We start from the raw sequence: 45,881 nt of genomic DNA, 5'->3' as shown, positions 1-45,881 counted from the left end.
ATGATCGACACTGCGGAGATGTACGGTGGCGGCGCTGCCGAGGAACTCGTCGGCGAGGCGATCGTCGGGCGACGCGCCGACGTCTTTCTGGTCGACAAGGTGCTGCCGTCCAACGCCAGCCGACGGGGAACCGTGCAAGCCTGCCGCCGCAGCCTGCAACGACTCGGCGTCGACCACATCGACCTCTACCTGCTGCACTGGCGTGGCACGCATCCACTCGCGGAGACGATCGAGGCGTTCGCCGAACTCGTCGACGCCGGCGACATCGGGCAGTGGGGGGTGAGCAACTTCGATCTTTCCGACATGACCGAGCTGTTCGAGGCGGGCGGAAACTCCTGCGTCACCAATCAGATCCTGTACAACCTCACCCGCCGCGGTCCCGAGTACGACCTGCTGCCGTGGCTACGCGAGCACCGGATCCCGGTGATGGCGTACTCGCCGATCGAGCAGGGCCGACTGCTCGGCCACCCCCAGATCGCGGAGGTCGCCGCCCGGCACGGGGTCACGCCCGCTCAGGTGGCGCTGGCCTGGTTGTTGCGGCAGGAGAGGGTCGCGGCCATCCCTCGATCGTCCAATCCCGAACACACCCGCGAGAACGCGGAAGCACGCGACCTGTATCTGACTGAGGAGGACGTGGCGGCCCTCGACACGGCGTTCCCGCCGCCGGCCGGCCCGCAACCGCTGGAGATGTTGTAGCGTCACCGACCGTTTCGGCAGACGGAGCCGCGACGTAACCCGGCCACTGCTTCAACAACCCCGACAGCAGGCGACCAGACGGTACGTCCGGCACCCGGAGATCCAGCCGGTGGCTACCCAGCGGCGCCCGCGATAACCGGTCACCGGCCGCGAGCAGGGGCGGTGGAGCCGCGCACCACCAACTCCGGCTCGAAGAGCAGTTCGTCGGTGAGCACCCCGCCACCCTCGATCTGGGTGACCAGCAGGTCCACCGCCGCCTGCCCCATCGTCTCGATCGGCTGCCGCACGGTGGTCAGCGGCGGATCGGTGCAGGTCATGAACGCGGAGTCGTCGAAGCCGACCACCGACACGTCGTCGGGCACCGAACGGCCCAGCCGGCGGACCGCGCGGATCGCGCCCAGGGCGAGCACGTCGCTGGCGCAGATGATGCCGGTGACCCCCCGGTCGACCAGTTTGGTCGCCGCGACCCGGGCACCCTCCATCGAGAAGCTGGAGCGCTCGACCCACTCGATGCCCTCCGCCCAACCGGCCACCGGCCGCATCGCGGTCAACTTGCGCTGCGAGGGCACGTGGTCCTCCGGCCCGAGCACCAGGCCGATCCGCTCGTGGCCCAGCGAGTGCAGGTGCCCGTACGCCTGCTCCACCGCCACCGCGTCGTCGGTGGAGACCCGGGGGAAGCCGAGTTCGTCCACCCCGGCGTTGACCAGCACCACCGGCAACCCGCGATCGGTCAGCCGCCGGTAGTGCTCGTGTGAGGCGTCGGCCAGCGCGTACGACCCACCAGCGAAGATGACACCGGAGACCTGGTGGTCCAGCAGCATCTCGACGTACGCCGACTCGGAGACGCCGCCGATGGTGCGGGCGCAGAGCGCCGGGGTGAACCCGCGCTGGGCGAGCGAGCCGGTGACCACCTCGGCCAGCGCCGGGAAGATGGGGTTCTGCAACTCGGGGAGGACCAGCCCCACCAGTCGGGCCCGCTCCCCGCGCAGCTTGCTCGGTCGCTCGTAGCCGAGCACGTCCAGGGCGGTGAGCACCGCGGTCCGGGTCGCCTCCGCCACCCCACCGCGGCCGTTGAGTACCCGGCTCACGGTGGCCTCGCTGACGCCCGCCTTGCGAGCAACCTCAGTCAACCGCTTCGTCACGGCCGCAATCGTACGTCTAGCCTCTGCAAAAACTGAACAGCCGGGTGCCGCGGATTGACGCCGGCCGTCAAATCACGACCTGAGTTTGCCCAGCGCCTCGGAGATCGCCCGATGGAACGTGGGATAGGCGTAGATCATGTGGCGGAGTTGGGTCAGCGGGACCGCCGCGTGCACGGCCACCACCAGAGCGGACAGCACCTCACCCCCGGCCGGGCCGGCCGAGGTGGCGCCGATCAGCACCCCCTGATCGGCGTCGGCGACGAGTTTGATGAACCCCACCTCGTCGGTCTTGTTGATCCAGCCCCGGGTGGACGAGGCGAGCTGGGTGAAGCCGACCTGCACGTTGATGCCACGCTCTCGGGCCTGCTCCTCGGTGAGGCCGACCGCGCCGATCTCCGGATCGGTGAAGGTGACCCGGGGCAGCGCCCGGTAGTCGGCGCGGGGCACCGAACCCGCCGAGCCGCTCGACCCGGTGGCCGCCAGCGAGCTGGCCACGCCGACCGCGCCGCCGACCACGCTGGCGGTGCCGCTCGGATCCGCGCCCCCCTCGGCTCGCCGCAGGTGGTCGAGCACGTCGGCGACGATGATGGCGGCCTGGTACATGGCGATATGGGTGAAGGCACCCTCGCCGGTGACGTCGCCGACCGCCCAGACACCCTCGGTGACGCGCAGCCGGTCGTCCACGGGCAGGTAACGTCCGCCCGCGTCGACCCCGATCGTCTCCAGCCCCAGCTCGTCGAGGTGGGCACGGCGGCCGGTCACCACCAGCAGCCGCTCGGCGGTGAACTCCTCATCCTCGGTCCCGCGCAGCGTGAACCCCTCGGTGCCGTGCTCGACCCGGGCGGCCTTGACCCCGGTGCGGATCTCCACCCCGTCGGCGCGCAGCGCCGCGGCAGCGGCCTCCGACGCCTCCGGTTCCTCGACGGCCAACACCCGGTCGAGCGCCTCGACCACGGTGACCCGTACGCCGAAACGGGCGAACACCTGGGCCAGCTCCAGCCCGATCGCCCCGCCGCCGAGCACCAGCAGCGACCCGGGCAGCTCCTCGACCTCGATGGCCTCCCGGTTGGTCCAGTAGGGGGTGTCGGCGAGCCCGTCGACCGGCGGCACCGACGGGCGGGTGCCGGTGCCGAGCACGATGCCGTGCCGGGCCTGGAAGACCTGCTCGCCCACGCGGACCCGGCCCGGCCCGTCGAGCCGGCCACCGCCCCGGACGAACCGCCCACCCTTGTCGGTGAACCGCCGCACCGCGACCCGGTCGTCCCACCCGTCGGTGGCCTCCTCGCGGATCCGCTTCGCCACGGTTGCCCAGTCCGGGCTGACCTGGGCGGTCCCGGCCAGGCCGCCGACCCGACGCGCCTCGGCGATCGCGTTCGCCGCCCGGATCATCATCTTGCTGGGAATGCACCCCCAGTACGGGCACTCCCCACCGACCAGATTGCGCTCGATCCCCACCACGGTCAGGCCGGCCTCGGCGAGCCGCCCGGCCACCTCCTCGCCGCCGACCCCGAGCCCGAGCACCACCACGTCCACGATTTCCGGCTGCGCCATGCCGCCAGCATCGCGCACCCACCGGCCACCGGTCACCCGGCCACGCGGGAGCAGACTCATCGCAGCCAGACCGGCGGCGGACCCGGCATCTCCAGCGGCGGCGGGTAGTCGAGAGTGCCGCGCAGGGCGTCGGGCAGCCGCCACGGCTGGTGCACCGCCTTACCCGCCACCGACGCCAGCTCGGGCACCCACCGCCGCACGTACGCGCCGTCCGGGTCGTACCGTTCGGCCTGCCGGACCGGATTGAACCCCCGGTACGGCTTGGTGTCGTTGCCGGTGCCGGCCACCCACTGCCAGTTGCCCGAGTTGTTGGCCACGTCGCCGTCGAGCAGCCACCGGAAGTAGACCGCCAACCCGTTCCGCCAGTCCAGGCCGAGTGTCTTGGTCAGATAGCCGGCGGTGATCAGGCGGGCCCGGTTGTGCAGCCACCCCTGGGCCCGCAGCTGGCGCATCCCGGCGTCCACCACGGGCAGGCCGGTGCGCCCCTGCGACCAGGCGGTGAGGGCGTCATCGTCGTAACGCCAGTGCTCCTCGGCACGCCGCCGGTACGCCGTCCGGGAGATGTCGGGAAAAGCGGCGGTCACCTGGTGGTAGAAGTCCCGCCAGCAGACCTGGCGGACGAAGGGCGAGTCGCGGTCACCGACCCGGTTCACCACGGTGAGCGGTGACACGCAGCCGAAGCGCAGATAGGAGCTGAGCCGGGAGGTGCCGTCGCCGGCCAGGTCGTCGTGCCGGTCGTCGTAGCCCGCCACGACGGGCAGCCATCGGGTCAGTCGACGCCGCGCCTCGTCCTCACCGCCGGTGACGACGTCCGGCGAGTCGCCCGCCGGCAGCGCCGGCAGGCGGCCGACAGCCACCCCGGCCGGCAACACCACCCGCGCCGGCGGGGCGAGTTCGTCCCGCCACCGCTGCCCGCTCCACGCCCGGTGGTACGGGCTGAACACCCGGTAGTGGTCACCACCACCGGGCTGCAACGCCCCCGGCTCGACCACGGTGAGCCCTGGGAAGAACCGCAGGTGCAGGCGGTGGCGTTCGCACTCGGTACGCAGCCGACGGGCCCGGCGCTCGGCGTGGCGGGAGACGTCGGCCGAGAGGGCGACACCCTCGGCACCCACCTCGCCGGCCAGCCGGATCGTCTCCACCACCGGGTCGCCCTGCCGCACGACCAGGTCCCCGCCGAGCCCGCGCAGCGCCTGGCGGAGCACGGCGAGGCTCTGGTGCAGGAAGCGGGTGCGGTTGGGCGACAGCGGGGCCAGCGCCGGGTCCAGCACGTACAGCGGCACCACCCGGTCGAAGGCGGCGCAGCTGGTGGCCAGCGCCGGGTGGTCGTGCACCCGCAGGTCGCGGGTGAACAGCACGACGGCGGTACGCCCGCTCACCGCGCCGGTGGACCGGGTACGGCGACCGGGCTGCCGGTCGGCGTGAGCAGGGCGCGGGCGGCCACTGCCAGGCGGCGGCGCTGCGGCACCGTGGCCCGTCGGGCGAAGACGTCGTAGCCCTGGGCCGCCACCTCGTCGAGGATGCCGCCGTAGAGCAGGTAGGCGGTGCGGATACAGGCCTGCGAGGCGCCGTCGAGCAGGACGACGCCCGCCGCGGCGGCCGCGTAGTGCGCCTGGGCTCGGGTCACCTCGTACCGGATCAGGTCGCGCACCGACTCGCTGGCCCGGCCGGCGGCGCGGCAGGCCGCCAGGTCGTCCCGGCTCACCCCGAAGGCGGCCAGGTCCTCGTCCGGCAGGTAGGTCCGACCTCGGTCGAGGTCCTCGGCGACGTCCCGGATGAAGTTGGTGAGCTGGAACGCGAAGCCGAGCTGGCGGGCCGGCTCGCGGGCCGTCAGCGGATCGGAGCTGCCCAGCACGGGCAGCATCATCGTGCCGATGACCGCGGCCGAGCCTTCCATGTAGTCCAGCAGGTGGCCGTAGGTGCGGTAGGAGGTGACCGTCAGGTCCATCGCCATGCTCTTGAGGAACGAGGCGAAGTCCTCCCGGTCGAGGTCGAAGACGGCGATGGTGTGCAGCACCGCCGGAAGCAGCGGGTCGGACACCCGCTCGCCGTGCAGCCCGGCGACGAACCGCCCACCCCAGTCGTCGAGCCGCGCCGCGCGTTCGGTCGGCGGCAGGGCGTCGGTCTGGTCGACGATCTCGTCGGCGTACCGGGTGAAGCCATATAAGGCGTGCACATGCCGCCGTTTCCATGCGGGCAGCAGTCGGGTGGCGAGATAGTAGGTGCGGCCATGGCGTCTGTGCAGCTCACGACACCTCTCGTAGGCAGCGGCGAGATCCAGGTCCACCGACCCCTCCTTCAAATCGACTCACCAATCGACGCAACTTGAAACCTTAGGGTACGCTCGACGGCATGGCCAGCGACCGACCAACGGGTAACCTCCTTCGGGTGGCGCCTGAGCAGCCGGTCGATGGGGACGACCCGATCGGGGCCGTGTTGGCCGTCTATACCCGGGATCTCGTCTCGGCCGTCGATCAGACCCTCGCCGATTTCATGGCCACCGAGGTCGACGCACTGGCCGAAATCGACGCGGCGATGGGCGGCTTCGCCGCTACCGCGCGCGACTGCGTCCTCGCGGGCGGCAAGCGGGTCCGACCGACGTTCGCCTACTGGGGATGGCGCGGCGCCGTCGGCGGAAACGCGCCGGTCACGCCGGTGCTGCCCGCGCTGGCCACCTTGGAGCTGCTGCACACCTTCGCGCTGGTGCACGACGACGTGATGGACGCCTCCGCCACCCGGCGCGGCCGACCGACCGCACACGTGGCGATGGCCGCCCAGCACGCCGAGGCCGGCCGCAACGGCGACTCCGGTCGCTTCGGCGAGGCGGTCGCGGTACTCATCGGCGACCTCTGCATGGTCTGGGCCGACCAGTTGCTGGCCCGCGCCGACCTGCCGGCGGACCGACTGATCGAGGTACGCCGCGGCTACGACCGGATGCGGGTGGAGACCGTCGCCGGGCAGTACCTCGACGTCCTCGGCGAGACCGACCCGGAGAACTGGTCGGTCGAGCGGGCCCTTCGGGTGGCCCGGTACAAGACCGCCAGCTACACCGTCCAGCGCCCACTGCTCTTCGGCGCCAGCCTGGCCGGCATCGGCGGCGACGACCCGCTGCTCACCGCGTACACCCGCTACGGGCTGGCGGTGGGCGAGGCGTTCCAGCTCTGCGACGACCTGCTCGGCGTCTACGGCGACCCGACCACCACCGGCAAGCCGGCCGGCGACGACCTACGCACCGGCAAACCGACCGCGCTGCTCATGATGGCCCGGGAGCTGGCCACCCCGGCGCAGCTACGGGTGCTCGACCGCGGCGACCGACTGACCGGCGCGCCGGATGTCACCCAACTGGCCGAGGTCATGGTGGACACCGGCGCGGTCGGGCGGATCGAGCGGATGATCGACGAGCGGGTCGAGGACGCGCTGACCGCGCTCGACGTGGCCGCCGTCGACGAGACCGCCCGCAGCGCGCTGGTCGGCCTCGCGAACGCCGCCACTCACCGGAGGGCATGATGGGCTCCCTGCGCAGAGAGGTGGTCGTCGGTGCGAACCGTTGACGGACGTACGGATCGGGTGGTGGTCGTCGGGGCCGGTCTCGGTGGGCTGGCCTGCGCGCTGCACCTGGCCGGCAGCGGGCGGCAGGTGACCGTGCTGGAACGCGAACCGGTGCCCGGCGGCCGGGCCGGCCGGCTCAGCGTGGACGGTTACGAGTTCGACACCGGCCCGACGGTGCTCACCATGCCCGACCTCATCGCCGAGGCGCTCGCCGCGGTCGGTGAGGAGATGACCGACTGGCTCGACCTGGTCCCGCTCGACCCGGCCTACCGCGCCTACTACCCGGACGGCTCCACCCTGGACGTGGTCACCGACACCGCCGCGATGGCGGCGGAGATCTCGCGGGTGTGCGGGCCCCGGGAGGCCGACGGCTACCTACGATTCGTCGACTTCGCCCGCGACCTCTGGCGGATGGAGCGGACCGACTTCATCGAGCGCAACCTCGACGCGCCCACTGATCTGCTCACCGCCAACCTTCTCAAGCTGGTCGCCACCGGCGCCTTCCGGCGTCTCCAAACGAAGATCGACCAATTCTTCCGGGATCCACGCACCCGGCGGATCTTCTCCTTCCAGGCGATGTACGCGGGCCTCGCCCCACACGACGCGCTGGCCATCTACGCGGTCATCGCGTACCTCGACTCGGTCGCCGGGGTCTTCTTCCCGCGCGGCGGTGTGCACGCGGTCTCCCGAGGCCTGGCCGGCGCCGCCGAGAAGCACGGCGTGAAGATCCGGTACGGCACCACGGTGACCCGGGTGGAGACCGCGCACGGCCGCGCCACCGGGGTGGTGACCGCCGACGACGAATTCGTCCCCGCCGACGTGGTGGTGCTCAACCCCGACCTGCCGGTGGCCTACCGCGACCTGCTCCCACCGACCCGTTCCCGCCGGCTCACCTACTCGCCCTCCTGCGTCGTCCTGCACGTCGGCTCGACCCAGGGCTACAGCCGCATCGCTCACCACAACATCCACTTCGGGCGGGCCTGGAAGGGCACATTCGACGAGGTCATCCGACGCGGCAACCTGATGTCCGACCCGTCCCTGCTGGTCACCAACCCGAGCCGGACGGATCCGGCGGTGGCCCCTGCCGGACGGCACACCTACTACGTGCTGGCGCCGGTGCCCAACCTCGACCGGGCACCGTTCGACTGGCGCGGCGACCTCACCGCCCGCTACACCGACCAGCTCGTCACCACCCTCGAGGAGCGCGGGTACGTCGGCTTCGGCGCGGGCGTCGAGGTGCTGCGCGCGATCACCCCGGCGGAGTGGGCCGAACAGGGCATGGCGGCCGGCACGCCGTTCGCCGCCGCGCACACCCTCTTCCAGACCGGGCCGTTCCGCCCGTCGAACCTGCACCGGTCGCTGTCCAACGTGGTGTTCGTCGGTTCGGGCACCCAGCCGGGCGTCGGAGTCCCGATGGTGCTCATCTCCGGAAAGCTCGCCGCCGGCCGGATCACCGGGGAAGGCCGGTGACCGCGGGCAGCGCAGCGCAGCGGGGGCCCGCGGTGACGAACGAAGGACGGCGCTGATGCCGCAGTCGCGGGAAGGCCACCTGGTCGAGCTGGTCGACGACGCGGGCCGGCCCATCGGTACGGCCACGGTGGCCGCCGCCCACCAGCCCCCCGGCCAGCTGCACCGGGCGTTCTCCGTGCTGCTCGTGGCGCCCGACGGCCGGGTGCTGCTCCAGCGCCGCGCCGCGGTGAAGACCCGCTTCCCGCTGCGGTGGGCCAACTCCTGCTGCGGTCATCCGTTGCCCGGCGAGGCCCTGGCCGAGGCGGCCAACCGGCGGCTGTCGGAGGAGCTGGGGGCCGGCCCGGTGCCGCTGACCGAGATCGGGGTGTACGTCTACCGGGCCGAGGACCCGGCCACCGGGCGGGTCGAGGTCGAGTACGACCACGTCCTGCTCGGCGAGTTCGGCACCGACGGGCCGCTACGCCCGGAACCCGCGGAGGTCGCCGAACTGCGCTGGGTCGATCCGGCGCAGCTGGCCGACGCGCTCGACCGCGACCCCGACGCGTATGCGCCGTGGCTGGGCGGCGTGCTGGACCGGCTGCTGTACCCGTCAGAACCGGCTGGGGGGCCCGCCGGCGGCGGCCTGCCGGAACCGCCCAGGCGGCCGGTCGGCGACGCGTCGGAGCGGCCGGGTGGCCGATGAGGCGCTGAGCGCAGGGGCCGTCGCCCGGCGACTGGGAGTCGCGGTGACCACGCTGCGCACCTGGCATCAGCGGTACGGCCTCGGGCCCAGCCAGCACGTTCCGGGCCACCACCGACGCTACAGTCCGGCGGACCTGGCTCGGCTGGAAATCATGCGGCGGCTCACCGCCGAAGGAGTCAGTCCCGCCGACGCGGCCCGCTGGGCCCGGCAGGCGCCCGACACCCTGCCCACCGACCGCGACTCCCGGACCCGCCCGAGGGCCCGCGACGGCGGCGGCAACACCATCCCGGTCGGCCGTGCCGGGCCGGCGGCCCGTGGTCTGGCCCGGGCCGCGATGCGGCTGGACGGCGCAGCGATCAGCGAGACGATCTCCCGGGCCATCGCCGCCGACGGAGTCGTCGGCACCTGGGACCGGCTGCTGCGCCCGGTGCTCGCCGGTATCGGTGACCGACACGCCGCCACCGGGGTGCTGATCGAGGTGGAGCACCTGGTGTCCCGGTGCGTCTCGGCGGCGTTCACCCTGGTTGCCACGGCCCGTCCCGCCGGCGGGTCGCCCCGCGTCCTGCTCTCCTGCACCGACGAGGAGCAGCACAGCCTGCCGCTGGAGGCGTTGGCGGCGGCGCTCGCCGAGGCCGGAGTCGGCTACCGGATGCTCGGCGCCCGGGTGCCGGTGGCGGCGCTACTGGCCGCGGTCGAGAGGACCGGGCCGGCCGCCGTGGTGCTCTGGTCACACACCCGGGCCACCGCCGATCCGAGCCAGCTCACCGCCCTGCTCACCGCGCCACAGCGACCCCTGCTGGTGCTCGCGGCCGGGCCCGGTTGGCGGACGGACACCCTGCCCGCCGGGGTGGTGCGCCCGGCCGACCTGTCCGAGGCGGTCTCGCTCGCCATCGCCGTCCAGCACTCGGCGGACCGCCCAGCTGCGTCCTGACCATCCGGCGGGTACGCAGGGCGGTCGCGTCCTGACCCGCCGTGGGTCCCCCCAAAACGGGTGAACTAGCGTCTGGGGGTCCGCGTACCCCGAACCCCTCTCGGGAGCGAACGATGCGTCCTCGCGCCCTGCTCGCGTGCCTGCTCGGCCTGGTTGTCCTGCTCGTCACCGGTTGCGGCGGTAGTGGCAGCCCACCCGAGGCCAGCACGCCGTCCAGTCCACCACCGTCGGCCGCCCTACCGCCGGAGGCGACACCGTCGCCGACTCGCACCGCGCCGCCGAAGCCCGCACTGCGCCCACTGCCGGCCAAGCTTCCCGCCGGTCTGGTCCGCACCACCGGCACCGAGCGGGTGGCGCTCACCTTCGACGACGGCCCGGATCCGGCCTGGACCCCCCAGCTGCTCGACCGCCTGAAGGCGGCCAAGGTGACCGCCACCTTCTGCGTGGTGGGCACCCAGGTCCGCAAATACCCGGGGCTACTGCGGCGGATCGTCCGCGAGGGGCACCAGCTCTGCAACCACAGCTGGCACCACGACCTCGACCTGGCCCGCCGGCCGGTCGCGGAGATCCGCGCTGACCTGGTACGCACCGACAAGGAGATCCGGCGGGCGGTACCCGATGCGGAGGTGCCGTTCTACCGACAGCCCGGTGGCCGGTGGACCGCGGAGGTGGTGAAGGTCGCCAAGCAGCTCGGCATGCGGTCGCTGCACTGGACGGTCGACCCGAAGGACTGGGCCAAGCCGACCGCCGCCACGATCCAGAAGCGGGTGAAGCGCGCCGCCCGGCCCGGGGCCGTCGTCCTGCTGCACGACGGGGGCGGAAACCGGGCCGCCACCCTCGCCGCCTGCCCGAAGTTGATCGCCGCCCTGAAGCGTGACCACGGCATCACCAGACTTACCTGAACCTGCCTGAGCTGCGGTTCTTCGGGGCCATGGGGCTGGGGCCATACCGGTTTGGTCGACCGCTGCGACATCACGTATGCTTTCGGAGCCTCCGGCGGGGCCGGATGGGAGCAAGTCCGTTTCAACGTTGCGAGTGTGCAATGATGGCGGGGCCGCCCTCATCGTCTAGTGGCCCAGGACGCCGCCCTTTCAAGGCGGTAGCACGGGTTCGAATCCCGTTGGGGGCACGGTCCGGCTTCGGTCGGATGCAACACAACAGCAAGGTCCTGTGGAGCAGTTGGAGTGCTCGCCGCCCTGTCAAGGCGGAGGTCGCGGGTTCAAGTCCCGTCAGGACCGCAAGCGCTGACGCCGCGCGATACGCGCGGCGTTCTGCGTATCGGGGCATGGGACCCTCTCAGCGGTGATCCCGCGGGCCGGGTAGCATGAGCCGAGCACCACGGCCAGGTAGCTCAGTTGGTACGAGCGTCCGACTGAAAATCGGAAGGTCGGCGGTTCGACCCCGCCCCTGGCCACATAGCCTTTCGCCGGGCTATTGCAGCGCCGATCAGCGGAGACGCCGGTCGGCGCTCTGCTTCGTGCCCCACCTTCGCGGCTGGTCCGGGCTTGCCGGCGACAGAGACGGGCTCGCCGGGCCGTGCCGGCAGCACGGCGCCTCCGGCCTACCGGTCCTGCTGTCGGTGCTGCGCGAAACCGCCCTGGATCGCTTCCCACACGCTGCGCCCGGCCTGTAGCAGAGTCTCCCCCGCCTGCTCGGCCAACTGCCGGGCGCCGGGCGTCTCGGCGTGGCCGGACGGGCCACGCTCCGACGAGGCCGCCACATTCTCGTCCCGGCCACCCACGCCAGCCTCCCGGCCCTGATCCTGCCCCTCGTCCCGGCCTCGATCCCGGCCCTGATCTTGCCCCTGGTCCTGCCCCTCGTCCCGGCCCTGGTCCCGCTCCCGGCCCCCGTCCGCCGACTCCCGAGCGGGCGCGCGATCTGCCACCGCCCCGATGGCACCTACCTGCTGGCCGAGGTCGTCGGTCGCTCCGCCTGGCTGCCCGCCGCCAGGGCCGTGGGCTCCGACTTGCCTACTCGACCGGCCGGCAAACTGGTCCGTCCGACCAGTTGCCCCGCCGGGTTGAGCCGCCGTCCGACTCACCGTCTGACCGGCCCGGGTAACGGCCTGCCCCGCCGTTCCGGCCTGCCGGGTGATTCGCTCCGCCGCCGGTCCGACGTGTCCGACGGCCGGCGTGAGCCGCTCCGCGGTCTGCCCGACGACGGGTGCGGCACCGGCGGCCAACTGCTGGCCTACGCCAGCGACCTCCCCCGCCGCGCGGTTCACATCCTCCAACGCGGCGCTCGCGGTACGGGCGAGCGCGTCGATGACCTGCGGGTTCCGGTCGATGGTGGTCAACGCGCGGTCGAGAATCGTCACCAGCTTCTCCAGGCGCACCTTCAACAGGGCCTGCGCCTCGACGCCAGCGATGTCCAGTTCGACCCCCTCGACGTGGACGCGGACACCGGCGTCGAGCTGGAGGAGACCGGCCAGGCGGGTGCGCAGGGACAGGTCGGCGTCCAGTTGGTCCACGGAGAGCTGGATCGAGTTGACCGAAATCTTCGGAACGTCGAGCAGGACGTCCGGCTCGGCACCCGGACCCGGCTCGCTGCCGCCGCCCGGGGCGTCCCCACCGGGCCCCGCGTCCCCACCGGGCCCCGCGTCCCCACCGGGCCCCGCGTCCCCACCGGGCCCCGCGGCACCACCGGGCTCGGTCGGTCGCCCAGCACCGGACGCCGGCCGCTCTTCCTTATCTCCCATGTCCTGCTCCGCTCCATCGTCGCGGACCACCCGGCGACGTCCCGCCGCGCATACCCGCTCCGAGGGAGGCCATCCCGCCGAAGATGGTCATCGACAACAAACAATCGATTGGCGCGCCGTGGGAAGGACGGTCATCAGGCGGGACGGACATCGGTGGAAGCTGCGCACCCGGGCATCAGCCGGTATGGTCCGGGCCTATGGGACAGGGGATGGCCGAGCCGACCGACATCCGTCAGGACCACGAACGATTCACGCTCCGCAACACCCTGGTCGTCCCGGTGTCGGCCGAGCGCGCGTACGAGGTGTTCACCGAACGGCTCGCCGACTGGTGGGTCACCGAGTACACCTGGTCCGGCCCGACCCTGCTGGCCGAGTTGGGCATGGAGCCCCGGGCGGGCGGGATGCTCTACGAGATCGGCCCCTACGGGTTTCGCAGCGACTGGGGGCGGGTGCTGACCTGGGATCCGCCCCGCCGGCTGGTCTTCACCTGGCAGATCGGCGCGGATCGCGCACCGGTGCCCGATCCGGCCCGGGCCAGCGAGGTCGAGGTGCTGTTCACCCCGGACGACTCCGGCACCCTGGTCGAGGTCGCGCACCGGCACTTCGACCGGCACGGCACGGCTGCGGAGGGATACCGGCGGGCGCTGACCGCCGGCTGGCACGAGTTGCTCTCCCGCTACGCCGCGACGCTGCTGCACGAACCGGCATGAGGACCGACCCGGCGGCTGCGGCGACCGGCGGGGACGGTCAGGCGGCCCGGTGCCGCAACGTCGCCACGGTCGAACCGGCGAGGGTGAGCAGGCACTCGGGCAGCAGCCCATCGGCGACCGCCGCGCCGAACAGCGCCCGGGCCGTGTCGAGGTCGGCATTGGCGTACGCGCTGACGAAGCGGGCCACCCACCGGGCGTCGTACCCGGCCTGCTCGATGCCGGGAAAATCGAGCGCACACGCGCCCGGCGGCACGGGATCACCGATCATGGTCGCGGCCAGGCACCACGCCACGTCGTACGCACCGGCGAGGCCGGCCCGATCGACGACGGCATCGAAGGTCCCCGCCACCGCGTCGGAGTCTCCGTCGAGCGCCGAACTGAGGATGGCGGCGGCGTCGTCGAACATCTGCTGTGGCGAGTCGGTCACCCAACGCACGGTAGGGGTGCCGGTCAAGGCGCCGCCATCGGTTACTCTCCGCACATGGGGGAGGCGACCTGCGGATAGACCGCCCTCCACGGTCCCGCAGCCCAGCGCGGCACGCTAGTCTGCGCAGCGGACCTTCGCCCGAGGAAGGACGACCATGTACATGTCACGCGGCTCGCGGACAGCCATTCTGGCTGTCTGCGCCACGGTCCTGCTCGCCACCAGCGCCTGCGGGGATGACCAGCCCGAAGAGGCGACCGCCCAACAGGTGCGCCTCTACGGCACGGACGGCAACATGCTCAACTCGTACCCCGAAGAGTTGAAGGATCGCGCCAACCTGGTCGACGGGATGAAGGGCACCACGCCACTCACGCCCCTGCCGGACGATTTCAAGAACCGGCTACGGTCCGTGGACTCGAAGCTGACCGACTACCTCTACGCCGCCGAGGCGTACGACGCGGTGGTGATCAGCGCGCTGGCGGCACAGCTCGCCGGCAGCACCGATCCGGCGGAGATCGCCAAGCAGATCGTCGGCGTCACCAACGACGGCACCCGCTGCGGCACCGTGAACCAGTGCCTGCGCCTGACCCGCGAGGGAACGGACATCGAGTACCGCAGCGTCTCGATCACCCGGGCCGGTTTCACCGACGCGGGCGAGCCGGCCACCGCCAGCTACGCCACGCTGCACTTCGACGGCCAGCAGCTCAACGACGCCAAGACGGAGTTCGTCGGTGCCGGTGACGACTCCACGGCCAGCACCAAGAAGCCGCCGGCGGGTAAGCGGCAGTCCGGCGACTTCACCGACCCGGCGAGCGGTGCCCCGCTCGTCCTGGGCGGCCTGCTGCCCAAGACCGGTGACCTGGCGCTGGCCAACCCGCCGCTGGCCGCCGGAGCAGCACTGGCGATCAAGGAGATCAACGCCGCCGGCGGCGTGCTGGGCGAGGACGTGGTCTGGATCGACGGCGACGACGGCACCAACCCGGCGGTCGCCAAGGCGACCGTGGCCAGCCACGTCGCCGCCGGGGTGCACGTGATCATCGGCGCCGGCGGTTCCGGCATCTCCGCCTCCGTACTGGAGGACGTGGTCGAGGCCGGCCTGATCCTCTTCTCCCCGTCGAACACGGCGGCCAGCCTGACCGAGGCCGACGACAAGGGCCTCTACTTCCGTACCGCCCCGCCGGACAGCCTCCAGGGGCGGGCACTGGCCGACGTGATCCTCCGGGACGGCCCGCACAAGATCGCGATCGTCGCGCGCCAGGACTCCTACGGCGAGGGCCTCCAGGACGTCGTCCGAGCCGAGTTGGAGCGCGCCGGTTTCGGCGGCGACACCGTGAAGCTGCTCGGCTACGAGCCCGGTGAGGACGCCGAGGCAGCGCCGATCAACTTCAGCGATGGCGCCAGGCAGATCAAGGAGTTCGGTGCCGACGCGGTGCTGATCATCGGCTTCAGCGAGTCCGCCGCAGTGATCCAGGCGCTCGCCGACGCCGACGTACCGCTGGCGGCGCTGAGCAGCTGAACCGCCAGACCCGGACGGCCGCACCGAGGTCTCGGTGCGGCCGTCGTCGTCTGCTGCTGCGTGCCCGCGCGCCGGGTCAGCCGCCGTCGCCGCGCCGCCGCTGGAGGAACTCCGTCATCCGCCGGTGCTTCTCCTCGTCGGTGAAGAGCACCGCCTGGCTGACCAGGTCCAGGTGCGGGTGCGCGGCGGGCGGGGCGTCGACCGCGAGCTTGGTCAGCCGCAGCGCCAGCGCCGAGCCCTTGGCCATCTCGTCGATCAGGCCGTGGGCGGCGGGCAGCAGCTCGTCCGGGGCGGCCACCACCCGGTTGACCAGCCCGATCCGCAGCGCCTCCGTGGCGTCCACCCGACGGCCGGTGAACAACAGTTCCTTGGCCCGCGCCTCCCCGACCAGCGCCGGCAGCCGGTGAGTCGCACCGGCGCCGGCCAGGATGCCCAACCGCACCTCGGGCTGGCCGAACACCGCCCGCTCCGTGCAGACCCGAAGATCGCAGGCGTACGCCAGCTCGGCGCCGCCGCCCAGCGCCGGGCCGTCGACGGCCGCCACGCTCGGCATCGGCAGCGCCCGGATCCGGGCGAACGCGGCCGAGTTGATCGCGGCCAGGGCGTCCAGCCGTCCCCGCTCGCGTAGCTGGCCGATGTCGGCACCGCCGGCGAAGATCCCTTCCGTGCCGCCGGTCAGCAGCAGCATCCGGGGCCGGGCCTCCAGTTCGGCGCAGACCTCGTGCAGCGCGGCGATCAGGTCGGCGTCGATCGCGTTGCGTTTCTCCGGCCGGTCCAGCGTGACCACCAGCCGGTCGGGCTGCTCCTCGACGCGCAACCCGCTCACCGCTCCGCTCCCGCCGCAGCCCCGGCACCATCCGACGCGCCGCCGGCCGTCCCCGACGCCGCAGTGCCACCCGACACTGCGCCCACCGCCCGGAACGCCTCGGTGCCACCCGACCGGGTGCCGTCGGTCCAGTCGTAGAAGCCCTGCCCTGATTTCCTGCCCAGCCGGCCCGCGGCCACCAACTCCTCCAGCAGCGGCGGCGGGGCGAACCGGTCCCCGTACGCGACCTGCAAGGTGCGCGCGATGTCGAGGCGCACGTCCAGACCCACCAGGTCGGTCAGTTCCAGCGGCCCGATCGGGTGCCGATACCCGAGCACCATCGCCTTGTCGATGTCGGCGGGGCTGGCCACCCCGTCGGCGACCATCCGGATGGCTTCCAGCCCGAGGGTCACGCCGAGCCGGGAGGTGGCGAAACCTGGCATGTCGCGTACGACGACGGGGTCCTTGCCGAGCCGGCCGGCGAGCGCGACGGCCGCGTCCGTGGTCTGCGGCGCGGTGGCCGGCCCGACCACGATCTCCAACAGCGTCATCGCCCAGACCGGGTTGAAGAAGTGCAGACCGCAGAAGCGCTCCGGCCGCGTCAGCGGTGCGGCGAGGTCGGCGATCGGGATGCTCGAGGTGTTGCTGCCCAGCAGCCCCGGTCGCAGCGCCTCCGCCTCGGCCAGCACGGCCCGCTTGAGGTCCAGCCGTTCCGGTACCGCCTCCACGACCACGTCCGGCGCCTCGGCCACCTCGGCGAGTCCCGCCCGCAGCGTGAGCCGCTCCCGGCTGGCTGCGGCCTGCTCGGCGCTCAGCTTGCCGCGCTGCACGGCCCGGTCCCAGAGCTGGGCCAGCTGCCGCACCGCCGCACCGCCGCGCTCGCGGTCCACCTCGACCAACTCCACCGCGTGACCGCTGCCGGCCGCCACGTATGCGATACCGACGCCCATCGTGCCGGCGCCCACCACCACGAATCGCTCAGTCATTGCGGCACCACCGGAAAGTGACGGTGAATCGCCTGCTGACACCGCCGGCATGCGGGATCGCCGCCACGCCGGAACCAGGCCGTACGCTCCGCTCAGTCATGCTGCGACCCTATGCAGCATCGGACCCGGTCCCATGCGTGGGGGCGGACGGGATCGGGTACAGATCGCCGACAACCGAGGGAAGGACGAGCAGATGAGCCAGGCACCGGAGACCGTGGACGGCGCGGGCGCCCAGGAGACCGTGGAGACGCGCGGCGACGAGCGCGTCGAGCTGCTGCGCGCCGACACCAACAACGACGGCCGTACCGACGTGTGGGTGGTCGACACCGACGGTGACGGAAAGGCCGACCTGTTCCAGTTCGACACCGACGGAGACGGCAAGGTCGATGTCACCATGGTCGACATCGACGAGGACGGTCAGCCCGACGAGATCGTCGACGGTGACGGCGGACTCCCCCCGGAACAGCTCCCCCCGACCATCCAGGTCTGAGATGTAAAGAGGGGCCCCTTGTTAACGCCTGCGGTATAGCAAGGGGCCCCTCTTAACGCCCCGGCGGCGCGCGCATCCCAGCCGCACCCCGGCCGCGCGAGCACCTCGGCCGCGCGCATCCCGGCCGCGCGAGCGGGTAGGCCGCCGGGTCAGCCGGCCAGGCGCAGGGTGGCGAGGTAGTACGGGGCGTCGTGGTCGTCCACGTCGGTCAGCCGCCAGGCGGAGCCACGGACCAGCTCGGCCAGCTCGGCCGGCGAGCAGACCAGGTAGTCGAACCACGGCGTACCCAGCTCGCGGTAGCGCAGCCGCAGGCGCAGCTGCCCGCCGAGGCGCCCCCGCTGGCGGTTCCGCTCGTGATAACCGGTGTGTACGGGGTCACGGGTGCCGTAGGGGTCGGTCCCGTGGGCGATCACCTGGGCCCCGGGGCTGGCCATCGCGGCCAGTGCCGCGAGGAAGGCCGAGGCCCGTTCCCGGCCCTCGATCAGCCCCAGATTGTTGCCGAGCAGCAGGAAGGTGTCGTAGCGCCGTCCGCTCGCCGCGTGCTCGTCGACCGTGCCGTGCACCAGTTCCCGTACGCCCCGACGACGGCACACCTGCAACGCACCGGGCGAGACGTCCAGCCCGGTGACCGGTACGCCGCGCTCCTGGAGCAGCAACGCGATCCGGCCGGCGCCGACGCCGACGTCCAGCGTCGCGCCGCGTACCCGGTCCACCGCCCGGTGGTCGTGCGGTTGCCAGTCCTGCGGCCCGTCGAGGTAGTGGGCGGCCGGTGCGCCGTTGATGAGTCCGTCGTCCCGCTCGATGATCTCGATGACCGGGCGGGGCAGCCGACCGCCGGCCAGCGGCCGTGGGCCGATCCCCGTCGCCACCGCCAGCGCGTCGCGCAGCAGTTCCCCGAAGACATCACCGATTCGTGGTTCCCCCGTCACATCCTTAACGCTAACGGGCTGCTCAGTCAGCCGCGACGCCCGTATCCTGGCGGCGTGACGACGTTGGACCGCCTCTCGGCGGAGAAGTACATCCTCCTCACGACCTTCCGCAAGGACGGCAGCGCGGTGCCGACCCCGGTCTGGGCGGTCCGCGACGGCGATGCCCTGGCGGTGTGGTCCGCGGCCGATGCCGGCAAGGTGAAGCGGATCCGGCGCAGCGGGAACGCCACGGTGGCCCCCTGTGACGTACGCGGCCGGCCGCACGGCGAGGCGGTGCCGGCCCGGGCGAGCCTCTACGATCCCGGAGCGACCAACCGGATCCGCAACCTGATCAAGCAGAAGTACCGGGTGATCGGCCGGCTGACCCTGCTCGGCAGCCGACTGCGTCGGGGCGAGGGCGGCACGGTCGGCATCCGGGTCGAGCTCGTCGAGTGAACCGTCCCCGGGGGCAGCCGCCCTCGGGGGAGTTGACGTCGGCGTCAGGCCGGGCTTCCCGGGCATGACGAAGGGCGGCGGAAGATCCGCCGCCCTTCGTGTGGTTCTGCTATTTACCAGCCAGTCAGTCACCCTGACGCTGCTGCGGGATCTGCCCCTGCAGCAACGCCCTGACCTCGGACTCGCGGTACCGCCGGTGGCCACCGAGGGTCCGGATGGCGCTCAACTTGCCAGCCTTCGCCCAACGGGTCACCGTCTTCGGGTCGACACGGAACATCGACGCCACCTCGGCCGGCGTGAGTAGCGGCTCTGGTTCGTGCGTTCGCGATGCCATCGGTCACTCCTCCACATGTATAGACATCGGCCGGGGTCCCGCCGGCCAACGCGTCTCCCATGGTCCGGCTAGTCCCCGATGTCCGACATGGGCCGAACGGCCGAACGTCCCTAGACGGACGGATGAACCATGCCCGATTTATACGACTTTTATACTCCAGAAACTACCTTATTCGGACTCATGATCACGGTTCGTGATGCGTCAACTACGAAGTTCCCTCACGTTACCGCCCCAAATTAGGCCGATAACGGACTAATTGCAACGCTCCAGAAGTTGCACCGCACGCCACCGGGCGACGAGCTTGTCGTACGCCTCCGACGCTTCCTCCGCCTCGCCCCGGGACAGCCCGGCCAGCCCGGCCGCGACCAGTTCCGGCGAGTCGTCCTCGGCCAGCGTCTCGTCCGACAGCAGCTCGACCAGCCCGCCGTAGTCCAGCTCGACCACCGAACGCGGGTGGAACTCCTCCAACCAACGGGCGGCCTCCTCGACCGCCTCCGTGATCGGCGCGTCGCCGACCGACTTGCGCAGCACGGCGAGCGCTCGCGACGACCGCCGGCGGGCCTTGGAGATCTCGGTCCGGAAGCGCAGCGAGCGGCGGTCGGGCGCGGTCACATGGTGACGCTCCTGCGCCTCGAAGAGCACGAACCAACGCAGCGGTACGCCCCAGGTGGCGATCTGCTCGTGCACCCGCGGCACGCCGTGCTCCAGCACCCGGGCCCCGCTGCGCCAGTCCTCCACCACCGCCTTGGCCTGCCCCGCCAGCACCGGCGGGACGAACGCGTCGGCCAGCACCGGCGGCACGCCGTCCCGCGCGCTCAACGCCGCCTCAGCCACCCGGATACGCAGGTTCCACGGGCACACCAGCAGGGTCTCGTCGGTCTCCAGCACGTACGCCTCGTCCGGCAGGTCGGGCAGCCGCGTCCAGCCGGCACCGAGCGCCTCGATCACCGATGTCCGCTGCCGGCCGGGCCCCTCCACCGGCGCCACCGCCCGCCCCTGCTCGACGTAGCGCCGCCAGTACGACTGCCGGTCCCGGTCGAAGGCGGTCAGCGGCTCGTACACGCGCAGGTATGAGGCGAAGAGCGACGGCACGGCGCGATCCTCCCACGAACCGCAAGCCGAGCGTTGCTCGGCGTCACACCGGACCGGCGGCGCGGCGCGCCCAGCAGGACGGGTGGCGGACCCCGGACAGCTGGTTGGCGGGTCCGCACCGGGGCAACGGCGGCGCTACGGCTGCCCGGAGGTCGGGACGGCAGCGCCGGGGAGGGCGGCGTACGGCCGGCCGATACTAGGCTCGCAGCACCGGCAGCATCCCGCCGGTGTTGACCAGGTCCGCGCCCCACGAGGGCGCCCGCCGACACAGGAGCCAGTCATGGGCGTATTCGCCACCACGGACGACCCGGAGTCCACGGGTCATGAGCAGGTCGTGTTCTGCCAGGACAAGCAGACCGGCCTGAAGGCGATCATCGGCATCTACTCCACCGCGCTGGGCCCCGCGCTCGGTGGCACCCGGTTCTACCCGTACGCCGACGAGGAGTCCGCCCTCGCCGATGTGCTGGACCTCTCCCGCGGCATGGCGTACAAGAACGCGCTGGCCGGCCTGGACCTGGGCGGCGGCAAGGCGGTCATCTGGGGCGACCCCGAGCAGATCAAGAGCGAGGCGCTGCTGCGCGCGTACGGCCGCTTCGTGGAGTCGCTCGGCGGGCGCTACTACACCGCCTGCGATGTCGGCACCTACGTACCCGACATGGACGTGATCTCCCGCGAGACCCGGTACGTCACCGGCCGCAGCGTCGAGCACGGCGGCGCCGGGGACTCCTCGATCCTCACTGCCTGGGGTGTGTTCCAGGGCATGCGGGCGGCGGCCGAGCACGTGTGGGGCGTACCGACGCTGCACGGCCGGCGGGTCGGCGTCGCCGGCCTGGGCAAGGTCGGCCGCTATCTCGTCGGCCATCTGGTCGAGGACGGTGCCGAGGTGGTCGCCACCGACGTAAACCCGCGGGCGCTGGAGTGGGCGCGCACCACCCATCCCGCGGTCACGCTGGTCGAGGACGTGACCGCGCTGGTCGCCGCCGACATCGACGTGTACGCCCCGTGCGCCCTGGGAGGCGCGTTGAACGACGACACGGTGGGGGCTCTGCGGGCGAAGGTGGTCGCCGGGGCGGCCAACAACCAGCTCGCCCACTCCGGCGTCGAGAAGCTGCTCGCCGATCGGGGCATCCTCTACGCCCCGGACTACGTGGTCAACGCGGGCGGCGTGATCCAGGTCGCGGACGAGATCGAGGGTTTCGATTTCGAGCAAGCCAAGCTGCGGGCCACCCGCATCTACGACACCACCCGGGAGATTCTCCGGCTCGCCGACGCCGACGGGGTGCCCCCGGCGGTCGCGGCGGACCGGTTGGCCGAACGGCGGATGGCTGAGATCGGCCGGCTGCGCGCGATCCACCTGCGCTGACGACGCGCCGTCGGGGCGCGGGCCGGCTGGTCCCGCCCCCGGCGGTCATTCCCGGTTAAGCTGAAGATACGACGCGTTCGTGGAGATTTACCCCGTGTCACGACCGTTCCCGTCATCGGTCCTTACCCGGTACACTGGGTGACGAGCGTACGACCGGAACGCACGGTCGCGGTCGGTGGTAACCCGAGGTGCCGAACGGTGGCATCCCCATGTACCGTAAGAGCCACGAGAGATGCCTGACGTCATCGGGGCCCGCCTTCGGGCTGCCCCGCATTCTGTGCGAGGGGGTCGAGCCATGGGGCGCGGCCGTGCTAAGGCCAAGCAGACAAAGGTGGCCCGGGAGTTGAAGTACCACTCCCCGAACACCGACCTCGCCGCCTTGCAGCGAGAACTCGGCGGCAGCGGCAAGTCGGACCACAACTTCGACGACGACTACAAAGAGTACGTCGACGACGACGAGGACCACGCCGGGGACGATCCGGACACCTGGGTCCGTCCTACCCGCTGACCCCCGGTCGCATCTGAGCACGCGGTAACTCCCCGCGTGCTCACGCATGTGTCCGCTAGGCGGTGTACCACCGACGAGCCGAGGGCCCGCCATCCCCGGACGCTGCTCCGGCGGCCTGGCGGGCCCACGGCACCTACTCGTCAGCGGGGACGGTTGTTCCAGTTGTAGAACGTCGGGATGTTCTCGAAGTGGTTCCAGGCGCAGACCGCGCTGGCACCGTCTCCACCTGCCACCTCCGCCCGTAACTGGCGTGCGGCCTCGGCCTCGTGGAGCAGGGCGGTGAGCCCGGCGGCTGCCTCCCGTACCCGGTCGGCGACCCGGTCCGGCTCGCCTCCCGCCACGGTCTCAGGCTCCCGGTGACTGGTGGTCTCGGGCATGCTCCAACACTCCCTCCAGTAGGCGGATCTTGCTGTTGCGGCAGTGCTCGGTCTCCGTACCGTCAAAACGCCCCAGCTCGAAGTAGCGGTTGGCTGCGTGACCTCCGCCACAGAATCCGAAGTACGGGCAGGAGGAGCGACACGCCTCCACGCCGTCGATGAACTCGCCGACCCACGCCGTACGCCCCGCGCCGGCCAGGATCGTGTGCAGCGGGGTGGAGAGCACACTCCCGCTGGTGAAGTCGCCGTAGCGAGGATCGGTGAAGCCGGCCAGCTCGGGCGAGAGCACGACGACCGAACCGTCGTACGCCACGGTCGGGATCGGATCGAGCCGGCCCGGCAGCAGGTCGTCCGCAGTGCCGTCCAGCACCGCCCCGGCGTACCGCAACGACCACTCGACCTCGCGCAGATGGATGCGGGGATCACGCCGCCAGGCCGACACCAGCTCGGCCCAGAACCCGGTCACGGCAGCCGCGTCGTGGGCGTTGGCACGGGTGTTGACGCCCTCGGTCTCCTCGATGTTCACGCCGAGCACCTCGCAACCGAGGTCGAGGAAGTAGTCGTACAGCTCGGTGGCGCGACCCGGCGACGGGTCGTTGACCACCGCGAGCGCCGAGAACGGCAGCCCGTGCCGGCGCAGCGCCGCCACCCCACGGACGATCCGGTCGTACGCCGGCCGGCCGGCCCGGGTGACCCGTTCGCCGTTGCGCTCCCGGGGCCCGTCCACGCTCACGCTCACCCGCATCCGGTGGGCGGCGAAGAACTCGCACCAGGAGTCGTCGACCAACGTCGCATTGGTCTGGACGTGGTGCTCCACCTCGGGCGCGAACGGCGCCATCAGCGCTGCCAACTGCTCCCGACCGGCGGCCAGCGGTTCACCGCCGTGCCAGACCACCGAGAACCTCCCTGCGGAGGCCCAGCGGTTCACCGAGGCGGCCACCGCCTCGGCCACCGCGACCGGCATCCGCCGGTCGGCCGCCCGGAACGGGAGATAGCAGTACGCGCAGTCGAGGTTGCAGAGGGTGGTGGGCTGCATCACGACGTACGACGGGACGCTGGCCAGGCCGCGCATCCCGCGCAATGACCGTCCCCGCGCAGCCATCGCCCTCCTCCGTAGCGGTTGAAGGCTGCCGGGCACACCCCGGCAAGGGCGCGCCCCACAGCTCTGAGGGTGCCCTTAAGGCTAGGCGGCGACGGCTACTCGGGTGAACCCCTGATCAGGTGGTTGGAGGATCAGCGCAGTGTGATCATCATCCGCGGGTGTGCTGGCCGACCATCCGCACCTCGCCGGTGCCCTCGATGATCTCGCCGACCTGCCAGGCGTCCACGCCACGTCCGGTCAGCGTGGCCAGCGCGCGGTCGGCGTCCTCGGCCGAGACGATCGCGAACATGCCGACGCCCATGTTGAAGGTCGCCTCCATCTCCGGGTCCTCGATCCGGCCCTTGGACTGGATCAGGTCGAAGACCGGCTGCGGCTTCCAGGTCGAGCGGTTGACCACGGCATCCACGTGCTCCGGCAGGACCCGCACCAGGTTGCCGGGGATGCCACCGCCGGTGACATGGGCCAGGGCCCGCACCTCGGCCTCGGTGATCAGCTTGAGGCAGTCCTGCGCGTAGATCTTGGTGGGGGTGAGCAGCTCCTCGCCCAGGGTGCGCTGCCGGCCGAAGTCGTCGATCACGACGTCCAGCCGCATCCGGCCGGCGCCGAGCAGCACGTGCCGGACCAGCGAGTAGCCGTTCGAGTGCAATCCGGACGAGCGCATGGCGATCACCACGTCGCCGATCTCGACGCGCTCCGCGCTGAGGATGTCGCTCTCCTCCACCACACCGACGCCGGTGGCGGAGATGTCGTACTCGTCAGGGCGCAGCACGCCCGGGTGCTCGGCGGTCTCGCCACCGAGCAGCGCACAGCCGGCGTACCGGCAGCCGTCGGCGATGCCGGCGCCGATCTCGGCGACCTTGTCCGGCACGACCTCGCCGGTGGCGATGTAGTCCAGCAGGAACAGCGGCTCGGCGCCGCAGGCGACCAGGTCGTCGACGACCATCGCGACCAGGTCGATGCCGACCGTGTCGTGGATGTCCATCTGCTGGGCGATCACCAGCTTGGTGCCTACGCCGTCCGTGGAGGACGCCAGGATCGGGTTCTTGTACTTCGTGGTGTCCAGCCGGAACAGGCCGGCGAAGCCGCCGAGGTCACCCATCACCTCGGGGCGGCGGGTCTGCTTCACCTTGGACTTGAGCAGCTCCACGGCACGGTCACCCGCCTCGATCGAAACGCCGGCGTCCGCGTAGGAGACCGAGCGTTTGCGAGCCGAACGGCCGGCCCCGGCCGTCCAGGGCTGACGGTCGCCGCCGGCGCCGCTCGGGCTGCTTCCTGCACCGCTGCGCTCGGACACGTGCGTCACGTTTCTCCCCTTTGTGATCCTCGGCTGCCACGTCGACGGTGACCGACACGGCGACCGGGTTGGTGCTACGGGCGGTGTGTGGTCGCCGACGGTTTCAAATCGGAGCTGAAATGGTCGCCGCTCGGAGTGGCGACGAGCGGAGGGAACTGCTCACTGTCGTCGGTGTCGTCGACCGCGCGATTCGCGACCCGACGACCGATCCCTTCGAGCACATGCTTACCGATCAGGTTGCCGACGGGAAGCTCGATCGGGTACTCCCCGTCGAAGCAGGCCCGACACAGTCGGGTCTTCGGCTGCTCGGTGGCGGCGATCAGGCCGGACAGCGAGACGTAGCCCAGCGTGTCCGCGCCGATCGACCGCCGGATGCCCTCGTTGTCAAGGCCGTTGGCGAGCAGTTCGGCGCGGGTGGCGAAGTCGATGCCGTAGAAGCAGGGCCAGGAGACCGGCGGTGAGGAGATGCGAACGTGCACCTCGACCGCGCCGGCCTCGCGCAGCATCCGCACGATCGCGCGCTGGGTGTTGCCCCGCACGATCGAGTCGTCGACCACGACCAGGCGCTTGCCCCGCACGTTCTGGCGCAGCGGATTGAGCTTGAGCCGGATGCCGAGCTGACGCAGCGTCTGCGACGGCTGGATGAAGGTGCGCCCGACGTACGGGTTCTTCATCAGGCCGGCGCCGTAGGTGATGCCGGACTCCTCGGCGTAACCGATCGCCGCCGGGGTGCCCGACTCCGGCACCGGGATCACCATATCGGCCTCGATCGGGTGCTCCTTGGCCAGCTGGCGGCCGATCTGCACCCGGGCGGCGTGCACGTTGCGACCGGCGATGGTGGCGTCCGGTCGGGCGATGTACACGTATTCGAAGAGGCAGCCCTTGGGCTCGGGCGCGGCGAACCGGGTCGACCGCAGCCCGTCGGCGTCGATCGCGATCAGCTCACCGGGCTCGACCTCACGGACCACGCTCGCGCCGACGATGTCCAACGCGGCGGTCTCGCTGGCCACCACCCAGCCCCGGTCCAACCGGCCGAGCACCAGCGGGCGTACCCCGTGCGGATCACGCGCGGCGTAGAGCGTCGACTCGTCCATGAAGACGAAGCTGAACGCTCCCCGCAGCTGCGGCAGCACCTCCAGGGCGGCGGCCTCGACGGAGAGATCCGGCCGGCTGGCCAGCAGCATCGTGACCAGCGAGGTGTCGTTGGTCGAGCCGTCCGCGCCCAGGCCCAGGCCGCGCTCGGCAACCTCGCGCTGCAGTTCGGCGGTGTTGACGAGATTGCCGTTGTGAGCCAGCGCGATCGTCGTGCCGGAGCTGGTCGCGCGGATGGTCGGCTGGGCATTTTCCCAGTTCGACGCGCCGGTCGTCGAATAGCGGGCGTGCCCGATCGCGACATGGCCGCGCAGGCTGGCCAGCGTCGGCTCGTCGAAGACCTGGGCCACCAGGCCGAGATCCTTGTAGACCACCACGCCGGAGCCGTCACTGACCGCTATGCCGGCCGCCTCCTGCCCCCGGTGCTGTAACGCGTACAGCCCGAAGTAGGTCAGGTTGGCTACCTCTTCCCCAGGGGCCCAGACGCCGAAGACGCCACACGCGTCCTGGGGGCCGGGTCGTTGGGGATCAAGGTCGTGGCTCAGCCGGCCGTCGCCTCGGGGCACCTGCCGCTCCCTTTACTGGTCTGGACTGGCCTGGCGGAACCCCGGGGGGCTGCTCCGCACTGCTCGGCCGGGACCACACTGTCGTCGGATGACAGTGTACGCGAATCCATGTCGCCACATACAGTCACACTGTCACCGCTTTATGTCACCGGGCGACAAGTATCACCCCAGTTCGAGAGGCAGGTACGCGGACAGGTCCGCGCGAATCCCGCTCGCCCGTACACGACCCTCCGTTACCGCCCGCGCCCAGTCGACTCGCCCCGCGGCCAACCCGAGCCAGGTTTCCGGATCCATCTCCACCGTGTTCGGGGGAGCACCGCGGGTGTGTCGCGGCCCCGGAACACACTGAACTGCACCGTAAGGTGGGACACGCACCTCCACCGATCGGCCGGGGGCGCGCTCCGCGAGGAGGGCCAACAGGGCCCTGACCGCCTCTCGGAGCACTGTCCGTTCGGCGGTACGCCCCTCATCGAGCGCCGCCAGTGCCGTCGCTACCGCGACGGACTTAATGTACGGAGAGGACACGACGGGACGATACGGCGTGACCGCGCCGACCGTCACTCCGGCCCTGGGTCGCGCCGATCCGGCCCGACAGGGCATAGTTGCCGACGGCGTATTCGTACCGTGATGTTCTCCGGGCCGGCACCGGCCGGTCAGGGGAGGTCAGTCCGGAAGGCGGTGGACGTGTCAACACACCGACGAGCCTGGCAAAAGCGGGCCGGTGTGGTCGTGGCGCTGATTGTCGGTGCCCTGCTCGCCGTCCCCGCCACACCCGCACTTGCTGCCAACCCCGACGTGCAGATCACCAACCTGCCGAACGGTTCCCTCCAGAGCGGCCAGCAAACGTCGATGACGTTCACGGTCAAGAACAACAACGAAGTTCCTACCGCGTTCAGAATCTCCGTCAGCACCTTCAACGGCCTGAGTTGCCAGGGTGACTGCAACGTCCCCGCCCGGCTCATCCCGGCCGGCGAAGAAGTGTCGATCACGGTAAACCTGGTGGCCGGCGACGTGGCGGCCGGCCAGCAGCGGTCCGGCAAGGTGCGGGTGTCCGCCCAGGCCGGTGGCGACCAGGGTGCCGACGAGCGCGACATGACGGTTCGCGGCCCCAACCCGCCACCGACCACGCAGGCGCCGCAGACGGTGCGGTCGATCGCCGGCAAGGTCGTCGACCAGGGTGGCGACGCGGTGCCGGGCGCCTACGTGCTGCTCAAGGACAGCGCCGGCAAGCAGCGGGACGGCACCACCGACGGCAACGGCAACTTCCGGTTCACCGGTAGCAGCGACAACCCGATCACGCCGGGTCGGATGGATCTCGGCGCGAGCAAGGACGACAAGAACGCGGTGATCAGCTTTACCGCCAACGCGGGTCAGAGCATCACCGGACGGCGGATCACCCTGCCGATCGCGGCCTCGGCCAGCCCGAGCGCCACCCCGTCGGCGAGCGAGTCGGCGGTGCCGACGGAGGACCCGTTCGAGGACGAGTTCACCGAGGAAGAGGACACAGCCGGCGAGAGCGCTGCGGCCCAGGCGCCGGCCTCCAACGAGGATTCCGGCGGCTTCGGCAACTGGCTGCTGATCCTGCTCGGCGGCCTCTTCGTGGCCGTCGGCGTCGGCACGATCGTGCTGCTCTGGATGAAGCGCAAGGAGAACGAGGACCCCGAGGCCGACGGCGACGTCCCCGACGGCGCGCCGGCCGGTGCGGTTCCGGCCGCCCGTGGCTCGTTCGCCGGGGTGGACGACCAGACCCGGGTGGTGAACCGGGTCGGCGCAGCGCCGGACCCGACCATGGTGGCCGGCCCTGCGCTGAGCAACGCTCCGACGATGATGCACCAGCCGGTCCTCGACGACGTCCCGCCGGATCCCTACGCCGCTCCGCCGCAACCGTACGGCGCCCCGGGTGGACCGGGCGGCTGGAACGGTGGCGGTTACGGCGACGAGCCGCCCGGCTACGGCGCCCCCGGCTACGGCAACGCGCCTTCCTCGGGCAGCGGCTATGGCAACGCTCCCTCGTCGGGCAGCGGCTATGGCAACGCCCCTTCCTCTGGCAGCGGCTACGGCAGCGCGCCTTCCTCCGGCAGCGGCTACGGCAACAGCCCGCCCCCGGCCGGTGGCTACGGCAGCCGTGACTACGGCGCGGGCAGCGGCGGGTCGGACTATCCGCCAGCGGGTGCCGGCGCCGGCTACGGCGAGCGATACGACGAGCCGACCGGCCGTTACAAGGGTGAGGAAACCCGATACCCGGCTCCCGCCGACCCGTACGCGACCGGCCTCTACCAGCCGGAGGCGACCCCGGGCTACGGCCAGAGCGAGCCCGCCGGCTACGGCCAGAGCGATTCCACCCGAGGCTATGGCCCGGGTGAGCCCGCTGGTTATGGTCAGGGTGAGCCCGGCTATCGCCCGGGTGAGCCCGCCGGCGGCTACGGCCGCAACGAGCCGACCGGCGGTGGCTACGGCCAGAGTGACCCGACTCGGGGCTACGGCCAGAGCGAGCCTGGCGGCTACGGGCAGAGCGAGCCGGCTCACGGCTACGGCCAGGGTCAACCGGGTGGCGGGTACGGCCAGGAGCCGGCCGGCGGGTACGGCCAGGGGCCCGCACACCAGCGTGGCGGCTACGACAGCACCAGCTACGACAACGCCTACGAACAGGGCGGCTACGGCAAGGGCGGCGGCTACGGCCAGGAGCCGCAGCAGCCAGGCGGCTACGGCCAGGAGCCGCCGGCGGGCGGTGGCTATGGTCAGGAGCCGCCGCCAGGCGCTGGCTATGGTCAGTCCGGTGGCGGCTACGGCCAGGAGCCCCCGCGCCAGCGGGGCGGCTACGAGCCGGGCGGCTATGGCGACCCGACGCAGGCCGGACGCGGCCGGCCTGACGGCCCCGCCCCGGACCGGGGCGGTCGCCGGCTGGACTGGCTGGACGACTAGGAGCTTCGCACCAGCGTGATGTCACCCGGAGGTACTCATGTCCGGGTGACATCACGCTTGCTGTGGCATGTGTGCCCCCGCGGCCCCGCCCGGCGTGGTCAAGCTGCGGAGAAGACACCCTGGCGGAGCAGGGGGACCACCTCGGAGGCGGCGACGCGTACCGCGATCTCGACATCCTCGGCGAAGCCGTTCTCGATCAGCTCACGGCCCGAGACACAGCCCCGGATCGCCGCCGGTACGTCCGGAGTGCTGGCCAACGCGGCGAGCGCCATGGCCGCCTCCACCGACAGGCCGCCGGGCACTCCGGAGAGAGCGTCCAGCACGCTGGCCGCACCGAGCTGATCCTCCACCGACGGCCGCAGCGACCCGTCCGGCCACCGCTCGCCGGCAGCCACGACACCGATCGGGGCGTCGTTCGAGCCGTACCCGTGGCGGATCAGCCAGCGCCCGACGGCGCGGGAGTTGCGCAGGTTGGCCGCGACCACCGGTAGCCCGGTGGCGCTGGCAGCCGCGCTGATCGCCGAGCCGTTCGGCGAGGGAAGCACCAGATCGGGTACGACCGGCGCCCGGCTCAGCGCGGCCGGCGACAGCGACCACGGATGTTCCGGAGTGACCTGCCGGCGGCCGATCGCGGCGACCGCACCGACGCGCCGCGCGTAGTCGGCGGCCTGCTCGTTCCAGGGAAACGGGTGTACCCGCATTCCCCGGCCGACCGCCACCTCGACGGTGGTGGTGAACGACAGGACGTCCACCACCACCAGCACCGCGCAGACCCGGCCGAGTTCGGCCGCCCCCGCGAAGCCCCAGTCGAAGCGGGCTCCCGATCCAGGTTGGGCGTAGACGGCCGCGGTCAACGCCTCAGCGCTCGTCAGGCGTGGAGGGCTGCTCGGTGGCATCGGATCGTGGGGCCACCGCCCCGGCGTCGTCGCCGGTCGGATCGGCCGACTGGTCGGTGGCCCCGGCCGGCGACGTGACGACCGTGGGACGGTCGGTACGCACCGGCGGCGTCGCCCGATCGGCCGGCCGGTCGGCTGCCTCGGCGGCCTCGACCTCGGCGGCCTCGACCTCGGCGGCCTCGACCTCGGGGGCCCCGACCTCAGCGGCCTCGACCTGGGCGGCCTCGACCTCAGCGGCCCCGACCTCAGCGGCCATCGCCGGCTCCTCGGCAGAACCGGCCACCGGTTCGGTGTCGCCCTCAGCCACGACGGCGTCGGCGGCCACCCCGAGTGCCTCGGGGGCGGTCACTTCGAACGGCTGTACGCCGCCGAAGAGGCTCGGCAGCGTGCCGGTGTGCGCCTCCCGCAGCTCGTCCAGGCCGATCCGGAACTGGCCGTGCACCTCCAGCGCCCCGCCGACCTGGTCGGTGACCCCGATCAGCTCCCACGGCACGCCGTGCTCCGCGCAGAGCGCGGTGAACGCCTTCTCGTGGCCGCGCGGCACGGAGGCCAGCACACGGCCGGCGGACTCGCTGAACAGGAAGACGAACGGCATCGAGCCGCCCTCGAAGCGGTCCGGCACCGCGATCCGCGCCCCGACGCCGTGTCGCAGGCAGGACTCCACCAGGCTCTGTGCGAGCCCACCGTCGGAGAGGTCGTGCGCGGAGCTGAGGTGCCCGACCCGGGCCGCCTCGGCGAGCAGCCCGGCGAGCTGCTTCTCGCGCGCCAGGTCGACCTGCGGGGGTACGCCACCGAGGTGCTCGTGGGTCACCCAGGCCCACTCCGAGCCGGAGAGCTCAACGTGCGTCTCGCCGAGCAGGAAGAGTTGCTCATGCTCCCCACCGGGACGCGGGACGAATCCCGACGCCACCCGGTCGGCCACGTTCGCCAGCAGGCCGAGTACGCCGACGACCGGCGTCGGGTGGATCGCCGCCGCCCCGGTCTGGTTGTAGAAGCTGACATTGCCGCCGGTGACCGGGATGCCCAGCTCAGCGCAGCCATCGGCCAGGCCGCGTACGGCCTCGGCGAACTGCCACATCACGCCCGGGTCCTCCGGCGAGCCGAAGTTCAGGCAGTTGGTGACGGCGATCGGCGCCGCGCCGGTGACGGCGACGTTCCGGTACGCCTCGGCCAGCGCCAGCTTGGCGCCGTGGTACGGGTCGAGGCGGGCATACCGGCCGTTGCCGTCGACCGAGAGCGCCACGCCCAGGCCGGTCCGCTCGTCGATCCGGATCACACCCGAATCCTCCGGCTGGGCGAGCACGGTGTTGCCCAGCACATAGCGGTCATACTGCTCGGTGACCCAGGTCTTGTCGGCGAGGTTCGGCGAGGCGATCATGCGCAGCACGGTCTCGCGCAGGGTGTCCGGGTCGCTCGGCCGGGGCAGCGTCTCGGCCCGGTCGGCCTGGAGCAGGATGAGGTCGGCCGGTTCGCGCATCGGCCGGGCGTAGACCGGGCCGTCGTCCACCAGCGAGCCCGGCGGCACATCCACCACCACGTGATCACGCCAGGTGATCAGCAGCCGGCCCGGCTGACCCTCCGGCTCCGGTGCGGTGACCTCGCCGATGGCGGTGGCCAGCACGCCCCACTTTTCGCAGGTCTTGAGGACCGCCTCGAGCTTGGCCGGCTCGACGATCAGGAGCATCCGCTCCTGCGACTCGCTGGCGAGGATCTCGTGCGGCTGCATCGACGGCTCGCGCAGCGGCACGCGCTCCAGCCAGACCCGCATCCCGGTGCCGGCGGCCGCGGCGGTCTCGGTGAGCGCACAGGTGAGCCCGGCGCCGCCGAGATCCTGGATGCCGGCGATCAGCTGCGCGTCGTACAGCTCCAGGCACGCCTCGATCAGCAGCTTCTCGATGAACGGGTCGCCGACCTGCACGGAGGGGCGGCGCTGCTCGCTGCCCTCGTCGAAGGTGGCACTGGCCAGCACCGAGACGCCGCCGATGCCGTCCCGGCCGGTCTTCGCGCCCATCAGCACCACGACGTTGCCCGGGCCGACGGCAGCCTTGTTCTGCAGCCGGCTGACCGGCAGTACGCCGAGGCAGAGCGCGTTGACCAGGGGGTTGCCCTGGTAGCAGGGGTCGAAGACCACCTCGCCGCCGATGTTGGGCAGGCCGAGGCAGTTGCCGTACCCGCCGACACCGGCGACCACGCCGGGTAGCACGCGGGCGGTGTCGGGGTGGTCGGCGGCGCCGAAGCGCAGCGGGTCCATCACCGCGACCGGGCGGGCACCCATGGCCAGGATGTCCCGGACGATGCCGCCCACGCCGGTTGCCGCGCCCTGGTACGGCTCGACGAAGCTCGGGTGGTTGTGCGACTCGACCTTGAAGGTCACCGCCAGTTCGTCGGAGACCTGCACCACGCCCGCGTTCTCACCGATGCCGGCGAGCAGCCGGTCGCTCGGCGGGGCCTTCTCGGTGAACTGCCGCAGGTGCACCTTGCTGGACTTGTAGGAGCAGTGCTCGCTCCACATGATCGAGTACATCGCCAGCTCGGACTGGGTCGGCCGACGGCCCAGAATGTGCCGGATCCGGTCGTACTCGTCGTCGGCGAGCCCCAGCTCGGCGTACGGCTGAAGCTCCTCCGGCGTGCCATCGGCGCGCGGCACCGTGTCCACCCCGTCGGTCCAGTCGGTGGCCTGCGGCGCGGCGGCGTGCCGGGCCGCGGCTGCCGAGGACGCGGCAGCCGGGTGCGGCTGCGCCGGGAATGCCTCCGGGGCCTCCCGTACCGGGTCCGGATGCGTGGTCATGACCTCTCCTCGTTGCGCTCGCCGCCAGACAGGCGGGTGAGCCGACCGATGATCCCGCCGCGAAGGGTCACGCCGGCGTCCCCACCAGGTGCTTGAGCACCGAGGTGAAGAAGCCGAGACCATCGAGGGAGGGGCCGGTGAGCGCCTCCACCGCGTGCTCGGGATGCGGCATGATGCCGACCACGTTGCCGGCAGGGTTGGTGATCGCGGCGATGTCCCGCTGCGAGCCGTTGGGGTTACCGCCCACGTAGCGGGCGACGACCCGCCCCTCGGCCTCGAGCGCGTCCAGCGTCGCGGTGTCGGCGACGTAGCAGCCCTCGCCGTTCTTCACCGGAATCAGCACCTCCTGGCCGGACTGGAACGTGTTCGTCCAGGCGGTGCCGGTCGCCTCGATGCGCAGGATCTGGTCGCGGTTGCGGAAGTGCAGGTGCTGATTGCGGGTGAGCGCACCGGGCAACAGGTGGGCCTCGCAGAGGATCTGGAAGCCGTTGCAGATGCCCAGCACGGGCAGTCCACCGGCGGCGGCGTCGATGATCTTCTCCATCACCGGCGCGAACCGGGCGATAGCACCGCAGCGCAGGTAGTCGCCGTACGAGAAGCCGCCGGGCAGGACGACCGCGTCCACCCCGTGCAGCTGCGGATCACCGTGCCAGAGGCGGACCGGTTCCGCGCCGGCGATCCGGACGGCCCGGGCCGCGTCCCCGTCGTCGAGCGAGCCGGGGAACGTCACCACACCGACCCGTGCGGTCACGACCGGGCGTCCGCAGGCTCGTCGGCCTCCACCAGACGGACGGTGAAGTCCTCGATGACCGGGTTGGCGAGGAGCTTGTCGGCGATCTCCCGGGCCCGGTCCAGATCCGGTTCACCGGTGAAGTCGATCTCGATTCGCCTGCCGATCCGTACCGAGGCGACGTCATTGACGCCGAGCCGGGGCAGCGCGTTTGCGACGGCCTGGCCCTGAGGATCGAGGATCTCGGGCTTGAGCATGACGTCGACGACGACGCGAGGCACTGGGCACTCCTGACTGTGTACGCAGTTGGGTGCCGACCCACAACGGGCGAGCGCAGCCAGCCTACCTGGCAGATACCCCGCCGGACGCACCGGCCGGACGCGGTCCGGGTGGCACTCCGCGCCCTCCGCAGGCGCCCTCCGGGACCGATGCGGGTTCGTTGCGATCCCGATACGGGTTCGTTGCCGGAGCCCCTGGCGGGTCGGCCCCACGCCCACTCGGACTCCCTGCCGGATCGGATCGCCGCCCACTCCGGAAAATCCGACTGTTACATCGCTTTGTTTCAATGAACCTCTTGTGAAACACCTCACCGACCCCTACGGTACATCGTCAGACGTCGATTTAATGACGTCGCGGTGGCGGATCACCCCCGCCCGCCACCGCAGGTCGGCCCGGTAAACCCGGGTCCTGCGAACTCCGAAGGAGCCACACCGATGCGCATCCGATCCCTGATCGCGGTCGTCGCCACAGCCCTGGCCGGCGTGGTCGGCGCCAGCTCCGGCGCCGTCGCCTCACCTGTCAGCCCGTACATCATCGGCGGCGGGACCGTCTCCTCGGCTCCGTGGGCCGCCGCGGTCCTCAGCAACGGATCGTTCACCTGCTCCGGCACGATCATCGCGCCGCAGTGGGTGCTCACCGCGCGGCACTGCCTCGGCGGCTCGATGTCCGTCCGGGTGGGCAGCGTCAACCGCACCTCCGGCGGCGTCACCCGGACGGTCAGCGCCACCTACGGACAATACGACCTGGCCCTGATGCGGCTCTCCAGCTCGGTCAGCACCAGCTACGTCAGCCTGGCCAGCAGCAACCCGCCGATCAACTCGACCAACTCGATCTACGGCTGGGGCATGACCTGCTACAGCGGCTGCTCCGCCTCGACCCAGCTGAAGACCGCGTCGGTCCGGGTGACCAGCAACAGCGTCACCGATGCGTACGGCGGCCAGGCGATCCGGAGCACGCGGATCAACGGCAACGCCTGGCGCGGCGACTCGGGCGGCCCGCAGTTCTACAACGGCGCGCAGGTCGGGGTGGCCTCCACCGCCGACGGCCAGAGCATCCAGAACTACGGCAGTGTCGCGTACAACCGGGCCTGGATCAGGTCCGTGGCCGGTGTCTGACGGTTAGCGCCCCCGGCGGCGCGGATGGTGGGCTCTGCGCCCACCGTCCGCGCCGCGCCGTTTTGCAGCATCCGACCAGGTGAACAGGCCCCCCGATGTGGTGCACGATCGGCTGACAGCATCGGAACCGTGCTGGTCGTGACGACGGATCAACTTCCCGGCTACGAGATCCGCCAGATCCTCGGCGAGGTGGTCTCCTCCATGGCCAGGACCCGCAACCCCTACCGCGAGGGGGTGAAGAACCTGCGCGGTGGCGCGTACGACCCGATGGCGCCGGACAACCTCACCCGGTGGCGCACCGACTCGGTGGCCCGACTCGGCGAGGAGGCCCAGCGGCTCGGCGCGAACGCCGTGGTCGGGATGCGGTTCGACAGCCGCGACTGCGGTGAGATGTGGATGGAGATCTGCGCCTACGGCACGGCGGTGATCGTGGTGCCCAAGGTCCCCGACATCATGCCTGCCGACCAGCCCCTGGTTGCCGCCGAGACAGCCCAGGAGCCGGCCTTCGCCCAGGAACCGGGCGGCATCGCCGAGCCGGGCAGCGCCCCCAACCTCTCATCCTCCGCCGAAACCCCCACCCGCGACACCTAACCACCCACCCACCCACCCACCTACCCACCCACGCCCGCGCAGTTGATCAAGAAGTTTGCGTCTGTACCCGGCCGGATTCCGACCAGAACTTCTTGATCACCGCGCCCGGCAAGGGAGTGGGGGTGGGGTGGGGTGGGGTGGTTAGAGGATGGGGGGTGGGGAGTAGGTGGCGGCCTGGGGGTGGGATTGAACGATCTTGGTGATTCTTGCGGTTACCGCCTGGATCTGGGCGGGGGCGGCGCCCACGAAGGCGGCGCGGTCGGCTACCAGGGCGTCGATCTCGGCGCGGGTGAGGGCGAGACGGTCGTCGGCAGCTAGCCGGTCGAAGAGGTCGTTGTCGGAGGCGGCCTTCTCGCGCATGGCCAGGGCGACCGCGACGGCGTGTTCCTTGATCGCCTCGTGCGCGGTCTCCCGACCGACGCCCCGACGGACGGCCGCCACCAGGATCTTGGTGGTGGCCAGGAACGGCAGGAACCGCTCCAACTCCCGGTTGATCACCGCCGGGTACGCCCCGAACTCGTCCAGCACGGTGAGGAACGTCTGGAACAGCCCGTCGGCGGCGAAGAAGGCGTCCGGCAGGGCCACCCGGCGCACCACCGAGCAGGACACGTCCCCCTCGTTCCACTGGTCGCCGGCCAGCTCGCCGACCATCGACAGGTAGCCCCGGATGATCACCGCGAAGCCGTTCACCCGCTCCGACGAGCGGGTGTTCATCTTGTGCGGCATCGCGCTGGAACCGACCTGGCCCGGCTTAAATCCCTCGGTGACCAGCTCCTGACCGACCATCAGCCGGATCGTGGTGGCCAGCGACGAGGGTGCCGCGGCCACCTGCGCCAGGGCGGAGATCACGGCCAGGTCGATCGAGCGCGGATAGACCTGCCCCACGCTGTCCAGCACCCGGTTGAAGCCCAGGTGCTCGGCGACCCGGCGCTCCAACTCGGCCACCTTGTCGGCGTCGCCGTCGAAGAGGTCCAGCTGGTCGGCCGCCGTACCCACCGGGCCCTTGATGCCCCGCAGTGGGTACCAGGCGATCAGATCCTCCAGCCGCTCGTACGCGATCATCAACTCCTCGGCGGCCGACGCGAAGCGCTTGCCCAGCGTGGTGGCCTGCGCCGCCACGTTGTGCGACCGGCCGGCCATCACCACGCCGGAGTATTCGTGGGCGTGCCAGGCGAGCCGGGCCAGCGTCGCCACCACCCGGTCCCGGATCAGCTCCAGCGACCGGCGCACCTGGAGCTGCTCGACGTTCTCGGTGAGGTCACGAGAGGTCATCCCCTTGTGCACGTGCTCGTGCCCGGCGAGCGCGCTGAACTCCTCGATCCGTGCCTTCACGTCGTGCCGGTTGACCCGCTCCCGCTCCGCGATCGAGGCCAGGTCCACGTCGTCAAGCACCCGCTCGTACGCCTCGACCACCCCGTCGGGCACCGGCACGCCCAGGTCCCGCTGCGACCGGAGCACGGCCAGCCAGAGCCGTCGCTCCAGGCGGACCTTCTCCTCCGGCGACCAGAGGGCGACCAGCTCGGGCGAGGCGTACCGGTGGGCGAGCACGTTCGGGATCTTCGTCACCCGCTCATTCTCCGGCACCGGCGTCCGGCCTCCCGTTCGGGTACGGCTGGCGGATGCGGCCCATCTCTGCCTGACCACCAAAGACCCGACACCGGAGACCCAACGGCCAAGACCTCACACCAGAGATACTACACCGAAGAACCGACACCAGAGAAGCGACACCGGGGACCTGGGCATGGCCACCCCGTCAGCAAACCGGGAAAATACGGCATGAATCGCGCTTGCAGCGCGTTGATTTGACCTAAGAATTCCGCATTACACGTAGGTCGATCGATAAGCAGCCATTTGTATTAGCTGAGCACCCGGAGAGTGCGACCAATCCTGGCCGGGCGGACACATTTCGAGAACCGTTCGGTTCGGCGGAGAAGGTTAAACGCGCGACAGACGGACGGGCAGGCAACTCGCTAGCGTTACAGGAACGGGAATGAAGATCATTAGCAGTCCGGCGAGAATGCCTGGGGGGCCGCTGTGTGTCTGACACCGAGCAAATCTACCAACCGATATGGCGGCATTCACCACCGCCTGCACGGTAGCAGTCGCAGCCAACAGCAGCCACAGCGGCATCGATGAACATTGGAGCCTTAAGGCATCCGCCGTACCCCACAACTCTTCGAGTCCTCTCCCGATCTCTCCCGACCTGCTCGGCGCCGTTCGTCGAGGCGGGGCCGTCGCCGGCTGTTCGCCATCAAGGACCCACCGCCCGCTGAAGGACAGCGTTCTCGCTACCAGCTCCGAGCTGACGACATGTCTGGACGGTGAACGAAGAGATGACCATGGCTACCACGAGGACGGCCACGAGCGTCCTCGATGACGTGCTCGTTCCGCGAGGATCAGAGCTCTCTTCTCGCCTGATGAAGGGCATCAAGTCCACCCTCTACTCGCAGGCCGCGCCGACCCGCCGGGTCGAACTCGCCGACGGTGAACTGCTGCACCAACCGGGCGCGACCGATGGCCGCGTCTATCTCATCGAGAGCGGTGCGATCTGCCTGGAACACTACTCTCCGACTGGGCGTCGGACCATTCTCGACGTGTTGTCGGCAAACGAGTACTTCGGTGAGGATTCGCTTCCCGGAATGCCGAGTCAGTACACTCCAGCCGCCATCACCCCCACCAGGCTGATAGTTATGGAGAGCGCCGTTCTGCACAGCCTCCTGCGCGAGGCGAATGTCTTCGACGTGTGGCAGCACAGCCAAATATTGAAAGCTCGCCGGCACCGGTCGCTGTTGTTGCAGCATGTCACCTCCGACAGCGAGGCCCGGCTGGCGATGCGCCTGCTCGACCTGACACAGATCTTCGGCACGAGGACCGGTCAGGACATTCAGATCGGCCTGAAACTGCGCCACGAGGACTACGCCGCAATGATCGGGACGACCCGTTCCCGTGTCGGCCTGTTCCTACAGCGCTTCACCGATCGCAAGATGATCCGGAGAGCGCCCTGCGGTGCGATCGTCGCAAACCCCCGCCTCATCGTCGGATACATCATGCAACGTATGGGCCTGCGCCCGACCGGGTGACGAGCCAGACGAACCCCCTCGACCCCCACCTGCGGCCAGGACCGGCCGCAAGGGGAGTCGGAGAGGTTCACTGCTGGCCGCTCGGCTCCACGGCCGGCATCGTGCGGGCCCCGGTGGTCGCCGGTGCTGCGGGCTCTGCCGCTCGGGCCGTGGCCCGGGCCGACAGGATGGCCTGCCGGCGACGCCGCTCCTGCGCGCCCCGATAGAGGCTGCGACCCCACAACAGTAGGCCGCCACCGTCGAGGAGCACGCCGATGATCGCAATGGTGGCGAAGTCCCAGGAACCCATCAGGGAGTCCTGGCCGGAGGCGAAGAGGATGAACTGGTACAGGAAACCCCACAGCAGCGGGATACCGACGAAGACCAGCATCATGAGCGCTATCAGGCGCCCGCTGAGCCACGCGAGGGAATACCACCGGACGATCCGCATCTCCCGCCTCGGCACCCCCGACTGATCCACCCGGGATCCGCGCCGCAGCACCCACGCGAGCACGTTACGCAGGAAGTTCTCGGTGTCGGACATCAGGTTCCGGCAGCCGAGGGCAGTGGCGACAATGTAATAGCCGTCGGTCCGCATGAACAGGAACGACTGCCAGATGATCCGGACCAGGTACGTGAACAACAGCGCCGTCAGCAGCAGCGCGACCCACTCCGGCAGGTTCAGGAAACTGTGCCGGTTTGCCCACAGGGCGAGCACGAAGGACGAGGCGAGTACCCCGTCGATGAGCGTGCCGGCGATGAACGCCACGAAGCGTTGGCGCCGCGGCGCCAACCAGATGCCGCTCATGTCGGTCTGGACCACCAACACGTACAACTGGTTGCCGATGACCAGCCTCGACGGCACGCCGGCCGCACGTGCCGCGACCATGTGCGCGGCTTCGTGGATCGCGACCCCGACCAGCGTCAGGATGAACGTCGCCCAGGTCAGGGCGGCGAAGTGGATGGGGAACAGCAGCGTCTCGCCGGGCGTCGGCAGCACGTTCGGATCGTCCGTGGCGAGGTACACGCCGGTCGCGATGACCAGGACGCAGGCGATCAACACCGGGAGGCTGACCAGGCGGCGGGCGACAGTCGGGCTGAGCCAGTTCAGGCTGTAACTACGCCGAGGTCGGCGAGCCGGATCGGCGGCGGCGACCGGGCCGGCGACGGCCGCCGCGATCTTCTCGTCGATCTCGATGAAGCCCTCGTCGCCGAGGGCGTCCAGGAAATCGGTGATGTCGGGCGTCTCGGCGTACTTCTCTTCGTACAGGCGGACCGCCTCGCCCACCGATCTGCCGGCGGCCAGCGACTGGAGGAGGTCCAGCCCTTCGGCGGGGATCGACAGGAACACCTGCCGTTCGAGGTCGCCGATGATGACGGTGTCGCCCTCCGGCCGATGGTCGAAGGGGCGCACTCTGACAAGCGTGTCTGACGGGTAGCCGGCCATGGATGGTCGTCCTTTTCGCTCATTCCGCAGGCGGGGTCGATGAAGGCCGGCACCCGGCGTTGCCGTCCGGGTGCCGGCCTTCAGGTTGGTGGCGTCACCGTCAGGAGACGACACACGCAGCAGCGACAGCGCTGGTCTTCACCGACTCCAGCCGGCGCACCGTGAGCTTCTTCATGAACATCACCTCCTCGCGACATCTGGCAGGACAACGATGTCTGCCGCGCGAGTAATCGTCTGCTCACTTATGTGCATACGCCGATCGGTGGGGCGCTCACCGGTGTTCGTCGCCGGGCGCGATGGCAGCCCACAACCGCGGCTGACCTCGGTCAGCGCGCAGCATGGCAAGGACCGGTACGGCGAGACGCCGCCCGGCACGGAATGACGAGGGCCCGGCCGTCGGTGACCCGACGGCAGGGCCGGAGGGTCAGCGTTCCAGGATCGCGGTCACGCCCTGGCCGCCGGCCGCGCAGATCGAGATGAGTCCGCGCCCACTGCCCTTGGACGCGAGCAGCTTGGCCAGGGTGGCCACGATCCGGCCGCCGGTGGCGGCGAACGGGTGCCCGGCCGCCAGCGACGAGCCGTTCACGTTGAGCTTGTCGGTGTCGATGGTGCCGAGTGGGGCGTCCAGGCCCAGCCGGTCGACGCAGAACTCCTTCGAGTCCCAGGCGTTCAGGGTGGCCAGCACCTGCGAGGCGAAGGCCTCGTGGATCTCGTAGTAGTCGAAGTCCTGGAGGGTGAGCCCGGCCCGGGCGAGCAGCCGGGGCACCGCGTACGCGGGCGCCATCAACAGGCCCTCGTCGCCGTGCACGAAGTCCACCGCGGCCGTCTCCGACCAGGAGAACCAGGCCAGCACCGGCAGGTTGTGCTCGCGCGCCCACTCCTCGCTGGCCAACAGCACGGTGGAGGCACCGTCGGTCAGCGGCGAGGAGTTGCCGGCGGTCATGGTGGCCCGCTCGGCGTCCGGCCCCTTGGCACCGAAGACCGGCTTGAGCGCGCCGAGCTTCTCCAGCGTGGTGTCGGGGCGGAGGTTCGCGTCGCGGGTCAGCCCCAGGAAGGGGGTCATCAGGTCGTCGAAGAATCCCCTGTCGTACGCGGCGGCGAGCCGCTGGTGCGAGCGCAGCGCCAGCTCGTCCTGGGCCTGCCGGTCGATGTTCCAGCGCAGCGCCGTCTGCGCGGCGTGCTCACCCATGGACAGCCCGGTGCGGGGTTCGGCGTTGCGTGGGATCTCCGGCCTGAAGGGCTGAGCCGGGCGCAGCTTGGCGGCGATCCGCAGCCGCTCCCCGAGGGTCCGGGCGGAGTTGAGCTTGAGCAGCGTGCGGCGCATCTCCTCGTTGACCGCGAGCGGGGCGTCGGAGGTGGTGTCGACGCCGCCGGCGATCCCGACGTCGAGCTGGCCGAGGGCGATCTTGTTGGCGACCAGGATCGCCGCTTCCAGGCCGGTGCCGCAGGCCTGCTGGATGTCGTACGCGGGGGTGCGCGGGTCGAGCTTCGAGCCGAGTACCACCTCGCGGGTGAGGTTGAAGTCCTTCGAGTGCTTGAGCACCGCGCCGGCGACCACCTCGCCGACCTGCTGGCCGGCCAGCCCGAACCGGGCGATCAGCCCGTCCAGGGCGGCACCGAGCATGTCGGAGTTGGTGGCGCTGGCGTAGCGCGAGTTGGAACGGGCGAAGGGGATCCGGTTGCCGCCGATGACCGCGACCCGTCGAACGTTCTGCACGATCCGCCTCCTCGAAAGTGTTGCCCACACCTTACTCACCAGTAGGCTACGCCTATGAGCGACAGGTATGCGAGCTTCGTCCAGTCGGGCGCCGGGCGGGCGCTGGTCAAGCGCCTCGGGCTGCCCGATCCGCCTCGACTGCGCCGGCACGCACCCGGCGAGCCGATCCTGCCCGGGCTGGCCCTGCTCGGCGCCGCCGCCGGGGGACGGCTCGCCGATCCGGTCGGCAAGATGCTGGCCGCCGCCGGGCTCGCCCTGCGCGATCCGGCCACCGCCGTGCCGGACCCGACCACCGGCCGTACGCCGGAGAGCGCCGCCCTCGTCTTCGACGCTACCGGCATCACCGACTCGTCCGGACTGCGGCAGCTCTACGACTTCTTCCACCCGCAGGCCCGAGCCGTGCAGTCCAGCGGGCGGGTGATCGTGCTGGGCACCCCGCCGGCCGAGTGCGCGACGCCACGCGAGGCGACCGCCCAGCGTGCCCTGGAGGGGCTGACCCGCAGCATCGGCAAGGAGTTGGGCCGAGGCGTCACCGCGCAGCTGGTCTACGTCACCCGCGAGGCCGACACGGGCACCTGGACCAGCCTGGAGGCGACCCTACGCTTCCTGCTCTCCGGACGGTCCGCATACGTCTCGGGCCAGGTGATCCGGGTCGGCGCCGGCCAGGCGACCGCCCCGGTCGACTGGGACCGCCCGCTCGACGGGCAGGTCGTGCTGGTCACCGGCGCCGCCCGGGGCATCGGTGCGGCACTGGCCCGGGTACTGGCCCGCGACGGCGCGACCGTGGTGGCGCTGGACGTCCCGGCGGCCGGGGACGAGTTGGCAGGCGTGGCCAACGAGATCGGCGGCAGCGCCGTGCAGCTCGACCTGACCGCCGCCGACGCGCCGGCCCGGCTCGCCGAGTACCTGGCGAACCGGCACGGCCGGGTCGACGCGGTGGTGCACAACGCCGGTATCACCCGGGACAAGACCCTGGGCCGGATGGACGCCGACCGGTGGGACCAGGTCATCGACGTCAACCTGTCCAGCCAGGAGCGGATCAACGACCTGCTGTTGGAGCGGGGGCTGATCCCGGCCGGCGGTCGGATCATCGGCGTCTCCTCGATCGCCGGGATCGCCGGCAACCGGGGCCAGACGAACTACGCCACCAGCAAGGCGGGGGTGATCGGGCTGGTCGACTCGCTCGCGCCGGTGCTGCGCGAGCGGCAGATCAGCGTCAACGCCGTCGCTCCCGGGTTCATCGAGACCCGGCTGACCGCCCGGATCCCGTTGATGCTGCGTGAGGCGGGCCGCCGGATGAACAGCCTGTCCCAGGGCGGGCTGCCGGTGGACGTCGCGGAGACCATCGGCTGGCTGGCCTGGCCGGCGTCGGGTGCGGTCAGCGGCAACGTGGTCCGGGTCTGCGGCCAGAGCCTGCTGGGGGCGTGATGGCCAGGCGCAGCCGCAGGGACGAACCGGCCGACGACCTGTCGGTCGGTGAGCTGATCGACGGGCCGACCCAGGCCCTGACGCCGTTGACCCGGCCCGCCGCGCTCGCCGCGCCGTCCGACGCGGACCCGGAGGCGACCCGCGACCTGTCCGGCCCCGGCGCCGCCGTGACCGGCGAGCAGCTACCGCAGGCGTCAACAAGGGGTCCTTCCTTGTCGAAGGCGGCGGCCGACGACCCGGACCGGAAGGCGACCGGCCAGCCCACGTCCGCCCCGACGGCGCGGGCCCGGGTGGAGCTGTCCCGGATGCCGGCGGCCGGGCCGCTGTACCGGCGGGCGCTGCTGAACGCGCTGCCGGGGCTGGGCGGACGGCGCGGCGACGGGGTGCCGGCGGTCGAGTTGACCGTCGGCGGCGTCGCGGTGGACCCGGAGCGGCTGGCCGACTACGACCGGGTGTGCGGATTCCGGCTCGCCGACCGACTGCCCGCGACCTTTCCGCACGTCATGGGCTTTCCGCTGGCGCTGCGCCTGATCACCGCGCCGGAGTTCCCGATCCCGCTCACCGGGGTGGTGCACGTCGGCAACCGGATCTCCGTGCACCGGCCGGTCACCGTCGCCGACCGGCTGGACTTCACCACCTGGGCGGAGAACCTGCGTCCCCATGACCGGGGGCGGCAGGTGGACGTGGTGCTCGTCGGGTCGGTGGACGGGGAGGAGGTGTGGCGCGGCGTCTCGACGTACCTCGGCCGGCAGGGCACCCCCGGCGACGGCGAGCGGCGCGACCGGGGTGAGCGGCCCGCGCCGCCGGCCGCCACCGCCCGTTGGCGGGTGGAGCCCCGGGTGGGTACGGACTATGCCCGGGTCTCCGGCGACCACAACCCGATCCACACCTCGAAGCTCGGGGCACGGCTGCTCGGCTTCCCCGGGCCGATCGCGCACGGGATGTGGAGCAAGGCGCGTTGTCTCGCCGCACTGGAGAGCCGGCTGCCCGAGGCGTACACCGTGGATGTGGCATTCAAGCTGCCGGTCCCACTGCCTGGCACGGTGGCCTTCAACGCCACGACGTCGGGGTCCGGCTGGGACTTCAGCCTGCACGACCAGCGCGGCCGTCCACATCTGGCGGGCACGATTCGCTGAGCGGGGGCCGGGACTTGCCCGGCCCCCCTTTTTCCGCTAGGTTCTTCTCAGAAAGAGATGTTCTCTAAGTGAGAGTGATCAAGCGTGAACGAGCAGGACTTTCTCGCCACCTACGACCCGCGGGCCTACCCCGCCGTGGCGGTCACCGCCGACGTCGTCGCCCTGACCATCCGCGACGGAGCACTGCACCTGCTGCTGATCCGCCGTGGCGAGCAGCCGTACGCGGGCCACTGGGCGCTGCCCGGTGGCTTCGTCCGGCCCGACGAGGAGCTGGCCGCCGCCGCCCGCCGGGAACTGGCCGAGGAGACCGGCCTCGACGGCGAGCCGCTGCGTCGAGTCCACGTCGAGCAGCTGGCCTCCTACGGCGCGCCCGACCGTGACCCGCGGATGCGGATCGTCTCCGTCGCCCACCTCGCCTTCGCCCCCGACCTGCCGGACGCGGCGGCCGGCACCGACGCCGACGAGGCCGCCTGGGTGCCGGTCGCCGAGCTGGCCAACCGGCAACTCGCCTTCGACCACGCCCGCATCGTCGCCGACGGGCTGGATCGGGCCCGATCCAAGCTGGAGTACACCCCGCTGGCCACCCGCTTCCTGGCACCCGAGTTCACCATCGGCGAGCTGCGGGGCGTCTACGAGACGGTCTGGGGACACCAGCTGCACGCCGGCAACTTCCACCGCAAGGTGCTCTCCGTGCCGGGCTTCGTGGAGAGCACCGGTGCCAGCACCGAACACGGCGGCTCCCGGGGCGGCCCGCGCGCCCGGCTCTACCGGGCCGGCGACGCCCGGCTGCTGCACCCGGCGCTGCTGCGGCCGGCCCGGGAGGAGACGGTCCGATGACGACCGAAGAAGCGATCCGCCTGGTCACCGCCGCGCGCGACGACGACGAGATGTTCGGCGACGACACGCCGGAACGCCGCTACCGGGAGCTGGTCAGCGCCCTACACCCCGACCGGCTCGACTGGGCCGGGCCGGGCGTCCATACCGCGGCCACCGAGGCGTTCGTCCAGGTGACCACCCGTTGGCGAGCACGC

General features: G+C 71.3%; 43 protein-coding genes and 3 tRNA genes (1 of these 46 only partly in view). 23 read left to right on the top strand and 23 right to left on the bottom strand.

The window, feature by feature from the left end; genetic code table 11:
• Window positions 1-696 (top strand): aldo/keto reductase (locus BMY89_RS19980; RefSeq protein WP_092381516.1); only part of this gene is annotated, 696 nt, incomplete at its 5' end.
• Between the two features lie 140 nt (window positions 697-836).
• Here BMY89_RS19980 and BMY89_RS19975 read toward each other — a convergent pair.
• From BMY89_RS19975 to BMY89_RS19960, 4 genes are all read right to left on the bottom strand, one after another.
• On the bottom strand, window positions 837-1,838 hold the full coding sequence (locus BMY89_RS19975) for a LacI family DNA-binding transcriptional regulator (RefSeq protein ID WP_092381515.1): 1,002 nt from the start codon (window positions 1,836-1,838) through the stop codon (window positions 837-839).
• Window positions 1,839-1,910: 72 nt separating this feature from the next.
• A complete protein-coding gene (locus BMY89_RS19970) occupies window positions 1,911-3,389 on the bottom strand; it encodes a dihydrolipoyl dehydrogenase family protein (RefSeq protein WP_092381514.1) in 1,479 nt (492 codons plus the stop codon).
• 56 nt (window positions 3,390-3,445) lie between these two features.
• On the bottom strand, window positions 3,446-4,768 hold the full coding sequence (locus tag BMY89_RS19965) for a cryptochrome/photolyase family protein (protein ID WP_092381513.1): 1,323 nt from the start codon (window positions 4,766-4,768) through the stop codon (window positions 3,446-3,448).
• Window positions 4,765-5,676 carry a phytoene/squalene synthase family protein gene (locus BMY89_RS19960; RefSeq protein WP_092381512.1) on the bottom strand — a complete coding sequence of 304 codons (912 nt, stop codon included), beginning with the start codon at window positions 5,674-5,676 and terminating at the stop codon, window positions 4,765-4,767. The genes BMY89_RS19965 and BMY89_RS19960 overlap by 4 nt, the downstream gene beginning before the upstream one ends.
• Before the next feature lie 65 nt (window positions 5,677-5,741).
• Here BMY89_RS19960 and BMY89_RS19955 point away from each other — a divergent pair, with 65 nt between their 5' ends.
• The 8 genes from BMY89_RS19955 (at window position 5,742) to BMY89_RS19920 (ending at window position 11,435) form a co-directional block, all read left to right on the top strand.
• Window positions 5,742-6,896, top strand: a complete 1,155-nt coding sequence (locus BMY89_RS19955) for a polyprenyl synthetase family protein (RefSeq protein WP_092381511.1) — start codon at window positions 5,742-5,744, stop codon at window positions 6,894-6,896.
• Window positions 6,897-6,926: 30 nt separating this feature from the next.
• Window positions 6,927-8,408 carry a phytoene desaturase family protein gene (crtI, locus tag BMY89_RS19950; protein WP_092381510.1) on the top strand — a complete coding sequence of 494 codons (1,482 nt, stop codon included), beginning with the start codon at window positions 6,927-6,929 and terminating at the stop codon, window positions 8,406-8,408.
• 55 nt (window positions 8,409-8,463) lie between these two features.
• On the top strand, window positions 8,464-9,090 hold the full coding sequence (gene idi, locus BMY89_RS19945) for an isopentenyl-diphosphate Delta-isomerase (protein WP_092381509.1): 627 nt from the start codon (window positions 8,464-8,466) through the stop codon (window positions 9,088-9,090).
• Complete coding sequence (locus tag BMY89_RS19940; protein ID WP_092381508.1) at window positions 9,080-10,021, top strand: MerR family transcriptional regulator; 942 nt, start codon at window positions 9,080-9,082, stop codon at window positions 10,019-10,021. Before idi ends, BMY89_RS19940 begins: the two co-directional genes overlap by 11 nt.
• Window positions 10,022-10,134: 113 nt before the next feature.
• Window positions 10,135-10,923 (top strand): polysaccharide deacetylase family protein, encoded by a 789-nt coding sequence (locus BMY89_RS19935; protein WP_092381507.1) that lies wholly within the window; start codon window positions 10,135-10,137, stop codon window positions 10,921-10,923.
• A 154-nt stretch (window positions 10,924-11,077) separates the two neighbouring features.
• Window positions 11,078-11,150: transfer RNA gene (locus tag BMY89_RS19930), tRNA-Glu, on the top strand.
• A gap of 35 nt (window positions 11,151-11,185) precedes the next feature.
• Window positions 11,186-11,259 (top strand) — tRNA-Asp (locus BMY89_RS19925).
• Between the two features lie 102 nt (window positions 11,260-11,361).
• Window positions 11,362-11,435: transfer RNA gene (locus BMY89_RS19920), tRNA-Phe, on the top strand.
• A 147-nt stretch (window positions 11,436-11,582) separates the two neighbouring features.
• Here the strand turns inward: BMY89_RS19920 and BMY89_RS30475 are convergent.
• Window positions 11,583-12,719: a hypothetical protein gene (locus BMY89_RS30475; protein ID WP_170147718.1), complete on the bottom strand. Its 1,137-nt coding sequence runs from the start codon at window positions 12,717-12,719 to the stop codon at window positions 11,583-11,585.
• A 197-nt stretch (window positions 12,720-12,916) separates the two neighbouring features.
• Between BMY89_RS30475 and BMY89_RS19910 the strand changes: the two genes are divergently transcribed.
• Window positions 12,917-13,429: an SRPBCC family protein gene (locus BMY89_RS19910; protein ID WP_092381505.1), complete on the top strand. Its 513-nt coding sequence runs from the start codon at window positions 12,917-12,919 to the stop codon at window positions 13,427-13,429.
• Between the two features lie 37 nt (window positions 13,430-13,466).
• On the opposite strand, the gene BMY89_RS19905 is transcribed toward BMY89_RS19910, so the two are convergent.
• Window positions 13,467-13,856: a hypothetical protein gene (locus tag BMY89_RS19905; RefSeq protein ID WP_092381561.1), complete on the bottom strand. Its 390-nt coding sequence runs from the start codon at window positions 13,854-13,856 to the stop codon at window positions 13,467-13,469.
• A gap of 154 nt (window positions 13,857-14,010) precedes the next feature.
• Here BMY89_RS19905 and BMY89_RS19900 point away from each other — a divergent pair, with 154 nt between their 5' ends.
• A complete protein-coding gene (locus BMY89_RS19900) occupies window positions 14,011-15,369 on the top strand; it encodes an ABC transporter substrate-binding protein (RefSeq protein WP_092381504.1) in 1,359 nt (452 codons plus the stop codon).
• Between the two features lie 76 nt (window positions 15,370-15,445).
• Here the strand turns inward: BMY89_RS19900 and BMY89_RS19895 are convergent, their stop codons facing one another.
• Entirely contained in the window at window positions 15,446-16,195 is a 750-nt protein-coding gene (locus BMY89_RS19895; protein ID WP_092381503.1) for an enoyl-CoA hydratase/isomerase family protein, read from the bottom strand.
• Window positions 16,192-17,160, bottom strand: a complete 969-nt coding sequence (locus tag BMY89_RS19890) for a 3-hydroxyacyl-CoA dehydrogenase family protein (RefSeq protein ID WP_092381502.1) — start codon at window positions 17,158-17,160, stop codon at window positions 16,192-16,194. The genes BMY89_RS19895 and BMY89_RS19890 overlap by 4 nt, the downstream gene beginning before the upstream one ends.
• A 193-nt stretch (window positions 17,161-17,353) precedes the next feature.
• Between BMY89_RS19890 and BMY89_RS19885 the strand changes: the two genes are divergently transcribed.
• Window positions 17,354-17,650 (top strand): hypothetical protein, encoded by a 297-nt coding sequence (locus BMY89_RS19885; protein ID WP_092381560.1) that lies wholly within the window; start codon window positions 17,354-17,356, stop codon window positions 17,648-17,650.
• A 149-nt stretch (window positions 17,651-17,799) separates the two neighbouring features.
• Here BMY89_RS19885 and BMY89_RS19880 read toward each other — a convergent pair whose 3' ends face one another.
• Complete coding sequence (locus tag BMY89_RS19880; protein WP_092381501.1) at window positions 17,800-18,579, bottom strand: class I SAM-dependent methyltransferase; 780 nt, start codon at window positions 18,577-18,579, stop codon at window positions 17,800-17,802.
• Between the two features lie 54 nt (window positions 18,580-18,633).
• Here BMY89_RS19880 and BMY89_RS19875 point away from each other — a divergent pair, with 54 nt between their 5' ends.
• On the top strand, window positions 18,634-19,014 hold the full coding sequence (locus tag BMY89_RS19875) for a PPOX class F420-dependent oxidoreductase (RefSeq protein WP_092381500.1): 381 nt from the start codon (window positions 18,634-18,636) through the stop codon (window positions 19,012-19,014).
• Window positions 19,015-19,138: 124 nt separating this feature from the next.
• Here BMY89_RS19875 and BMY89_RS19870 read toward each other — a convergent pair whose 3' ends face one another.
• A complete protein-coding gene (locus BMY89_RS19870; protein ID WP_007073996.1) occupies window positions 19,139-19,348 on the bottom strand; it encodes a BldC family transcriptional regulator in 210 nt (69 codons plus the stop codon).
• A gap of 252 nt (window positions 19,349-19,600) precedes the next feature.
• A complete protein-coding gene (locus BMY89_RS19865; protein ID WP_092381499.1) occupies window positions 19,601-20,440 on the bottom strand; it encodes a DUF8083 family protein in 840 nt (279 codons plus the stop codon).
• A 280-nt stretch (window positions 20,441-20,720) separates the two neighbouring features.
• On the opposite strand from BMY89_RS19865, the gene BMY89_RS19860 reads away from it, so the two are divergent.
• Window positions 20,721-21,803 (top strand): Glu/Leu/Phe/Val family dehydrogenase, encoded by a 1,083-nt coding sequence (locus BMY89_RS19860; RefSeq protein WP_092381498.1) that lies wholly within the window; start codon window positions 20,721-20,723, stop codon window positions 21,801-21,803.
• 295 nt (window positions 21,804-22,098) lie between these two features.
• Entirely contained in the window at window positions 22,099-22,311 is a 213-nt protein-coding gene (locus BMY89_RS19855; protein ID WP_092381497.1) for a DUF3073 domain-containing protein, read from the top strand.
• A gap of 140 nt (window positions 22,312-22,451) precedes the next feature.
• On the opposite strand, the gene amcA is transcribed toward BMY89_RS19855, so the two are convergent.
• From amcA to BMY89_RS30470, 5 genes are all read right to left on the bottom strand, one after another.
• Complete coding sequence (gene amcA, locus BMY89_RS19850; protein ID WP_092381496.1) at window positions 22,452-22,688, bottom strand: multiple cyclophane-containing RiPP AmcA; 237 nt, start codon at window positions 22,686-22,688, stop codon at window positions 22,452-22,454.
• Window positions 22,657-23,760 carry a cyclophane-forming radical SAM peptide maturase AmcB gene (gene amcB, locus BMY89_RS19845; RefSeq protein ID WP_307818759.1) on the bottom strand — a complete coding sequence of 368 codons (1,104 nt, stop codon included), beginning with the start codon at window positions 23,758-23,760 and terminating at the stop codon, window positions 22,657-22,659. Before amcB ends, amcA begins: the two co-directional genes overlap by 32 nt.
• Before the next feature lie 178 nt (window positions 23,761-23,938).
• Window positions 23,939-25,093 (bottom strand): phosphoribosylformylglycinamidine cyclo-ligase, encoded by a 1,155-nt coding sequence (gene purM / locus BMY89_RS19840; protein ID WP_092381494.1) that lies wholly within the window; start codon window positions 25,091-25,093, stop codon window positions 23,939-23,941.
• Window positions 25,094-25,158: 65 nt separating this feature from the next.
• Complete coding sequence (purF, locus tag BMY89_RS19835; RefSeq protein ID WP_092381493.1) at window positions 25,159-26,742, bottom strand: amidophosphoribosyltransferase; 1,584 nt, start codon at window positions 26,740-26,742, stop codon at window positions 25,159-25,161.
• Window positions 26,743-26,904: 162 nt separating this feature from the next.
• Window positions 26,905-27,267, bottom strand: a complete 363-nt coding sequence (locus BMY89_RS30470; protein WP_092381559.1) for a sterol carrier family protein — start codon at window positions 27,265-27,267, stop codon at window positions 26,905-26,907.
• A 102-nt stretch (window positions 27,268-27,369) separates the two neighbouring features.
• Here BMY89_RS30470 and BMY89_RS19825 point away from each other — a divergent pair, with 102 nt between their 5' ends.
• Window positions 27,370-29,664 carry a carboxypeptidase-like regulatory domain-containing protein gene (locus BMY89_RS19825; RefSeq protein WP_092381492.1) on the top strand — a complete coding sequence of 765 codons (2,295 nt, stop codon included), beginning with the start codon at window positions 27,370-27,372 and terminating at the stop codon, window positions 29,662-29,664.
• Window positions 29,665-29,762: 98 nt separating this feature from the next.
• Here the strand turns inward: BMY89_RS19825 and BMY89_RS19820 are convergent, their stop codons facing one another.
• The 4 genes from BMY89_RS19820 to purS form a co-directional block, all read right to left on the bottom strand.
• Window positions 29,763-30,518 carry a 2-phosphosulfolactate phosphatase gene (locus BMY89_RS19820; protein WP_092381558.1) on the bottom strand — a complete coding sequence of 252 codons (756 nt, stop codon included), beginning with the start codon at window positions 30,516-30,518 and terminating at the stop codon, window positions 29,763-29,765.
• A gap of 4 nt (window positions 30,519-30,522) precedes the next feature.
• A complete protein-coding gene (purL, locus tag BMY89_RS19815) occupies window positions 30,523-33,348 on the bottom strand; it encodes a phosphoribosylformylglycinamidine synthase subunit PurL (RefSeq protein WP_232521429.1) in 2,826 nt (941 codons plus the stop codon).
• 67 nt (window positions 33,349-33,415) lie between these two features.
• Window positions 33,416-34,099, bottom strand: coding sequence for a phosphoribosylformylglycinamidine synthase subunit PurQ (gene purQ / locus BMY89_RS19810; protein ID WP_092381491.1), 684 nt, complete (start codon window positions 34,097-34,099; stop codon window positions 33,416-33,418).
• Complete coding sequence (gene purS / locus BMY89_RS19805; protein WP_092381490.1) at window positions 34,096-34,359, bottom strand: phosphoribosylformylglycinamidine synthase subunit PurS; 264 nt, start codon at window positions 34,357-34,359, stop codon at window positions 34,096-34,098. Before purS ends, purQ begins: the two co-directional genes overlap by 4 nt.
• A 432-nt stretch (window positions 34,360-34,791) precedes the next feature.
• Here purS and BMY89_RS19800 point away from each other — a divergent pair, with 432 nt between their 5' ends.
• The gene (locus BMY89_RS19800) at window positions 34,792-35,472 is read left to right on the top strand and encodes a S1 family peptidase (RefSeq protein WP_092381489.1); all 681 of its coding nucleotides are present in this window, start codon (window positions 34,792-34,794) and stop codon (window positions 35,470-35,472) included.
• Window positions 35,473-35,496: 24 nt separating this feature from the next.
• The gene (locus BMY89_RS19795) at window positions 35,497-36,063 is read left to right on the top strand and encodes a YbjQ family protein (protein WP_092381488.1); all 567 of its coding nucleotides are present in this window, start codon (window positions 35,497-35,499) and stop codon (window positions 36,061-36,063) included.
• A 141-nt stretch (window positions 36,064-36,204) separates the two neighbouring features.
• Here the strand turns inward: BMY89_RS19795 and purB are convergent, their stop codons facing one another.
• The gene (purB, locus tag BMY89_RS19790; RefSeq protein WP_092381487.1) at window positions 36,205-37,629 is read right to left on the bottom strand and encodes an adenylosuccinate lyase; all 1,425 of its coding nucleotides are present in this window, start codon (window positions 37,627-37,629) and stop codon (window positions 36,205-36,207) included.
• An 851-nt stretch (window positions 37,630-38,480) separates the two neighbouring features.
• On the opposite strand from purB, the gene BMY89_RS19785 reads away from it, so the two are divergent.
• On the top strand, window positions 38,481-39,143 hold the full coding sequence (locus BMY89_RS19785) for a Crp/Fnr family transcriptional regulator (RefSeq protein ID WP_170147720.1): 663 nt from the start codon (window positions 38,481-38,483) through the stop codon (window positions 39,141-39,143).
• 67 nt (window positions 39,144-39,210) lie between these two features.
• On the opposite strand, the gene BMY89_RS19780 is transcribed toward BMY89_RS19785, so the two are convergent.
• Together BMY89_RS19780 and BMY89_RS19775 are read right to left on the bottom strand one after the other, a co-directional pair.
• Entirely contained in the window at window positions 39,211-40,536 is a 1,326-nt protein-coding gene (locus tag BMY89_RS19780) for a hypothetical protein (protein WP_092381485.1), read from the bottom strand.
• Window positions 40,537-40,993: 457 nt separating this feature from the next.
• A complete protein-coding gene (locus tag BMY89_RS19775; protein ID WP_092381484.1) occupies window positions 40,994-42,286 on the bottom strand; it encodes an acetyl-CoA C-acetyltransferase in 1,293 nt (430 codons plus the stop codon).
• A gap of 54 nt (window positions 42,287-42,340) precedes the next feature.
• Here BMY89_RS19775 and BMY89_RS19770 point away from each other — a divergent pair, with 54 nt between their 5' ends.
• From BMY89_RS19770 to BMY89_RS19755, 4 genes are all read left to right on the top strand, one after another.
• Window positions 42,341-43,714 carry a 3-oxoacyl-ACP reductase gene (locus tag BMY89_RS19770; protein ID WP_092381483.1) on the top strand — a complete coding sequence of 458 codons (1,374 nt, stop codon included), beginning with the start codon at window positions 42,341-42,343 and terminating at the stop codon, window positions 43,712-43,714.
• A gap of 290 nt (window positions 43,715-44,004) precedes the next feature.
• Complete coding sequence (locus tag BMY89_RS19765; protein WP_372433326.1) at window positions 44,005-44,850, top strand: MaoC/PaaZ C-terminal domain-containing protein; 846 nt, start codon at window positions 44,005-44,007, stop codon at window positions 44,848-44,850.
• A gap of 84 nt (window positions 44,851-44,934) precedes the next feature.
• Window positions 44,935-45,687, top strand: a complete 753-nt coding sequence (locus tag BMY89_RS19760; RefSeq protein WP_092381481.1) for an NUDIX hydrolase — start codon at window positions 44,935-44,937, stop codon at window positions 45,685-45,687.
• Window positions 45,684-45,881, top strand: partial view of an RIO2 family protein gene (locus BMY89_RS19755; protein WP_092381480.1) — the start only. Its footprint extends 777 nt past the window's final position; the window shows 198 of its 975 coding nt (coding positions 1-198); the start codon lies at window positions 45,684-45,686; its stop codon lies off the right edge, out of view. Before BMY89_RS19760 ends, BMY89_RS19755 begins: the two co-directional genes overlap by 4 nt.

This window comes from Micromonospora phaseoli, assembly GCF_900109115.1.
Taxonomy (GTDB): domain Bacteria; phylum Actinomycetota; class Actinomycetes; order Mycobacteriales; family Micromonosporaceae; genus Micromonospora; species Micromonospora phaseoli.
The sequence above is the reverse complement of the archived record's forward strand: the minus strand, read 5'-3'. Positions and strand labels throughout refer to the sequence as shown.

Coding starts and splice junctions, on each gene's coding strand:
- BMY89_RS19970 (WP_092381514.1), bottom strand. CDS start 3,389: ATGGCGCAGCCGGAAATCGTGGACGTGGTGGTGCTCGGGCTCGGGGTC.
- BMY89_RS19955 (WP_092381511.1), top strand. CDS start 5,742: ATGGCCAGCGACCGACCAACGGGTAACCTCCTTCGGGTGGCGCCTGAG.
- idi (WP_092381509.1), top strand. CDS start 8,464: ATGCCGCAGTCGCGGGAAGGCCACCTGGTCGAGCTGGTCGACGACGCG.
- BMY89_RS19935 (WP_092381507.1), top strand. CDS start 10,135: ATGCGTCCTCGCGCCCTGCTCGCGTGCCTGCTCGGCCTGGTTGTCCTG.
- BMY89_RS30475 (WP_170147718.1), bottom strand. CDS start 12,719: ATGGGAGATAAGGAAGAGCGGCCGGCGTCCGGTGCTGGGCGACCGACC.
- BMY89_RS19910 (WP_092381505.1), top strand. CDS start 12,917: ATGGGACAGGGGATGGCCGAGCCGACCGACATCCGTCAGGACCACGAA.
- BMY89_RS19900 (WP_092381504.1), top strand. CDS start 14,011: ATGTACATGTCACGCGGCTCGCGGACAGCCATTCTGGCTGTCTGCGCC.
- BMY89_RS19890 (WP_092381502.1), bottom strand. CDS start 17,160: ATGACTGAGCGATTCGTGGTGGTGGGCGCCGGCACGATGGGCGTCGGT.
- BMY89_RS19885 (WP_092381560.1), top strand. CDS start 17,354: ATGAGCCAGGCACCGGAGACCGTGGACGGCGCGGGCGCCCAGGAGACC.
- BMY89_RS19870 (WP_007073996.1), bottom strand. CDS start 19,348: ATGGCATCGCGAACGCACGAACCAGAGCCGCTACTCACGCCGGCCGAG.
- BMY89_RS19860 (WP_092381498.1), top strand. CDS start 20,721: ATGGGCGTATTCGCCACCACGGACGACCCGGAGTCCACGGGTCATGAG.
- BMY89_RS19855 (WP_092381497.1), top strand. CDS start 22,099: ATGGGGCGCGGCCGTGCTAAGGCCAAGCAGACAAAGGTGGCCCGGGAG.
- amcA (WP_092381496.1), bottom strand. CDS start 22,688: ATGCCCGAGACCACCAGTCACCGGGAGCCTGAGACCGTGGCGGGAGGC.
- amcB (WP_307818759.1), bottom strand. CDS start 23,760: ATGCGCGGCCTGGCCAGCGTCCCGTCGTACGTCGTGATGCAGCCCACC.
- BMY89_RS19825 (WP_092381492.1), top strand. CDS start 27,370: ATGTTCTCCGGGCCGGCACCGGCCGGTCAGGGGAGGTCAGTCCGGAAG.
- purL (WP_232521429.1), bottom strand. CDS start 33,348: ATGACCACGCATCCGGACCCGGTACGGGAGGCCCCGGAGGCATTCCCG.
- BMY89_RS19800 (WP_092381489.1), top strand. CDS start 34,792: ATGCGCATCCGATCCCTGATCGCGGTCGTCGCCACAGCCCTGGCCGGC.
- BMY89_RS19795 (WP_092381488.1), top strand. CDS start 35,497: ATGGTGGGCTCTGCGCCCACCGTCCGCGCCGCGCCGTTTTGCAGCATC.
- BMY89_RS19785 (WP_170147720.1), top strand. CDS start 38,481: ATGAAGGGCATCAAGTCCACCCTCTACTCGCAGGCCGCGCCGACCCGC.
- BMY89_RS19770 (WP_092381483.1), top strand. CDS start 42,341: ATGAGCGACAGGTATGCGAGCTTCGTCCAGTCGGGCGCCGGGCGGGCG.